The organism is Streptomyces monomycini (assembly GCF_022271435.1).
GTDB lineage: Bacteria > Actinomycetota > Actinomycetes > Streptomycetales > Streptomycetaceae > Streptomyces > Streptomyces monomycini.
Genome location: NZ_JAFIQY010000015.1, coordinates 57,672 through 110,941, shown reverse-complemented (window position 1 = coordinate 110,941; position 53,270 = coordinate 57,672). Strand labels below are relative to the sequence as shown.

The window sequence follows — 53,270 nt, the reverse complement described above, 5'->3', positions numbered from 1 at the left end:
GACAGGCCCTCGTCGGTGGAGCCCTTGGCGGTGCCGACGGTGAGTTCCACCGAGTCGTGTCCGGCGCGGCGCGGGTCGGGGCGGTCGATGTCGCTGATGTCCGCCTGGATCTGCGCGGGTCCGGCGGCGACGGCCTTGACCTTGATCTCGACGGAGCGGGTGCCCGGGGTGAGGGCGAGCTGCTGGCTGGTGCGCTGGCCGAAAGCGTCCGCCGTGGGGGCGGTGAGGCCGGAGTCCTTGTCGGCTATTCGCAGCGAGGGTGGCAGCTGGACGGCCAGGCCCGCGTTCTTGACGTCGGCCTGCGCCTTGACGTTCACGGTGAGCGTGGCCTGTTCGCCGACGGCGGGCAGGTGGTCGAGGGAGGCGGTGACGCCGAGGCAGCTGGGGGGAGCTTCGGAGTGCTGGCCGGTGGTGCGGATCGTGCAGGTGCCGCTCTTCGCGGCCGCGCCGGCGGGGGCGGCCGGGGTGGTCGTGCCGAACGCGGACGGTACGACGACGACGGCCAGACAGGCGCCGGCGCCCGCCAGTGCGACAAGCGGGACAGGCCGCAGGACGCGTCTCTTCAAGGCCCGTTTCCGGGACATGGGCAAACCTTTCCGCGGCGCCCACGGCCAGGATCCGGCCGACCGGATCAGGTCCACGAGGGCACCGCTGTGCGGGAGTTGCGCGCTGCCCACCGGGGTGCCGAGGCGTGCGACGAAAGGGGCCGATCGCTGGCCAAAGGAACACCCTGGGTGACAGAGATCGAAACCCTACACGATGCCCTGCACATGTCATGACGGACCGAAAAAAGTCGGCCAGGCGCGAACTAGGCGCCTGACCAGCTACGTTGTGGGATAACGGAAAAGGCCGGTGTCAGGAATCACTTCCCTTGGGAGTGGCAGGGCCACACGAGGTGACTACGCACTGTGATGGTCGGCGCGTTGCTCTCCTGCGGTTGAGGTGTCCTGGGCGGGCCGGACGCGCCTCCAGTGCTGCGCCTTCTTCTTGTCGTCCCGTACGACGATGCCCAGCCTGGCCAGGTCTTCCCTGAGCTGCTCGGCGTCCTTCTTCTGGCTCTTCTTCAGGGCGTGCGCGCGGGCCTTGAGCAAGGCGTGGGCGTCGCTGGACAGGTCGGGCTGCCCCGCGACCCAGCGGCGGAAGTCGGCGGCGTACGGATCGCCGTCCGGGCGCCACGGGTAGCCGTACCGCTCGAAGGCGGCCGCGAACCGGGCCGCCTCGAAGTCGCCGCGCAGACGGGCCAGTTCGGCGGAGTCGTGCCCGAGGAGCACCAGGTTCTTGCCGTCCTGGAAGACCGCGGAGGTCGCCGCGCGCGGCACCGTCCGGGTGACCCGGTCGACGGTCAGGGCGGCTTGGTCCGGGCCGATGTCGGCGGTCACGTACTCAAGGTCGGCGAAGAACGCGATGGCCAGGCCGCCGAGAACGCCGACGAGCACGGCGCCGATCGACAGCAGCGGTTCGGGTGCGGACGCGATCAGCTTGAACGGTCCCTGCATCGGGGCCCACGGGAGCGATGCCACCCAGCCCGCCGCCCTGCTGATCAGCCACAATGCCACCGCTCCCAGGACGGGGAAGCCCGCCCACAGCGCGGCGCGTTCGCCGGTGGTGGGGCCGACGGTGGTCCGGTCGGGGAGTGCCGCCGGGGGCTTGGCCGGCGGCACCTTGCGTGTGGTGTGGTCGGAGGTCATCGGGTCGGGTCTCCCTGTGGTGAGGTGCGGGTGCCGGGCGGCGTGGCGGATGCGTCGCCGCCGGTCAGCCAACCGACCAGCCGCCGCAGCTCAGCCGTGTGCGTCGCCGGGTCGAAGTCCGGTTCCCCGGCGGAGAGATACGCGGCGTCCAGCAGGCCCTGGATCCAGGCGGCGACCCGTCCGGGCGGGAAGGGGAGCGGGCGCCCTGCCGCGGCGAGCCGGGTCGTCAGCGTCTCCAGGGCGGACCGTACCTGCGCGGTGTCGGCCATGATCAGCCGGGCGAACTCCTCGTCCCGGTTGACCTGGAAGACGGCGGCGGCGGCGAGTCCCGGTACGAGCGGGTCGGCGAGGTCGGTGAGCAGGTGGTCCACGAGGAGGCGGATGCCGTCCTCCGGGCGGTCCCGGGCGATCGCGCGGGCGCACGCCTCGGCGTTGCGCGGCAGGTCGTCGCGGAAGAGCGCGTGGAAGATGTCGCGCTTGGTGGCGAAATAGTGGAAGAGCGTGCCGGAGCCGATCCCGGCGGCGCGGCAGATGCGCGCGGTGGAGGTGCCGTCGACGCCGTACGCGGCGAATTCGCCGGCCGCGGCGGCGAGGATGTGGGCCCGCTTGCGGGCGTGCTCTTCGGGATTGACGGTACGCATCAGCGCAATAGTAGAGCAGGCGCTCCAGGAAAGGGAGGCGAAGGGAGATCGTCAACCGGGGGTTGACGGCCCGCCTGCGTCAACTTACGGTTGACGCATGACGGAACCCAGTCGCAGCACCCATCCGATCCGCCTCGACGACCTGATCGAGACCATCAAGAAGGTCCACCCCGACGCGCTGGACCAGCTGACCGACGCGGTACTCGCCGCCGAGCACCTCGGTGAGGTCGCCGACCACCTGATCGGCCACTTCGTCGACCAGGCCCGCCGCTCGGGCGCCTCCTGGACGGACATCGGCAAGAGCATGGGCGTCACCAAGCAGGCCGCCCAGAAGCGGTTCGTGCCCAAGACGCCCGGTGAGGCGTCCGACCTGGACCCCAGCCAGGGGTTCAGCCGGTACACGGCGCGTGCCCGGAACGTGGTGGTGACCTCGCAGAACGAGGCCCACGCCGCGGGCAACCCCGAGATCGGCCCGCTGCACCTGGTACTCGGCCTGCTGGCCGAGCCGGAGGGCCTCGCGGCGCGGGCGATCGTGGCACAGGGCGTGACGCTGGAGGCCGTCCGGCAGCGCGTGACCGAGCTGCTGCCGGACGCGGCAGGGGAGATGCCCGCGCTGATCCCCTTCGACGCGCAGGCGAAGAAGGCGCTGGAACTCACCTTCCGCGAGGCCCTGCGCCTTGGCCACAACTACGTCGGCACCGAGCACATCCTGCTCGCCCTGCTGGAACTGGAGGACGGCGAGGGGGTGCTGAGCGGCCTCGGCATCACCAAGGAGGCGTCCGAGGCCGACGTCGTGGCGGCCCTGGCCGAGATCATCGCCGCCACGCAGAACGTCACACAGAACGCCACGGAGAACGCTGCGCAGAAGAAGGAGAAGTGATCGCGCGGGGGTGGTGGCGCGCGCCGTCACCGCCCCCGCACCGCAGCTCAGCTCAGCCGGTACGGAGCGCCTCCGCCACCGCCCGTACCCCTTCCATCGCCCGCCGGTGCAACCCGCCCCCGAAGGTGATGCGGGACGCGCCCAGCGTGCCGAGTTCGCGCGGGGACGGGCCGCCCGGGACGGCGATGGCGTTGACCGGCAGCCCGATCCGGTCCGCCAGTTCCCGAAGGACCTGCGGCGGCGCGAGGATCGGATACACGCAGTCGGCGCCCGCGGCGGCGTACCGCAGCCCGCGTCGTACTGCCTCTTCGACCTGGGCGGCCAGGTCGTCCCCGGCACCCTCCGGCCCGTCCCCGGCGCGCAGGAACACGTCGGTACGGGCGTTGATCACCAGCTCGTCACCGGCCGCGGCCCGGATCTCCGCCAGCCGGTCAGCCTGCCGCTCCACGTCGGTGAGCTGCCCGGTCCCCTGGTCGGTGTCCTCGATGTTGCAGCCCACCGCGCCGGTCGCGGCGATACGTTCCACCAGCTCCTTCGCGGGCAGCCCGTACCCGGCCTCCAGGTCGGCCGTCACCGGTACGTCCACGGCCCGTACGATCCGGCCCACCGCCGCGAACATCTCGTCCGGCGGCGTGCTCCCGTCCTCGTACCCCAGCGACGCCGCGACGCCCGCGCTCGGCGTGGCCAGGGCCGGGAAACCGGCGGCCGCGAAGATCCGTGCGCTCTCCGCGTCCCACGGACCGGGCAGGACGAGCGGGTCGTCCGCCGCCCGGCCGTGGTGCAGGGCGCGCAGGGCCGCGGCGGTCACGCGCCGCCGCCGATGGGCTGGCGGACCGCGACGTTGATGCGGTTCCACATGTTGATGGTGGTGATCAGAGAGATCAGGTGGGCGAGTTCGCGCTCGTCGAAGTGGGCGGCGGCCCGCTCGTAGACGGCGTCCGGGACGAAGCCGTCGGTGAGGACGGTGACGGCCTCGGTGAGGGCGAGGGCCGCCTGCTCCTTGGCGGAGTAGTGGCCGGTGGCCTCCTCCCAGGCGTTGAGGAGGTGGATGCGCTCCTCGGAGATCCCGGCCTTCTGCGCGTCCTTGACGTGCATGTCGAGGCAGAAGGCGCAGTGGTTGATCTGCGAGGCGCGGATCAGGACCAGCTCGGCCAGGACGTCGTCGCCCAGGCCCTTCTTCGCGGCGATGTGCGCGTTCAGCAGGGGCTGGTAGATGCCCGGGGCGCGCTTGTAGAAGTCGAGGCGGGCGGAGCCGGTGGTGGTCGTCATCATGCCTGTCCGGGAGTCATGCGGGTGGTCACGCCGAAACGGTTCCACGCGTTGATGGTGGTGATCAGGGCGATCAGCTGGGCGAGCTCGGGCTCGTCGAAGTGGGCGGCGGCGCGCTCGTAGACGGCGTCCGGGACGAAGCCGTCGGTGAGGACGGTGACGGCCTCGGTGAGGGCGAGGGCGGCCTGCTCCTTGGCGGAGTAGTGGGCGCCGGCCTCCTCCCAGGCGTTGAGGAGGTACACGCGCTCCTCGGTCTCGCCCTCCTTGCGGGCCTCCTTGATGTGCATGTCGAGGCAGAAGGCGCAGTGGTTGACCTGCGAGGCGCGGATCTTCACCAGATGGACCAGCGCCGGGTCCAGGCCCTTCTTGGCGGCCGCGTCGAGGGCGACCATCGCCTTGTACACCTCGGGGGCGTTGCGCGCGATGGCGATCCGCGGCTGATGGTGGCCGTGCTGGGGGTTCGGCGTTGGGTTCGTCGTCATGCCAGCGACACTATGCCGCCATTGGCGCACGGGTATGGTCCATTCGTATGGACAATTCCTGGGCCACTTTCGGGCGCGACCTGCACCTGGACCTCTCCGGTCCCGGCGGGCTGCGCGCCTGTCTGATGCGGTCCCTGCGCGAGGCCGTCCGCACGGGCCGCCTGACGCCCGGCACCCGGCTGCCGTCCTCCCGTACGCTCGCCGCCGACCTCGGCATCGCCCGCAACACCGTCGCCGACGCGTACGCCGAGCTGGTCGCCGAGGGCTGGCTGAGCGCCCGGCAGGGCTCCGGCACCCGGGTCGCCCGGCGCGCCGAACCGTCCCGCTCCGCACCGCCCGCCCGGCGCTCCGCCCGGCCCCCGCTGCCCGACCGCCCGCGCTACGACCTGCGGCCCGGCACCCCGGACGTCTCCGGCTTCCCCCGCGCCGCCTGGCTCGCCGCCGCCCGCCGCGCGCTCACCACCGCCCCCAACGACGCGTTCGGCTACAGCCCGTCCCTCGGCCGCCCGGAACTGCGCACCGTGCTCGCCGACTACCTGGCGCGCGCCCGCGGCGTGCGGACCGACCCCGAGCACGTCGTCGTCTGCACCGGCTTCATGCAGGGCCTCGGCCTGCTCGCCCGCGTCCTGCGGGACGCGGGGGCGCGCGGGGTCGGCACCGAGGCGTACGGCCTCCACTTCCACCGCGACGTGCTGACGCGCGCCGGCTTGCGCCCCGCCCCGCTGCCCGTCGACGCGCACGGCGCGGACACCGGACGGCTGGCGGACCTGCCCGGCGTACGAGCGGCGCTGCTCACCCCGGCGCACCAGTTCCCCACCGGCGTACCGCTGCATCCCGACCGCCGCGCCGCCGTCATCGACTGGGCGCGCGCGGGCGGCGGGCTGGTGCTGGAGGACGATTACGACGGCGAGTTCAGGTACGACCGGCAGCCGGTGGGCGCATTGCAGGGGCTCGACCCGGACCGCGTCGCCTACCTCGGTACCGCGAGCAAGAGTCTCGCCCCCGCGCTGCGGCTGGCCTGGATGGTGCTCCCCGACCACCTCGTCGACCCGGTGCTGGCCCTCAAGAGCACGGGGGAGTGGCAGACCGGCGCGCTGGAGCAGCTGACCCTCGCCGAGTTCATGGCCTCCGGCGCGTACGACCGGCACGTACGCGGCATGCGGCTGCGCTACCGGCGCCGCCGCGACCAGCTCGTCACCGCGCTGGCCGAACACGCCCCGCACATCCGGGTCAGCGGCATCGCGGCGGGACTGCACGTCGTCCTCGAACTGCCGCCCGGCACCGAGCAGTCCGTCGTCCAGGCGGCCCGGTGGCAGGGGCTGGCGCTGGAGGGGCTGAGTACGTTCGCGCACCCGGGGGGCCCGGGAGGGGCGGGTGGTGCTCCGGCGCGGGACGGGTTGGTCGTGACGTACGGCAGGCCGCCCGATCATGCCTTCGCGGGGGTGCTGGAGGCGCTGCTACGGGTCCTGCCGCCCGCGCCGTAGGCCGGTTGTGGCGGGCTCCTCCTCCGTCCCCGTCACCTCCGCCACCCCCGCCTCCTCCGGCGCCTCCCCGAAGCGGGCCAGCGCGAGCGCGCCCAGCACCGCCAGGGCGAACCCCGTGATGCCCAGCGGCGCCAGCCCGGCACGGGTCCGGTCACCGAGCCAGACCACGCCGACCAGCGCGGGCCCGAGCGTCTCGCCGATGACCATGCCCGCCGTGGCCGCCGTCACCGAGCCGCGCTGAAGGGCCGAGGTCAGCAGCAGGAAGGCCGCGCCGCCGCCGACGAGCAGGGCGTATGCGGCGGGGTTGGACAGGAGGGACGCGGGTGACAGGTCGGGGATCAGGCGTACGGCGACCTCCACGACGCCGAAGCCGAACCCGGCGCCCAGCCCCAGCGCCGCCGCCCGCGCCCGGCCGGGCAGCCGCCCGGCCAGCGCGCCCCAGGCCAGGATCGCCAGCGCGACGGTCAGCGTCCCGAAGCGCAGCGCGGTGGAGCCCGTGCCCTCCCCCTCCGCGCCCGAGGCCAGCCCCAGCAGCGCCAGCCCGCCGCAGACCACCAGCACGGCGGCCCACTCCGCCCGGCTGAGCCGTACCCGCAGCAGCGGTACGGCCACGACCGCGGTCACCGCGAGACTGGCGGCGAGGGCCGCGCCCACCGCGTAGATCGGCAGCGAGCGCAGCGCCACCAGTTCGAGGAGGAAGCCGCAGCCGTCCAGGGCGAGGCCGAGCAGGTAGCGCCACTGGCCCAGGACGCGCAGGAGAAGTCTGGGGTCCACACCCGATCGTGAGCCGGCCCCGGGCGCGGTGGCGCGGGCCGCCACCGCCTGGAGGACCGACGCCGTACCGAAGCAGACCGCCGAACCGAGCGCACAGATCATCCCAAGCAGCACACATCGACTGTAGGCCCGGCCGTCCCCGTGGGCCCGTTGCGGTGACACGGGCCACGGCCCTTAGGCTGGCGTGGCTGAAAACTGTTGCCACAGATGTACGGGGGTAGGCAAGGGATGGCAGAGCACACGAAGGCCCGGCGCCGGCTGCGGTCGAGCACCGTGATCCTGGGCGGCATGGGGGCGCTGGCGGCAGCGCTCACCTCCTGCGGCTCGGAACCGGACAAGCGCTGCGTCGACCGGAACAGCTACGACGCGGTGAAGGGCTACCGCGTCATCGACTCCAAGTCCTGCAAGAGCGGCAGCGGGTCGAGCGGCACCGGCAGTACGGGTGGCACGGGCAGTTCGGGCTCGTCGTCCGGCAAGAACACCGGCAAGAACAAGGGCGCCCCCGGAGGCACCGCCGGACGCGGCCAGAAGGTCGACGGCCAGTGGTACTACGGCTCCGACGTCAGCGGCCGCTACGCCGACTCCGGAACCTTCAGCCACAGCACCGCCGTCAACCGCGGCGGCTTCGGCTGCTCCGGCTCCAGCGGCGGGTGACGGCGGTGCGACGGGACGGAGCGTCCGGGGTGAGTCCCGTATGAAGCGGCACACCATCCAGCCGCGCCCCGGCTGGCAGCAGACCGTCGAGGCGCAGGGCCTGATCTACCCGCTGACCCGCTACCCGGACGACTCGCTGCGCCCCTACTGGGACGAGAGCGCGTACTACTCCTTCTCGCTGCCCGAGGTCGAGGCGCTGGAGGAGGCCGTCGAGGAACTGCACGCCATGTGCCTGGCCGCGGCCGCGCACATCGTCGAGCACCGGCGCTTCGCCGATCTCGGCATCGAGGACCGGCGGCTGGCGGACCTGGTCGCCGAATCCTGGTACCGGCGGGCCGAACTCCCCACCCTCTACGGGCGGTTCGACCTGCGCTACGACGGCACCGGGCCCGCCAAGATGCTGGAGTACAACGCGGACACGCCGACCTCGCTGGTCGAGGCGGCGGGCCCGCAGTGGTTCTGGATGGAGGAACGTTTCCCCGGCGCCGACCAGTGGAATTCGCTCCACGAACGGCTGGTCGACGCCTGGCGCAAACAGGCCAGGCTGCTGCCGCCGGGCGCGCCGGTGCACTTCGCGCACTCCGCCGGCGACGAGCTGGGCGAGGACCTGATGACCGTCGCCTACCTGGAGGAGACGGCCCAGCAGGCCGGGCTGGAGACGGTGGCGACACCGGTCGAGGAGATCGGCTGGGACCACCTCTCGGGGCGCTTCGTCGACCAGCGGCTGCGCTTCATCCGGTCCTGCTTCAAGCTCTACCCGTGGGAGTGGCTGGCCACGGACGAGTTCGGGCCGCACGTGCTCGACACGCTCGACAACGGCGGCGGCACCGGCAGCACCCTGTGGATCGAGCCCGCCTGGAAGATGCTCCTCTCCAACAAGGCGCTGCTCGCCGTCCTCTGGGAGCTGTACCCGGGCCACCCGAACCTGCTGCCCGCCTATCTCGACGGGCCGCGCGAACTGGCGGACGGGCCGGACGCGCCCGGGTACGTGGCCAAGCCGCTGCTCGGCCGCGAGGGTGCCGGTGTCACCGTCCACGAGCCGGGCGCGGCCCCCGTGGTACGCGACGAGCCGTGCTGCTACCAGGAGTTGGCCCCGCTGCCCGACTTCGACGGCAACCGGGTGGTGCTCGGCGCGTGGGTCGTCGAGAACGAGTCGGCGGGGCTCGGCATCCGGGAGTCGGCGGGGCTGGTCACGGACGAGTACGCCCGGTTCCTGCCGCATGTGATTCTGTGAGGCGCGCCCCCTGCGGCCGTACGGCTTGCAGGGGGCCCGGCCGCGCGGCCTGGAGGGGAGCGGGGCCCGGCCGCGCGGCCTGGAGGGGAGCGGGGCCCGGCCGCGCGGCCTGGAGGGGAGCGCGGCTCCCGGTCACCCGGCCAGCACCGTCCGCAGCTGGTCCAGCCCCCAGTCCAGGTCCTCCTTGGTGATGACCAGCGGGGGCGCCAGCCGGATGGTGCTGCCGTGGGTGTCCTTGACCAGGACGCCCAGCTTCATCAGCCGCTCCGAAATCTCCCGGCCCGTCCCCAGGGCCGGGTTGATGTCCACCCCGGCCCACAGCCCGCGCCCGCGCACCGCGTCCACCGCGCCGCCGCCCACCAGCAGCCCCAGCTCGTGGTGCAGGTGCTCGCCCAGTTCCGTGGCGCGCTGCTGGTACTCGCCGCTCCGCAGCATCGCCAGGACCTCCAGCGCCACCGCGCACGCGAGCGGGTTGCCACCGAACGTCGACCCGTGCTCGCCCGGCCGGAACAGACCCAGTACCTCGCGCGAGGAGACCACCGCCGACACCGGCACGATGCCGCCGCCCAGCGCCTTGCCGAGCACGTACATGTCCGGCACCACGTCCTCGTGCCGGCAGGCGAAGTCCGCGCCCGTGCGGCCCAGGCCGGACTGGATCTCGTCCGCGATGAACAGCACATCGCGCTCGCGGGTCAACTCCCGTACGCCCGGCAGGTAACCAGGCGGCGGCACCAGCACGCCGGCCTCACCCTGGATCGGCTCGATCAGCACCGCCACGGTGTCCTCGTCCACCGCGTCCGCCAGCGCCTGGAGATCGCCGTACGGGACGATCTCGAAGCCCGGCGTGTAGGGGCCGTAATCGGCGCGCGCCTCCGGGTCGGTGGAGAAGGAGACGATCGTGGTCGTCCGGCCGTGGAAGTTGTTCTCCGCCACGACGATCTTCGCCCGGCCGTCCGGGACGCCCTTGGCCCGGTACCCCCACTTGCGGGCGGTCTTGACCGCCGTCTCGACGGCCTCCGCGCCGGTGTTCATCGGCAGCACCATCTCCATGCCGCAGAACTCGGCGAGCCGCGTGCAGAACTCGGCGAACCGGTCGTGGTGGAAGGCGCGCGACGTCAGCGTCACCCGGTCCAGCTGCCGCTTGGCGGCCTCGATCAGCCGCCGGTTGCCGTGGCCGAAGTTGAGCGCCGAGTACCCGGCGAGCATGTCCAGATAGCGCTTGCCCTCGACATCCGTCATCCAGGCCCCTTCGGCGGAGGCCACGACGACGGGAAGCGGGTGATAGTTGTGCGCGCTGTGGGCTTCGGCGGCGGCGATGCTGCGTTCCGTGGACGTCGTGGGGGTCACCATTGACTCCGTTCGGTATGCGGGCGATCCCGGGCGAAAAAATCCCGTTGGGCGGACGGTATGCGAAGAAAGGTTGCGCCGGACAGCCCCCGATAGACTGGCCTCGCGCGCCGCGACTGGCGTACGGGGAAGTGACCTCGGGGGAACGGTGCGCGGCCGTCCGCGGACGGCCCGCCACGAGGTGCCGCCTTGCCTGGGCACCCGGGAGCACGACCGGAAAGCCGTACGAACCGATCGCCCCGGAGGACCTCATGAGTCATCCCCTGCCCCATCCCGCCCTCGCCGCCGCCGACCCCGAACTGGCCGCCCTGGTCGGTGCCGAGGAACGCCTCCAGGCCGAGACGCTGCGCCTGATCCCCTCCGAGAACTACGTCTCCAGCGCCGTCCTCGAAGCCACCGGCACCGTCCTGCAGAACAAGTACAGCGAGGGATACGCCGGCCGTCGCTACTACGAAGGCCAGCAGAACATCGATCGTGTCGAACGGCTGGCCGCCGACCGCGCCAAGGCCGTCTTCGGCGTCGAGCACGCCAACGTCCAGCCGTACTCCGGCTCGCCCGCCAACCTCGCCGTCTACCTCGCCTTCGCCGAGCCCGGCGACACCGTGATGGGCATGTCGCTGCCGATGGGCGGTCACCTCACGCACGGCTGGGGCGTCTCGGCCACCGGGAAGTGGTTTCGCGGCGTGCAGTACGGCGTACGGGCCGACACCGCCCGTACCGACTTCGACGAGGTGCGCGACCTGGCCCTCAAGGAGCGCCCGAAGCTGATCTTCTGCGGCGGTACGGCCGTGCCGCGCACCATCGACTTCGCCGCCTTCGCCGAGATCGCCCGCGAGGTGGACGCCGTCCTGGTCGCCGACATCGCGCACATCGCCGGGCTGGTCGCGGGCGGCGCCCACCCCTCACCGGTGCCGCACGCCGACGTCATCTCCACCACCACCCACAAGACGCTGCGCGGTCCGCGCGGCGCCATGCTGATGTCCCGCGAGCAGTACGCGAAGCCCCTCGACAAGGCCGTCTTCCCCGGCCTCCAGGGCGGCCCGCACAACCACACCACCGCCGCCGTCGCGGTCGCCCTCCACGAGGCCGCGCAGCCGTTCTTCCGCGCCTACGCGCACGCCGTCGTCGCCAACGCCCAGGCCCTCGCCGAGCAGCTGCTGGCCCGCGGCTTCGACCTGGTCTCCGGCGGTACGGACAATCACCTGATCCTGATGGACCTCACCCCCAAGGAGGTGCCCGGCAAGATCGCCGCCAAGGCGCTGGACCGGGCCGGCATCGTCGTCAACTACAACACCGTCCCGTTCGACACCCGCAAGCCGTTCGACCCGTCCGGCATCCGCATCGGCACCCCGTCGCTGACCTCGCGCGGCCTGGGCAGCGAGCACATGCCGCAGATCGCCGACTGGATCACCCGGGGCGTCGAGGCCGCGGGCGCGGGCGACGAGGACGCGCTCACCACGATCCGCGCCGAGGTCGCCGAGCTGATGGCGGCCTATCCGGCGCCGGGGCTGGTGGCCGATCCGGCGTCGGGGCCGGTGGCCGATCCGTCCTGACCGTCCCCGGGCCTCCCGCCCGGCCCCAGGTCCCGGCCCAGTCGTACCGGAAGCTCCAGGACGCTGTTGCCCACGAAGGTGGGCAGCGGCCGCAGGTCCGCCTCCGGCACGGCCAGGGCCAGATCGGGGAACCGGTCGAACAGCGCCCGCAGCGCGACGCCGGCCTCCAGACGGGCCAGCGGCGCGCCCGGGCAGACGTGCGCCCCGTGCCCGAAGGACAGGTGCCGCGCGGCGGGCCGCCGCGTCACGTCGAAGCGGTCCGCGTCCGGGCCGTACGCCTCCGGGTCGCGCCCGGCCGCCCCGTACGCGGCGAGCACCGGCGTCCCCTGGGGAATGACCGTGCCGCCGATGTCCAGGTCCCGGGTCGGATAGCGGAACGGGAAATTGGCCACCGGACTGTCGTGGCGCAGCGTCTCCTCGACCACGTCCGCCCAGCCCGCCCGCCCGGAGCGGACCAGATCCAGCTGCTCACGGTCCGCGCACAGGGCCCGTACGGCGTTGCAGATCAGGTCGAGGGTGGTCTGGTGCCCGGCGGCGATCGTCAGCAGCAGGGTGCCGACCAGCTCCCGTTCGCTCAGCCGGGCCTCGTCCGCGTCGCACGCCGCGATGAGCGCGCTGGTCAGGTCGTCGCCCGGCGCCGCGCGGCGGGCCGCCACGACCTGTCCGAGAACCGCGATCAGCTCCCGGTTGGCCGCCAGCGCCGTCTCCTGGTCGATGACGGTGTTCACCACCAGACCGGACAGCTCGTGCAGCCGGTCCCGGAACTCCTCGTCCACCCCGATCAGTTCGGAGATCACCCGCATGGGCAGCGGATAGGCGAAGGCGTACCGGAGATCGACCGTCCCGCTGCCTTGCCCGGCCAGCGCGGGCAGGCCGTCGAGCAGCTCGGCGGTGATCCCCTCCACCCGCGGTCGCAGCGCCGCCACCCGCCGGGGCGAGAGCGCCTTGACGACCGGTTCCCGCAGCCGCCGGTGGTCCGCGCCGTCGGCCGTGGTCATCCCGTCCACGGTCGCGAAGGTGGAGAGCTGCCAGCCGGGCGGGATACGGCCCTCGCGCAGCGCGGCGAAGTGACAGGCGTTCTTGGCCACTTCCGGGTGGGTGAGGAAGTCGCGCAGGGCGTGGTGGCGGGTCACGGCGTGGCCGAGGACGCCGCCGGGGAGCACCACCGGCACGGCGGGACCGCGGGCCCGTAATTCCTGGGCGGCCTCGCGCAGGCCGGCGCCGGTGGGGTCGAGGGGGTAGGGGGAGGACGCGGAGGACGGGGAGGGCGGGGGAGTGGTCGGGGCTGATCCGGGTGCCGTACCGGACGAAGATGCCGTACCGGACGGAGGGGCATCGGCTTCGGTCATGGCTCCACGGTTCCAGCTCCGGGGGACGGGGGCCAGGGTGCGGACGGGCCTGGCGGTCATACCTGGCCCGGCTGGGCACCCCGTACGCCCTCCCGGCCATCCCGTACGCCCTCCCGGTCACCTCGTACGCCCTCCCGGTCACCCCCGATGCCCCCGCCCCTGCCCGGCCGCGCGCCGGCCCCCTCCGCGGACCTGAGAGAATAAGCGTCATGGCTCTCGTTCGTCCGCGTGTACTCTCCGGGATTCAGCCCACCGCCGGCTCCTTCCACCTCGGCAACTACCTCGGCGCCGTCCGCCAGTGGGTGGCCTTGCAGGAGTCCCACGACGCCTTCTACATGGTGGTCGACCTGCACGCGATCACCGTCCCGCAGGACCCGACGGCCCTTCGCGCGAACACCCGGCTGGCCGCCGCGCAGCTGCTGGCCGCCGGCCTCGACCCGGAGCGCTGCACCCTCTTCATCCAGAGCCATGTCCCCGAGCACGCCCAGCTCGCCTGGGTCATGAACTGCCTGACCGGCTTCGGCGAGGCCAGCCGGATGACGCAGTTCAAGGACAAGTCGGCCAAGCAGGGTGCCGACCGCACCAGCGTCGGCCTGTTCACGTACCCGATCCTGCAGATCGCCGACATCCTGCTCTACCAGGCCCACCAGGTCCCGGTGGGCGAGGACCAGCGCCAGCACATCGAGCTGACCCGCGACCTCGCCGAGCGGTTCAACGGCCGCTACGGCGACACCTTCACCGTCCCGGCGCCGTACATCCTCAAGGAGACCGGCAAGGTCTACGACCTCCAGGACCCGACGGTCAAGATGAGCAAGTCGGCGTCGTCGGCCAAGGGCATCATCAGCCTGCTGGACGAGCCCAAGGCCTCCGCCAAGAAGATCAAGAGCGCGGTCACCGACACCGACACGGTGATCCGCTACGACGCCGAGGCGAAGCCGGGCGTCTCCAACCTGCTGACGATCTACTCCACGCTCACCGGCGAGTCCGTCGCCGACCTGGAGAAGAAGTACGAGGGCAAGATGTACGGCGCCCTCAAGACCGACCTCGCGGAGATCATGGTCGACTTCGTCACACCCTTCCGGGACCGTACGCAGGAATATCTCGACGACCCCGAGACGCTGGACTCGGTCCTGGCCAAGGGTGCCGAGAAGGCGCGCGCGGTGGCCGCCGAGACGCTGGCCTCCACGTACGAGCGGATCGGGTTCCTGCCCGCCAAGCACTGACCGGCCGGGCCGGGGCCCGACGCGCCCCGGCCCGCCGCCGTACAGGGCCTTCGGGCCCGGGCACGGCGGGACCAAGGACGGTCGCCGCGGGGACGGCCCACCCGGCACACTGGCATCCGGGGCCGACGACAGCTTCAGGAGGGAGAACGCAGTGGGGACCGTTACGCTCGGCGTTTCGATCGCGGTCCCGGAGCCGTACGGCAGCTTCCTCCAGGAGCAGCGCGCAAGCTTCGGGGACCCGCACGCTCACGGCATCCCCACCCACATCACCCTCCTGCCGCCCACCGAGGCCCGCACGGACGACCTGCCCGCCATCGAGGAGCACCTCGCCGAGGTCGCCGCGGGCTTCGGCCCCTTCCGGCTGCGCCTGGAGGGCACGGACAGCTTCCGGCCGCTGTCGCCGGTGGTGTTCGTCAAGCTGGCCGAGGGCGAGGCGGAGTGCACCGCGCTCCAGGAGCGGGTACGCGCCGCGTCCGGTCCCTGCGCCCGCGAACTGCAGTTCCCCTATCACCCGCATGTGACCGTCGCGCACGGCATTTCGGAAGAGGCCATGGACCGGGCGTTCGTGGCGCTGAAGGACTTCGAGGCCGCCTGGACGATCGGCGGATTCGCCCTGTACGAGCAGGGGGAGGACGGCGTGTGGCGGCTGGAGCGGGAGTATCCGTTCGGGGCGCCCGCCTCCGGGGTGCCGCGGCAGGCGGATCTTTCGCGGCCGCCCACGCCGACGCGCTAGCCAGGGTCCAGGCCGGGCGGCGCGACCCGGCCTTACACCGGCAGCCGCCGGAACAGTGCCCGTGGCATATGCCGCAGTACGGTCATCATCGGCCGCAGCGCCCCCGGCACCCACACCGCCTCGCTCCGCCGCCGCAGCCCCGCCTCGATCGCCACGGCGACCGCCGCCGGAGTCGTGGCCAGGGGAGCGGGATCCAGACCGGCCGTCATCCGGGTCCGTACGAAACCGGGCCGTACCACCATCACGTGCACCCCCGTCCCGTACAGCGCGTCCCCCAGCCCCTGCGCGAACGCGTCCAGCCCGGCCTTGCTGGAGCCGTAGACGAAGTTCGAGCGCCGTGCCCGCTCGCCCGCCACCGAGGACAGCACGACCAGCGAACCGTGCCCCTGGACGCGCAGCGACCGGGCACAGACGAGAGCCGCGGAGACGGCGCCGGTGTAGTTGGTCTGCGCGACCTGGACCGCGGTGGCCGGCTCGGCCTCCGCGCGTTTCTGATCGCCCAGTACCCCGAAGGCCAGCAGCACCACGTCGATGTCCCCCTCGGCGAAGACCTTGCCGAGCGCCTCCTCGTGACCGTCGGTGTCCAGCGCGTCGAACGCGACCGTACGGACGTCGGCGCCCAGCGAGCGCAGCCGCCCGGCCGCTGCTTCGAGCGCGGGGGACGGGCGGCCCGCCAGCCAGACCGTACGGGTGCGGCGGGCGACCAGACGGCGGGCGGTGGCGAGGGCGATCTCGGAGGTGCCGCCGAGGATCAGGAGGGACTGGGGGGAGCCGAAGGCGTCCTTCACGGGGAGTCCTTGGGGAGGGGGAGGGGAGTGGAGTGGGCCGGATGCTTCACAAGGCCAGGCGCCGCGAGAGATCCGAGGTGAAGACGCCGCGCGGGTCGGTGTGCGCGCGGAGGGCGCGGAACGCGTCGGCCCGGGGATACATGACGTCGACCAGCTCGGGCCGCAGCCGGGCGTCCTTGGCCAGGTAGACCCGGCCGCCCGCCTCCGCCACCGTCTCGTCCAGCCCGTCGAGGAACGGGCCGAGGCCGGGCAGCCCGGCCGGGATGTCCAGGGCCAGCGTCCAGCCCTCGGACGGGAAGGACAGCCACCCCGGACCGCCCGCGCCGAAGCGTTTGAGCACCGCCAGGAACGACGGACACCGCCGCGCCGCGATCCGCTCCACGATGCGCCGCAGCGTCCCTTCCGCCCCGAGCCCGACCACGAACTGGTACTGCACGAAGCCGCCGCGCCCGTACACGCGGTTCCAGTGCGGCACCCCGTCCAGCGGATGGAAGAACGCGGAGAGCTTCTGCAACTCGCCGGTCCGGCGCCGGGGGGCCTTCCCGTACCAGAACGCGTTGAACAGGCCGACGGACCGGCGCCCGAGCAGCCCGTCCGGCAGGCCGCGCGGCGCGGGCGGCAGCCGCCCGCCGGGCCGGAAGGCGAGCGGCGCGCGGCGGGCCCGTGCCGGCAGGGCGTCCAGCGGGGCGTGGTCGCCGCGGGTCAGCACCGCGCGGCCGGTCGCCGCGCCGCGGGCGAGGAGGTCGATCCAGGCGACGGAGTAGCGGTAGCGGTGATCGGTGGCGGACAGCCGTGCGAGCAGGTCGTCCAGGTCCGCGGCGCGTTCGGTGTCCACCGTCATCAGCGACGTCCGTACGGGCAGCAGGGCGACCGTCGCGGCGAGGATCACCCCGGTCAGGCCCATGCCGCCGGCGGTCGCGTCGAAGAGGGCGGTGCCCGGCCGTACGGTGCGTACCGCGCCGTCCGCGGTGAGGAGTTCGAAGGACCGTACGTGCCGGGTGAAGGAGCCCGCGACGTGGTGGTTCTTGCCGTGGATGTCCGCGCCGATCGCGCCGCCGACCGTCACGTACCGGGTGCCCGGCGACACCGGCACGAACCAGCCCCGCGGCAGCAGCACCTCCATCAGCCGGTGCAGGCTCACCCCCGCGTCGCACACCACCGTGCCCGCCTCGGCGTCGACGGCCCGGATCCGGTCCAGGCCGGTCATGTCCCAGACGGCGCCGCCCGCGTTCTGCGCCGCGTCCCCGTACGCGCGCCCGAGCCCCCGCGCGATGCCGCCGCGCGCCCCGCACGCCCGTACCGCCGCCACGGCCTCGTCGTACGTGCCCGGGCGGGCCAGCCGGGCGGTGGTGGGGGCGGTACGGCCCCAGCCGGTGACGGAGGTGGTGACGGAGGTGGTGACGGGGGCGGAGGCGATGGCTGGGGCGGTGACGGAGGCGGTGGCGGTGGCTGGGGCGGTTTCGGGGGCGGTGCGGGAGCCGGGCGGGCCGGCGGGCGACGACATGCCAGCGACCGTAATGCGGCAATAGCGTCGATTCAGCTATCCGCCCCGGTCGCACGAAAAGAGTGATTTACGGGGTGGATGGGCTAATCGCGACGGCGCGGCGCGCGGTGCCCCGGAAGAGTCGGACGCGGAGCCCCCAAGGGCTTGAGGGACAGGCGCCGGGCGGACCGCACGAAGCGGGCGGTCCGCCCGGGAGCCGGCACGAACCGGATCGAGGTGACCCCGCTGTCCCCCGAAGAGATGGATCACCGCCTGCTCGTGGCGCTGCGCACCCGGGGAACCGACCCCCGGGTGGCCGCCGTGGCCCGCGCCCTCTCGCGCGGCGGCGAGCACGGAGCGCTCTGGCTCGCCGCCGGGCTGGCGGGCGCCGCGGCCGACCGGTCCCGGCGCCCCGCCTGGCTCCGCGGTACGGCCCTGAGCTGCGGCGCCCACCTGCTGAGCGTCGGCCTCAAACGCGTCGTACGCCGCCCGCGCCCCCTGCCGCCCGGCCACACCCCCCTCGTACGGACCGCGAGCCCGTACTCCTTCCCCAGCGCTCACGCCGCCTCCGCCACCGCTGCCGCTGTGGCTCTGGGCGCGCTCGCGGCGTGGGAGGGAGCCGGGCACGCACGGGGCGTGCGCGGGAGGCGGGCGCCGAGCGTGCGCGGGGCGCATCCGCAGCGTGTGCGCGGGGGACGGCCGTGACCGAACGCACCGCCGCCGTCCTGGAGGAACCGCCGCCCGGCCCCGGAGAGGCCACCCCCGCGCAACCGGGCCCCCGCGTGCTCACCCTGCTCCTGGGCCTGCTGCGCACCGCCCGCCCCCGCCAATGGGTCAAGAACGTCCTCGTGGCCGCCGCCCCGGCCGCCGCCGGTGACCTCTTCCTCCACCGGACCCTCCTCCAACTCCCGCTCCTCTTCCTCCTCTTCACCGCCGCCGCGTCCGCCGTCTACCTCGTCAACGACGCACGCGACGCCACGGCCGACCGCGCCCACCCCGACAAGTGCCGCCGCCCGGTCGCCGCGGGCGAGGTGCCCGTACCCGTCGCCTACGCGGCCGGCGCCCTGCTCGCCGTCCTCGCACCCGTCGCCGCCGCCGTCCTGTGCAACCCCGCCACCGCCGCCCTGCTCGCCGCCTACCTCCTCATGCAGCTCGCCTACTGCGTCAGCCTGAAGAACGTCCTGGTCATCGACCTGGCCGTGGTCACCACCGGCTTCCTGCTGCGCGCCATGACCGGCGGCCCCGCGCTCGGCATCCCGCTGTCCCGCTGGTTCCTGATCACCGCGGGCTTCGGCGCGCTGTTCATGGTCGCCGCCAAGCGCTACTCCGAGGCGCTCCGGGCGGCGCGGGAGGAACGGGCGGACAGGGGCGCGACCCGGCCCCTGCTGCGCGAGTACAGCGACGGCTACCTGCGCTTCGTGTGGCAGCTCGCGGCGGGCGGCGCCGTCCTCGCGTACTGCCTGTGGGCGCTGGAGAGCGGCGGCACGTCCGCGGGCGTCCTGCCGTGGCGCCAGCTCTCCATGGTCCCGTTCATCCTCGCCGTCCTGCGCTACGCGGTCTTCGCCGACCGGGGCACCGCGGGCACCCCGGAGGACGTCGTCCTGCGGGACCGCCCGCTGGCCGCCATCGGGCTGGCCTGGACCGGGCTGTACGCGATGGCCGTCGCGGACGTGTGAACGGACGGGCGGCGCACCACCATGCCCAGGAGCCCCACCCGCCGCACTCCGGACCGGCCGCCACCGGCCCGCCGCCTCCGCACCCTCGCCCCCGAACTGCTCGGCTTCGCCGTCGCCGGGAGCTTCGCGTACGCCGCCGACCTGGCCCTGTTCGTCTGGCTGCGGGGCCCGGCCGGCCTGGACCCGTACACCGCCAAGTCCCTGTCGTTCCTGGCGGGCTGCACCGTCGCGTACGCAGGGAACGCCCTCGGTACGTACCGCACCCGTACCCGTCCGGCGCCATCCCCGTACGGCGGCCCCGGCGCCCGCGCCCCGGTTCCCGCCCCCGTACGCATCCGCACCCCCGGTGCCGCCCCCGTACACATCCGCGCCCCCGCGCCCGTCCGCCTCCGCCGCTACGCCGTCTTCCTCGCCGTGAACCTCGCCGGCGCCCTCGTCCAGCTCGCCTGCCTCGGAATCTCGCACCACGTCCTCGGCCTGACCTCGGCGACCGCCGACACCGTCGCGGGCGCGGGCGTCGGCATGGCGCTGGCGACATGCCTGCGTTTCTGGGGTACGCGGACGCTAGTCTTCCGCCACGCGGGCGACATACCTGTTCAGATGGTGTCGAAGGCTGACGAAGGGTAGGCGGGGCCCATGGAATGGTTGAGCAAGCTGCCGGTCATCGGCCCGGCCGTGTCCTGGCTGATGACCACACACCTGTGGCGGGCGTACGAACGGATGCAACGCGTCCACTGGACCCGGCTGGCCGCCGCGATCACCTTCACCAGCTTCGTGGCGCTCTTCCCGCTGCTGACCGTGGCCGCCGCGCTCGGCGCCGCCCTGCTCAGCGAGCAGCAGCTGCACGACCTCCAGTCGAAGATCTCCGAGCAGATCCCCGGTATTTCCGGCCAGCTCGACCTCGGCGCACTCGTCGACAACGCCGGCACCGTCGGCGTCATCGCCGGTGTCGCCCTGCTCTTCACCGGCGCCGGCTGGGTCGAGTCGCTGCGCGACTGCCTGCGCGCCGTCTGGGAGAAGGACGACGAGGACACCAACTTCTTCGTCGCCAAGCTCAAGGACATCGCCCTGCTCCTCGGCCTCGGCGGCACCGCCCTGGCCTCCCTGGCCTGCTCCGGCTTCGCCAGCGCCGCGGTCGGCAAGGCGGCGAAGGCCCTCGGCCTCGCGGAAGGCGGCATCGGCAGCGTCCTGCTGTCCGCCGTCGGCTTCTGCATCGCCGTACTCGCCGACTTCCTGCTGCTGGCCTACGTCCTGACCCGGCTCCCTGGCGTCCACCCGCCCCGCCGCGCCGTCGTCGTCGCCGGCTTCATCGGCGCCGTCGGCTTCGAACTCCTCAAGCTGCTCCTCAGCGGCTACCTCCAGGGCGTCGCCGCCAAGAGCATGTACGGCGCCTTCGGCACCCCGATCGCCCTGCTCCTGTGGATCAACTTCACGGCCAAACTGGTGGTCTTCTGCGCCTCCTGGACGGCGACCGAGCGCTGCGACCCGGAGTCGTCGGGCAAGTCACTGGACTGCGAGGAGCAGCCCGCCGAGCCGGACCGGGCGTAGAACGGGGCCGGGCGCGGTACGCCCACGCACCCCGCCCGGCCCCGCCCTCATGTCCCGCTCCCTCTCAATGCTTGCCCCCGCGCCGCCGCATCAGCTCCGGGAGGGGCCAGCGGCGGTGCACCAGGAGCGCCAGGCCGCCCAGTACCACCAGCGCTCCGCCGGTGATCGCCAGCGCGGTCCACGCGCCGCCGGAGCCGCCGGAGGAGTCCTCCAGCCCGGCCCGCGTCCGGTCGCCGTCCAGCTTGGCGCCGCCCGTCCGCGCGTCGCCCTCCTCGCTCCGGGGGCCGACCAGCCGGCCGACCGGCTCGACCTTGTCCGCCGCCGCGAACCCCCAGTCGAAGAGCTTGGCCGTCTCCTTGTACGCCTCGTTGTGTTCCTTCTTCTCCGGGTTCATGACCGTGACGAGCAGCTTGCGATCGCCCCGCTGGGCGACCCCGGTGAAGGTCGAGCCGGCGTTGGTGGTGTAGCCGTTCTTCACCCCCGCGATGCCCGGGTACGGCTTGACGTCGTAGTCCCCGCTGAGCAGCCGGTTGGTGTTCTGGATGCCGAACGTGCCGCGCTTGCCGTCCTTGACCTCGCCGGGGAACTGCGTGCTCACCGTGGAGCAGTACTCGCGGAAGTCCGCGTTCTGCAGCCCCGCGCGGGCGAACAGACTCAGGTCGTACGCGCTGGACACCTGGCCCGGGGCGTCGTAACCGTCCGGCGTCACCACATGCGTGTCCGTCGCGTTCAGCGCCTCGGCCTGCTTCTGCATCTCCTGCACGGTCTTGGCCGTACCGCCGTTCATCGCGGACAGCGTGTGCACAGCGTCATTCCCGGACCGCAGGAAAACCCCCAGCCAAAGGTCATGAACCGTATAACTCAAATTCTCCTTTATCCCCACCAGGCTGCTGCCGTCACCCATGCCCGCCAGGTCGGCCGGCTTGACCGTGTACTTCTGGTCCTTGGGGAACTTCGGCAGCACCGTGTCGGCGAACAGCATCTTCAGCGTGCTGGCCGGCGGCAGCTGCCAGTGCGCGTTGTGCGAGGCCAGCACCTTGCCGCTCTCGGCGTCCGAGACGATCCAGGAACGCGCCGTGAGGTCGGCCGGCAGCTTCGGCGCCCCCGGCTTCAGCTGCACCTGCGTACCGGCCTGCCCCAGCCGGCCGCCGCCGACCTTCGACATCTCGGCGGGCGGCGCCGGCGCCTTCGGCGCGTGCTGCCCGCCCTTGCCGTCCTTCGGCTTCTCGTCCGCGTGCGCGGGGGCCGCGAGCAGCAGCGGCGGCAGCAGGACGGCGGTGCCGGCCAGGGCGGCGCCCGTACGGGTGAGCAGATGGCGCCGTACGGGCGCGGCGGTGATCGGATGAACGGCAGAAGTGGTCGGCACGTCGGTGAACGTACCCGTCGGCGCAGGTGCCCCGGACACCACCCCACGGAAGAGTGCCCCCGCCGACCGCCGGATGGAGCCGCTGCCCATACTGGATTCCATGAAGCTCTCGCGCCCCGTCTCCTGGTTCCTGCTCGCGTTCGGGGTATGGAGCTGGTTCATCTGGATCACTTTCGCCAAAAACCTCTGGAAGGACGGGAGCGGCCTCGCCTTCGACGACGCGGGTGACCCGACCGCCTACTTCTGGGTGCACCTCGCGCTCGCGGTGACGTCCTTTCTCTTGGGGACGGCAATCGGAGTGATCGGGTTCCGCGGCGTCCGCGCCCTGCGCAGGCCCACCACCGAGCCCACCCCCGAGACCTCCACCACAGCCCCCTGACTCCGGCCCCCGCACACCCCGGCGCCCCGTCGTCAGTGCGCCATCTCACACATGCTCGGACGAGGCCGCCGGTATGCGCGGACCGGCCCGGGATCAGCCGATCGTCGACCCCCGGCTCAGCCGAACGTCGAACCCTCGGGCGCCGGCGCACTGCGAACACACGGCGAAACGAGCCGCACCTCCAGCCGCCGCTCGGCGAGATGCCCCGTCACGGACACCGCATAGCCCGCGACCTCGGCGGACGCTGCGGCGCCCGCCGCTGCCCGAAGGGTCTGCGCTCCCTCTTCGGCCGGCGCCTCCACGGACCAGCCACCGTCGCCCAAATAGGCCCCCAGCCGCTGAAGAGCCGTCGGCAGCGACGCGGGATCACATTCCTCGATACGCCAGTCATGCTGCGCCGAGCATGAGGAATGCAGACCCTTTCCTGTGCACGCATCGCAAGTGATGGTGAAGGGCTGGGCATTCTGCTCCATGCGCCCCCGCAGGGCGAGAGCATCGAGAAGCCTGCTGGAATGCCAGTACAGCTTCTTCGTGAGGTCCAGAGACGGAGGCTCGGGCGAGACCGTCTCCGGTACGGCGGCGGGCGATACGGCAGCGTGCCGTACGCCACCCTCGTGACCCGGAACGGGCACGGAGCCGCCGCCCGGCGCGCCGGTCACCTCGACCGTGTTCACGATGTTGAAGAACAACTCGGAATACAGATTCCAGTCGTCCATGCACGGCGTACTGAGCTCGAACAGACAGACCTGCCGCTGCCCGGGAACCGGGAAGAAGACCGCGATCTTCCCGATCGTCACGGACTCCGGCCGCCCGGAATCCGTCATGTCCCCCGGCAGATCCACCGCCTCCGGAGTGATACGCACGGCCGCTTCCCCGGCCGCCAGCTTGACGACCTCCACCTCGCTCTCCGGAGACTCCTCCGCGAGCTGGGCCACCAGCTCCTTGCAGTCCACCGCCCGGGCCTGCGGTCCGCTGTCGATCAAGGAGGCGGTGACCGAGGCGGTGCTCCGCTGCCCCTCGATGTCCAGAATGCAGAAGCCCGCATAACTCACCCCGGCCGCCAGCATGTCCTCCACCGCCTGGAGCTGCATGGCGACATAGGCGAACCACAGTTCGTTGCTGCCCTCCGGGTAGACCTCGATCGCGAGGAAACGCAGCTCTTCCACGAGGACGTCGACATCGTCGATCAGCGGGATCTCATGGAAAGCGGGCGGGACGCGGAAGGTGACCGGGAACTCAGGCTCCGTCGTGCCGGCTGCCTCGGCCATGTACGTACTCACCGGTGTCAGGCTCCCGCCGCGCTCAGAAATGCCTTGCCCAGCGGCTTGTCCTCGGGCCAGTTGGACTCGATACGGTGCCCGACGCCGATGCCCTTCACACCCATCTGGGTGCCGCGGGCGCCCCAGTGGGCTACGTCGAGGGGAGCGGCTTTGTCGCCCTGGAAAGCCTTGGCCGCCTTCTGGATTCCTTTGTGGAACAACCCGTCGCCCATACCTCGTGCGACGTTCTCCGACCGGGCCAGGCTCTCGGCGTTCTTGAAGGTGTTGGCGACCTTCCCGCCGTTCGCCACGATTTTCTCACCCTTGGCCAGTTTGCCCGCGGCTCTGAAGCCCTTCACAGCGCCGATGCCCGGCAGCACTCCGAGGCCGGCACCGACCCAGTCCATGACTCCGACCTTGCCTCCCCGGGAGGCCTTGATGCCGTAACCGGCCAGGGCGAGGGCACTCGTTCCGATGGCCAGGCCGCCCAGGATGGCGCCGACCGGCGGGATGGCCATCGTGGCGAGCGAGAGGATCGACAGCACCGCGCTGATGTTGGACAACAGGTCGGCGTGTTCGGCCAGCCAGTCCTTGAAACCGCGCCACGCCTTCTTCATGCCGTCGAGCGCGCGGTCCCACCAGTGCAGGTCCGGCGGATGGTTCTCGGACGCCTTGAGTATCGCCCGCTCGGCCTCTCCCGCGCGGTCGTCCCACTGGGAACGCAGGTCCTCCGCCTTCTTCATGATGTCTTCGAGCGCGTGCGTGGCCTTTTCGTCCGCGGCCTTCGCGGTGTCCAGCTCGTTGTTGATGCGGTCGACTTCGGACTGTTCCAGCGGCACGCCGGCCAGCCCGTTGTACTTGTCGATGAGGCCGTTGTAGCTGTTCCGCTTCTGCTCGGCGTGCTTGCGCGCTTCGACAGCCTCGGCCTCGAAGGCCTTGGCGCGCTGCTGCATCGTGCCGAGCTGGGAGTGCCACGTGCGCAGGGCCTTCGCGCAGTCGTGCATGGACTCCGTGCCCTGCTGGAGGTATTTCGGCAGTTCCCCGAGCTTCGTCCGGAACTTCTCGGCGGCCTCGCCCTCCCACACCCCGTCGGTCTTGCCGACACTCTTGAGCAGCTGGTGCAGCTCTTCGAGCTCGTCGCCGACCGTCTTCACGTCCGTGGCGAGGGACTGGATGGTGTGCAGGTCGCCCTTGGCCGGATTGAAGGTCAGGCCCGGCCAGTCCGAGTCGTCGGCGATGAATTTGCTTTTCCACTCCACGGCGGTCCCCCCGTTACTTCTTGCTGAAGCCCTTGGCGTTGTCGTCGTCGGTGGCCGTGTAGGCCTCCAGCGTCAACGACAGCTGTTCGTGAATCTTCTTCGCCGCGTCGGCGATGCGCGTGATGCCGTCGTCCCATTCGGACTGGAATTCGTCACAGGCGCCGTCGAGCCCGCCGGTCCCCAGCCCTTTGGGGCCCACCTTCTTGAGCTTCTTGCTCGCGCCGCGCATACGGTCGTCACACTCGTCCAGCTTGCGCAGCATGTCCTTCATCCGGGTCACATCGATCCGGAAGTCCGAGTTCCCCAACTCGCTGCACCCCGTTCATGGTCGGCTGGTCGGCCCTGCTGGGCATGTCAAACCCCGTGAAGGGCACAGAAGAACATAACTAGCGGCACCCCTGGCGGCATGCCCGAAACTTCGGCATTTATCTCTGCTCGTCAACGGAAGGGCGGCAGCGGATTTTGCCATTATTTGATACGTCAGCTGTCCTTCGACAGCGAGGCGAAGTACAGCACCGCTTGCGCGTGGGTCAGTGGCGCGTCCAGCCGCTCCGCGTCCCAGGAGAACAAGCTGTAGCCGTAGGTGAACCTCATCAGGACGCCGCCCAGCCCTCTCGGCCTGGACCGCCACGTGACGCGCGCGGGCTTTTCCCACATCCAGCTGGAAGGGCCGCCGCCGTCATGAAGCAGGCCCAGCACGGCGAAGAAGGGCCACAGCGGCAGCGTCATCCAGTACGCGAACCACCCGCGCAAGCTGCCCTTGTAGCCGGTGACGGCCTGGGTGCCCGCCGGGGTGTGCATGCGCCACGCTTGACGGACCCCGCGCGGCGAGCGCCCGTGGACAATACGCCCCGCGTAGTCACCGGCGGGTCCGTGGACGGTGTATTCCCTTTCCTTCCGCTGCCCGGCGCCACCGGCCGGCGCGCTGATCGTGCAGATCGTCCGGGGAGGCTCGGAGGGGGACCCGGAAGGGCGGGTGACGAGAAACAGTGGCCCTGTGGGCACGTCTCCCTCGTGGCGGTGAACATGCGCCATCACCTCCCCGTCGGCGAGTTCCCCGGAGAACTTCCCGGAGGTCAGAGAACCCCACGCCTGGTACCCGGGCGGCGCGGCGAACTGCCGGCATTGCTCCGCCCGCGAGATATTGAAAACGGTCCTGGACACGGTGCCACCTCGTCATGGTCGCTCAGTCGAAAGGGCTGCGGACGGCATTGTGCCCGGTCCCGGGAAGGGGCAATTGCGGCGGGCGGTCTGTTCTGAATGTGGGCCAATGTGGCGGTTGGCCGGTTCAGGGAATGCCGCAACGGCCGGCACCTGCGGGTGTCGGGAGGGCCGCGAACGGGCATGAAGTGCAGGTGGGTCGGGGTGTGCTGCGAGTGGGTGGGGCGTTGCAGCGACGCACTAGCAAAGTGCGGTGATGTTTGGTGCGAAATCGGGCAAATCATGACTTCTGATCTTGCGGTTCACCCTCTTGAGCCCCTATTTTTTACACTCTTTGCGTTGCCTGCGCGCGCGGGCCGGACCGCCTCACGGCGCCGGCCCCGTCGTCCGCGCGGCGGCGGCGCGGAGTAACGGGGAAGGACTTCGATGGGCGAGCAGTACAGGGTCGATCTGCACGAGCTGGACAGCGTCGTGCGCAAGCTCAAGAGCTTGCAGGGCGACATGGACGAGCCGAGCCAGAAGGTCAAATACAGCACGAACATTCCGAAGTCGGCCTTCGGGTCGAACTTCAACGAGGCCGCGAAGGTCGCTGCGGCGCACGACAAGATGCAGGACTACATGTCGCACGTCATTGACGCCCTTCAGGGCCTCATCAAGGACTTCGGCGAGAAGGCTGAGCGCAGCCGCGGGGCGTACGAGGACCGGGAGCAGGACGCCCGTTCGTCGATGAAGAGCTGAGGCTTCGGCAGTACGGCAGCGAACAGAACGACGACCAAGGGGGAAGGTCATGGCCGGTGGCCCGATGGACACCGAGGGCAACAAGGCGTACGCCAAGTCGATCGACGAGAAGCACCGCAAAGAGAGCCTCGCGCAGTTCAAGAACCACGATCCTGTGCCGGTCTCGGACTCGGACTTCCACCACCACGGGATCGACGCGCTCCGAGCGATGATCGAGAACGCCAATCCGGAAGCGATGGAGACGGCCGGCGACCACTGGCGCGCATCCGCCGACCGGCTGGGCGGCCAGGACGGCTCCGGCGGTATCCGGAAGGCGTTCATGGACGCCGTCGAGCACGCCTCGAACCACTGGCAGGGTAAGGCCGCCGACGCGTTCCGGCGTGAGGCGGCAGAGGTCCTCAAGAAGATCGACAAAACGTACGGGCACGCCCGCAACGTCGAGTCGATGCTGATCGGCACCCGGTCCTCTGGGCCGGAGGCCGGTATCGCGCACAACCTGCGCCAGGCCAAGAAGACCATGGCCGGGATCGAGGACCCGGGCAAGGTCGAGAGCGCGTTCAACTCCTCGGGTGACGACTCCCAGTTCCACAAGGACATGGCGAACCCGAAGATGGACGCCAAGATGGCGCTGGAGGCCAACCGCGACAAGCTCTCCCTGAGCAAGGAGCGCCAGGTCGAGGCGGTCATTGTCATGGAAGAGCTGGCCAACAACTACCGGCAGCAGGTCGGGAAGGTCATGAATGTCGGGGAGCCGCCCGGCCCCGGACGCGAATGGCCGAGTCAGCCGGGCAGCTATCCGCCGGTGCCGCCCGTGACCATGCCGGTCGTCGGCGGCACCCGGCCCAAGCCCGCCTCCGTGACCCCGCACGGGTCCAAGGGCGGAAGCGGCTACAACGGCCTCGGCGGGGGCGTGAACATTCAGCCGTCCAACGAGCCGGTACGGACCGGCTTGGACAGCCTCCAGGGTGGCACCGTTGCCCCGGTGGGCCCCGGGATCACCGGCGGCGGCGTCAATCCGCCGTCCGGCGGATCGGGCGGTACCCCCGGCGGAGGCGGTTCGCCAGGTGGCTTCATCGCGCCCCTGCCGTACGGCAAGACGGGCGGCACCGGTGGCGGGGGCTCGCGTTCGGCCTCCGGTGGCCGTGGCGGCGTCCTGGGCGGCAGCCGGGCCGGCGGCTCGGGCGCCGGACGGACCGGTATGCCCGGCGGCATCGGCGGTGGCGCCGGCGCCGTGGGCAGCGGCGCGGGCCGTGGTGGCACGGCGGGCCGCGGTGGTGCCCAGGCCCGTAAGCCCGGAGGAGTCGTCGGCGCCCCGGGCAGCCCGGGAGCCGGAGCCAAGCAGGGCGGCGCCGGACTGCACCGCAGCGCCGGCGGAAGCCAGGCGATGGGCGGCGCGGCGGCGAACGGGCGTCCCAAGGACAAGGAGCGGACCAAGAAGGAGCGCCCCGACTACCTTGTCGAGGACGAGGAGACGTGGACGCCGCAGCGCAACGTGTCCCCTCGCGTGATCGAGTAGGGATGTACGTGCCGTCGGCTTCGGCTGTATGAAGTGGTACGAAGAAGTGCCCCGCGCGCGCTGTGCGGGGCACTTCTGCAAACCGGGGCGCTCGCTCGGCCGGGCGCCCCGACCAGTGGCCACCGCCCGGCCCTGTCCGCCCGAACGGAAGCAGTGAGGATCAGAGCATGAAGGTCACCCGAACTCTGCGCGCGGCCGCCGGTGCCGCGCTGACCGGAGCGCTGCTCCTCACCGCGACGGGTACGGCTTCGGCGGACCAGACGCGGAGTGCGCAGTGGCCGTTCGAGGCGTTCGACGCGCAGAGCATCTGGAAGGAGGCAACCGGCAAGGGCGTCACCGTTGCCGTCGTCGACACCGGATTCCGTAAGACCCACCAGGACTTGGCCGGAGCCTTTCTGCCCGGCGAGGACTTCCCCAACCCCTCCATCGACAAGGGCAGGACCGAGGAGCCAGGCTCGGACATCCGTGACCACGGCACCGGCATGTCGGCGCTCATCGCGGGGCGCGGTCACGGCCCGGGCGGCAGCCAGGGGGTCAAGGGGCTGGCGCCGGACGCGAAGATCCTGCCCCTGACGGCCGACAAGAACTTTCCGGCGGCGATCCGCTACGCGGTGGAGCATGACGCCAAGGTGATCAACTTGTCGTTCATCGGGGACGCCAACACCCCCGACATGTGCGCGTCCATCCACTATGCGGTTGAGAAGGGCGTCGTCGTCCTCGCCGGTGTCGGCAACGACGGCCTGTCCGAGGCACTGTTCCCGGCTGCCTGCCCCGGTGCCATCGGTGTCGGTGCGGTGGACGAATTCGGTAAGGCATGGGAAGGCGGCAACTACAACAAGACGGTCGACGTCCTGGCGCCCGGCGTGAAGATTCCGTATCCGAATGGCCAGAGCGACACGGGCTACTTCACCGGTGACGGCACCTCGGCGGCCACCGCATACGCCTCCGCCACAGCAGCCCTACTGCTGGAGAAGTACCCCGACCTCACCCCCGGCCAGATCGCCAACCGCATGGTCAAGACGGCGGGCCTGGCCAAGTCGGTGAAGGCCAAGAATCTGAAGCTGCCCGATGTCCACTACGGATACGGCTTCATCCAGCCCTGGGCGGCACTCACCCGCGACATCCCCGCCGGCCCCCCCGAGGGCCCGCTGCCCATGCCGCAGGGCAAGGCGTCGAAGGACCCTGTGGTCGCGGGCGCCGCCAAGGGCAAGGACCCCAACCCGCCGATCGGCGGGAAGAAGATGCTGCAGTACGGAGGCATGGCCGTGGGCGGGCTGCTGGTGATCGGGCTCGTCGTGATGGTCATCGTCCTCGTACGCCGCCGCAACAAGCCCGGCCCGCAGGCCTGGAGCTGACGCCCCCGGAGCCACCCAGGAAAAATCGAGCGACGCTCCGCACGGACGGCTGTTAGTTTCACCGGTCATGGATCCGTTGGGTGAAAAAGAGATACGTGCCTCCTTCGTCAACTGTTCGAAGGGGGAGGCGAGCCGCATCAATCTGCCGGTGGGGCTTTCCGGAATGCCGTGGGGGGACCTGGATTTTCTCGGGTGGCGGGATCCCGGGGCGCCGGACCGGAGTTATCTGGTGGCGCCTCGGGAGGGCGGCGTCGTCGGGGTGACGTTGCGGGTGCCGCAAGGAGTGCGGCGGAGTTTCACCAAGACGACCGTATGTTCGTTGTGCGTCACCGGTCATCCCGGGTCCGGGGTGAGTCTGCTCGCCGCGCGGAAGGCCGGGCCGCTGGGGCGGCAGGGGAATACCGTCGGGGCTTATGTCTGCACGGACCTGGCGTGTTCGCTGTACGTCCGTGGAAAGAAGAAGTCCCAGCTGGCCGGGCGGCATGAGGAGACATTGCCGACGGCGGACCGTATTGCTCGGCTGGTGATGAACCTCGATGCGTTTGTGGAGAAGGTTTTCGAGGGGGAGTAGGGGAGAACGGTCGGGTCCCGTGGGGTGATCAAGGGGTCTGGAAGGTGACTTCGGGGCTGCCGGGGTCCGGGCCGTCCAGCAGGGGCTGGGGGATGCCGCGGAGGTGCTGGTCGAAGAAGGCGCTCACGTAGGTGCGGGTGAGGTCGCTGCCGCGCAGGCCGGGGACCGCTCCCGTGGGAGTGGGGAGGCCTGTCTGCTGGGCGAGAGCCGGGAGGTCGGTGAAGGTGAGGTGGGTGGCGCCGGTGACGGTCAGCCAGCGCTTCCAGCCGTTGAGGCGGGTCCAGGTCGTGTCCCAGGTCTCGTCCGTCCCGGGGTGGCCCGTCGCCTGATTGCCGAACAGCAGGAAGGGACGCCCGTTCAGGCCCTGCCTCGGGACAGGGGCTGCCACGGTGCCGTCCAGGTCCGCGCCGGCGCGTATCCGGGTGTCGGTCGCCATGGCTGCGGCGGTGGCGGCGCCTCCGATGGAGTGGCCTGCCATGCCGACGCGCTTCGCGTCGATGAGGCCGCTGCGCTTCCACATCGGGTGGTGGTTGCCGGGCAGGATGTGGTCGAGGAGGAAGCTGATGTCCTTGGCGCGGTTGCGGGCGACGGTGGTCATGAAGGAGGCCGCCGCGTCCGGGGACGGCATGGCGTCCAGCTTCTCGCAGGCGGTGCAGGGCAGGGTGCGTCCGCCGGGGAATGCCGTGTCGCCTTCGTGGGCGTGGTCGACGAGGGCCACGACGTTGCCGCGGCTGGTCAGTTCCTCGGCGAGCACGCTGAGGGTGGCGCGGTTCAGGCCGAAACCGGGGGAGAGTACGACCAGAGGGTGCCTGCCGGCCGCCGGGCGAGCATGGGTGTGGGCGTGCGTGCGGGTGCCGCTGAGTATCTCGGGCGGGAACTGGTCGGCCTCCGGCGGAAGCTGGCCGGTCTGCCGTTGGCGTTCCAAGAACGTCGTGGCCTCCGCCTTGGTCATGTACGGGGCCGGGCGGCCGGTGCCGGTGCGGGCCGGGTAGTACAGCGACACCATCAGCTCGCGCCCGTGGGCGGACGGCTCCCAGGGGTCCTTGCGGCCGCGGTCCACGAGGTGGAGGCTGTCCCGCCCGATCGCGTACGGGCCGGTGGGGCGAGGGAGGGACAGGTGAAGGCCCGGGGTGTCCTGACCTGTGGCGGGCCCGGGCGACGCGGTGTTCGCGGCGGACAGCGTGGTCGCGAGGGAGGCAGGGCCCGTCGCCGAGGCGATGCCCGCAGAGACGAGCGGCAACGGCAGGGTCAGGGCGAGCAGCGCGGTCACGGCACCGCGTCGTATGCGGATCATGGTCACACCGTACGGGTGGCGGGGAGAGCGGGTACGGGGCAGGGCAGGCCGGTGACGTGGGTCAGTCGCGTTCGGCCGGCGGGTGCTTCGCGTCCTTGCGGGGGGCGGGACGGGAGGCGGCGCCCGCTGCTGCCGGGAGGACGAATTCGCCGAGGACGTCCGTGACTTCGCGTACCAGTGGCCGCAGTACCCGGAAGCGGGACGCGGCGACCGCGCGGGCGACCAGGGGAGAGGTGCGTTCGACCAGGCGGCGGCTGCGCTCGCAGTTCTCCGAGCGGTCGTGCACCCAGTACAGGACCAGGCCCATCTGCTGGAGCCACAGCAACCGGGGCAGCGCCGCCGCCAGTTCCGGGTCGGCTTTGGTGTCCGCGCCTGCCAGTACCTGCCGCTGGAGCGCGATGGCGGCCTCGCGCGGGCCTTCGGAGGCGTCCGAGAAGGGGCTGAGCGGACTGTTCGGGTCGGCGGCGTTCTTGAAGAACTGGGCGGCGAAGCGGTGGTACGGCGCGGCGATGTCGAGCCAGGTGAGCAGTACGCCGCGCAGTCGCCCCGCGAGATTCCGTTCGGTGGCCAGGACGTCGGCGACAGCGGCCGCGTGCTCGGTGGCGATGCGGTCGTAGAAGCCCTGGATCAGGTGCTCCTTGGAGGCGAAGTAGTAGTACGCGTTGCCGACCGAGACGCCGGCCTCCTGGGCGATGGCCCGCATGGTGGTCTTGTCGTAGCCGCGCTCCTGGAAGAGGCGCAGGGCGGTTTCGAGGATGAGGGTGCGGGTGCGGGAACCGTGGGCGGTCCGTTCGCGGGCGGTGGGTTCGGCAGGGCGGGCGGAGTCCGCGCCCTTGGCCGGGCCGCCGTCGTCGTCCGTCACGTTCCGCGCCCTGTTCGCAGCCGTATCCCCGTCTGTGCCCCTGCCCGTACCGGTACCCGTATCCGCCCTGGTCGCTTCATCCACGGCATCGACCTTAATGCGCCCTCGGCCCGGCCCCGGATTCCGCCCCTTTCCCGGGCCGTCTGCCCCCGCCCCCTGGCCGTCCCGCCCCCTGGCCGGCCGCCGGCCGCCGCTACAGCCCCCGCTCGCTCAGGAACTTCGTGATCATTCCCTCCCACTCGTCCGGCCGCTCCACCATCGGTACGTGCCCGGTGGCGATCTCCGCGTACTCGGCGCCGGGTATGTGCTCGGCCAGGTAGCGCGAGTGGGAGGGGTGGATCAGCTGGTCCAGCGTGGTGGCGATGACCAGGGTGGGGACGGTGATGCCGGCCAGGTCGCCGGTGGTGTCCACCTCCTTGACCAGTGCGGCCTGCTCGGCCGAACCGGCGGGCGGGCCGGCCGGGTCGGCGTCGAGGACGGCGGCCAGCTCGGCGGGCGACAAGGTGTTCAGGGCTTCGGGGGAGAGGCCGCTGAGCGCGCGGGCCTGTGCGAATCCCGCGTAGTCGCCGTGGTCCAGCAGGCGCAGCCACAGGTCGAGCCAGATGTTCTCCCGGTGGTCGGGCTTGGCCAGTCCGGCGGTCAGTACGAGGCCGCGTACGCGTTCCGGGTGGCGGGCGGCGGCCCGTACGGACACCGCCGTACCGAGGGAGAAGCCGATCAGAGTGAACGTTTCGACACCCGCCGCGACGGCCTCGGCCACGACGGCGTCGGCGAGGGCGTCGAGTTCCAGGGGGCCGTCGGCGCGCGGGGTGCTGCCGGAGCCGGGGTAGTCGGGGGCGACGACGGTGTGGCCGGTGGCGGCCAGGGCGGGGACGAGTGCGCCGTAGTTGCCGGCGATGTCGCCGGTGGCGCCGTGCGCGAGCAGAATGCCGTGGGCGGCGGGGACGGTGCCCTCGTCGGCGGGGGTGACGGTGGTGGACAGGGCGGGGAGGCGCGACGCGGTGGCCGCGGGAATCTTCGTCATGTGCGTCAGGTTGACCCATGACACCGGTGTGAAGGTCAAGTCGCCGGTTCGGAAGATCACGGTGCTGGTTCGGAAGGTCACGGTGCTGGCTCGGAAGATCCCGGTGCTTCGGAAGATCACGGTGCCGGTTCGGAAGGTCACGGCGCTGGTTCGCGGGTCCGGTCGCCGGTTCGGAAGATCACGTCGCCGGTCCGCGGTCCGGTCGCTCAGGGGAGGCAAGTTGATGGCACGGTCGGGGGAGTGCGCGATCCGCGTGGCGGGGAGCGGTCTGCGGATCGGTGAGCTGGCCGAGCGCACGGGAGTCAGCGCCCGCTCGCTGCGCTATTACGAGCAACAGGGCCTGCTGCGCGCGGACCGGGACGCCAACGGCTACCGCCGCTACGGTCCCGACGCGCCGGAGACCGTCGGACGGATCCGCGAGCTGCTCGACACCGGCCTGGGTACGGACGTCATACGGGAGCTGCTGCCGTGCGCCCAGGGCGGTCCCGGGCTGGTCTTCTGCGACCACTCCTGCGGGGTGGTGGAGCGGCAGATGGCGCGGCTGGATGCGGAGATCGCCGAACTGGCCCGCAAGCGGGAGGCGTTGGCGACGTACGCGCATGTGATGCGTCAACGCCGGGACCAGGACCGGGCGTTGGCGTCCATGGCGCTGCGTTCGGCTTGACGTCGCGGCGTCGGGCCCGTAGTGAGCCCTAGCAGGCCGCCTCCGGGGCATGTCAGGTGTACCGCTGTGACCTGCGCAGATGTGTTCTCATTCATTTTTCATTGAACAAATTCAGGGGCAACGGCGTGTACGGGTTGCGGAATGCGGCCCACGGGTCGGATCCTCGGGTGCACCGCTGTTCGGGGGAACAGTGGTGTGCTCACGCATCGGGGGATCGTTGTGTTACGTGTCCACTTCACGACGCAGGATCTGCACCGGACGCGGATCGCCGAGGGGGCCGACCCCCTGTGGGAGACCGTCCTGAGCCTGCACCGCCTGCGCGAGTGCCGTACCGAGCCGGCCCTGGCCGCCTGGCGGCAGCACGCCGCGCGGCACGGCCCCGGACCGCTGCGGCTGCTGCTGCCGCTGGTCCCGCCGCGCGGCTACTTTCCCGACTTCCTCACCCCGGCGGCCGGTGCGGCCGGGGTGGAGCCGGGTCTGGAGGCCGTCATGACGACGCCCCGGCGCCGGCTGCGCCGCGAGATCGGGCTGCTGGCGGGGCAGACGTACCGGCCGGGGCACGGCCAGCACGCCGCCCCGCCGTCCTGGATGCGTTCCCTGTCCGACGGTGAACCGGCCGCGCTGCGCACCCTCGCCCGCAGTCTGCGTACGTACCACCACACCGCCCTCGGCCCGGGCTGGCCGCTGATCGGGCAGCGCGTCGAGGCCGACCGTACGCTGCGGCTGCACGCGCTCCGCCAGGACGGCGCCGAGGCGATGCTGCGGACGTTCGGACCGGAGATGCGCTGGCGGCGGCCGGTCCTGGAGGTCACCTATCCGCGCGACGGAGACCTGCGCCTGGAGGGGCGGGGCCTGCTGCTCGTACCGTCGTACTTCTGCACCCGTCCGGTGACCTTCGTCGACACCGAGCTGCCGCCGGTCCTGGTCTACCCCGCCGCGCCCCCGGTACGGGCGGCGGAGTCCGGGCGCAGTGCGCAGGCCGGGGCCGGACATGCCGAAGGGCTCCGCCTCCGTACGTACGGGAGCGGAGCCCTTCGCGGCTTCCAGACCCGGTTCGGGTCGCTGACCGGAACCAGGTTCTAGGACGGGCGCCGCAGATGAACCAGCGGCGCCCTGGGGATCAGAAGCGACGCGTGATCAGCGCGCGCTTGACCTCCTGGATCGCCTTGGTGACCTCGATACCGCGCGGGCAGGCGTCCGTGCAGTTGAAGGTCGTACGGCAGCGCCAGACGCCGTCCTTGTCGTTGAGGATTTCGAGCCGCTGCTCGCCGCCCTCGTCACGGCTGTCGAAGATGAAGCGGTGCGCGTTGACGATCGCCGCCGGGCCGAAGTACTGGCCGTCGTTCCAGAACACCGGGCACGAGGACGTGCACGCGGCGCACAGGATGCACTTGGTGGTGTCGTCGAAGCGCTCGCGGTCCTCGGCGGTCTGCAAGCGCTCACGCGTCGGCTGGTTGCCGGTGGTGATCAGGAACGGCATCACGTCCCGGTACGCCTGGAAGAACGGCTCCATGTCCACCACGAGGTCCTTGAGGACCGTCAGGCCCTTGATGGCCTCGACCGTGATGGGCTTCTCCGGGTTGATGTCCTTGAGCAGCGTCTTGCACGCCAGGCGGTTCTTGCCGTTGATCCGCATGGCGTCCGAGCCGCAGATGCCGTGCGCGCAGGAACGGCGGAAGGTCAGCGTGCCGTCCTGCTCCCACTTGACCTTGTGGAGGGCGTCCAGGACGCGCTCCTTCGGGTCCATCTCCAGCTGGAAGTCCTGCCAGCTCGCGTCCTCGGAGACCTCCGGGTTGAACCGGCGGACCCTCAGGGTGATCGTGATGCTGTGCGAGGCGCCGTCCTCGGCCGCGTCCAGGGCCTTGGAGTGCTTTTCGAGGGTGGAGGTGCTCATCAGTACTTACGCTCCATCGGCTGGTAGCGGGTCTGGACGACCGGCTTGTAGTCGAGGCGGATCGACTCGGAGCCGTCTGCCGCCACCTCGCGGTACGCCATGGTGTGCCGCATGAAGTTGACGTCGTCGCGGTTGGGGTAGTCCTCGCGGTAGTGACCGCCGCGGGACTCCTTGCGGGCCAGTGCCGACACGGCCATCACCTCGGCCAGGTCGAGCAGGTTGCCCAGCTCGACGGCCTCCAGCAGGTCGGTGTTGAACCGCTTGCCCTTGTCCTGGATGGACACGTTCAGGTAGCGCTCGCGCAGCTCGCCGATCTTCTCGACCGCGGTCTTGATCGTCTGCTCGGTGCGGAACACCATCACGTTGGCGTCCATGGTCTCCTGGAGCTCCTTGCGGATCTCGGTGACCCGCTCGTTGCCCGAGGCGGAGCGCAGCCGCTCGACCTGCTCCTGGACCAGCTTCGCCGGGTCCTCCGGCAGCTCGACGAAGTCCGCGCCGGCCGCGTACTCCGCCGCCGCGATGCCCGCCCGGCGGCCGAAGACGTTGATGTCCAGCAGCGAGTTGGTGCCCAGGCGGTTGGCGCCGTGCACGGACACGCAGGCGACCTCGCCGGCGGCGTACAGGCCCGGCACGACGGTGGTGTTGTCGGCCAGCACCTCGCCCTCGACGTTGGTCGGGATGCCGCCCATGGCGTAGTGCGCGGTCGGCTGGATCGGGATCGGGTCCGTGTAGGGCTCGATACCGAGGTACGTACGCGCGAACTCGGTGATGTCGGGCAGCTTGGCGTCCAGCTGCTCCGGCGGCAGGTGGGTGAGGTCCAGGTAGACGTGGTCGCCCTCGGGACCGCAGCCGCGGCCCTCGCGGATCTCCGTGTAGATGGAGCGCGAGACGACGTCACGCGAGGCGAGGTCCTTCATCACCGGCGCGTACTTCTCCATGAAGCGCTCGCCGTCCTTGTTGCGGAGGATGCCGCCCTCACCGCGGGCGCCCTCCGTCAGCAGGATGCCCATCCGCCAGATGCCGGTCGGGTGGAACTGGAAGAACTCCATGTCCTCCAGCGGCAGCCCGCGCCGGTACGCGGCGGCCTGGCCGTCACCGGTCAGGGTGTGCGCGTTGGAGGTCACCTTGAAGAACTTGCCGGTGCCGCCGGACGCGAAGATCACGGCCTTCGCCTGGAAGACGTGGATCTCGCCGGTGGCCAGCTCGTAGGCGACGACACCGGCCGACTTCTTCACGCCGTCGACGTCCTGGAGCAGCAGGTCCAGGACGTAGAACTCGTTGAAGAACTCGACGCCCTCCTTGACGCAGTTCTGGTACAGCGTCTGGAGGATCATGTGGCCGGTGCGGTCCGAGGCGTAGCAGGACCGGCGGACCGGGGCCTCACCGTGGTTACGGGAGTGACCGCCGAAGCGGCGCTGGTCGATGGTGCCGTCCGGGGTGCGGTTGAACGGCAGGCCCATCCGCTCCAGGTCCAGGACCGAGTCGATGGCCTCCTTCGCCAGGATCTCGGCGGCGTCCTGGTCGACCAGGTAGTCGCCGCCCTTGATCGTGTCGAAGGTGTGCCACTCCCAGTTGTCCTCCTCGACGTTGGCCAGGGCGGCGGCCATGCCGCCCTGCGCCGCGCCGGTGTGGGACCGGGTGGGGTAGAGCTTCGTCAGCACCGCGGTGCGGCTGCGCTTGGTCGACTCGATGGCCGCGCGCATGCCCGCGCCACCGGCGCCGACGATCACCGTGTCGTACTTGTGGATCTTCATGAGTCGGTTACCTCAGCCCCGGGGCCTAGCGGATGTTCGGGTCGAAGGTGAAGATCACCAGCGTGCCCAGAAGGACGGTGAACACCGTGGCGGTGTACAGGAGCATCTTCAGCCAGAAGCGGGTGTTGTCCCGCTGCGCGTAGTCGTTGATGACCGTGCGCAGGCCGTTGGCGCCGTGCAGCATCGCCAGCCACAGCATCACCAGGTCCCAGACCTGCCAGAACGGCGAGGCCCAGCGGCCGGCCACGAAGGCGAAGCCGATCTTGGAGACGCCGCCGTCCAGCACCAGCTGGAGCAGCAGGTGGCCGAGGACCAGGACGACCAGCACGATGCCGGACAGGCGCATGAAGAGCCAGCCGTACATCTCGAAGTTCGTACGGGTCGACTTGGGCGTCTTCTTCGTACGCTTGCGGGGCGGCTCGATCACGGGAGCCGGGTTGTCCACGTCGTACAGGGAGACGGAGTCGTTCACAGCGGGACCTGCGGGGGATTGTGTTTCAGCAGACATCGCGCGTCATCAGCTCCCGAACAGCGTGCGCAGCGTGTGCTGCAGCACGGGATAGAAAGCGCCGGCCATCAGGACGGCCCACACGGCGACAACGGTCCACAGCAGCTGCTTCTGGTACTTCGGTCCCTTGGACCAGAAGTCCACGGCGATCACACGGAGGCCGTTGAGCGCGTGGAAGAGGATGGCGGCGACGAGGCCGTACTCCATCACGTTGACGAGTGGCGTCTTGTACGTGGCAACGACGTCGTCATAGGCCTCGGGAGAGACGCGGACGAGTGCGGTGTCGAGGACGTGCACGAACAGGAAGAAGAAAATGAGGACGCCGGTGACTCGATGAGCCACCCAGGACCACATGCCTTCCCGGCCGCGGTACAGCGTTCCAGCCGGCACGGAAAAACCCTCCGGGAGCGGGGATCGGGGCCTGCCGGCTTCTCTGTCGGTCTGGCCCGGCCGGGTACGGTCCACCGGCCCCGGCCATCGTAGCGACGGACTGTCGGTTCCTCCCGCCGGGGTCCTCAGGTGTGATCAAACAGGCACGTACGGGCTATCCGCCGAGGGCGGTCCGGCCCTGTACGCCGGGCGGGGGAACGGGGTAATGGCGGGCCGGACGGGTGGTCGGTCGGTCGGATGGTCGGTCGGATGGTCGGATGGTCGGGCGGACGGTCGGACAGGCGGACGGGCGGACGGGCGGTCGAACGGACCGGGCCGCTCAGGCCGAGGAGGCCGCGAACCGGGTGAGCCGCCCGCGGGCGATCCGGCGCAGCTCCTCCGCGGCGACGGCGCGCTCCTCCTCGGGCTCGTTGCCGAGCCGGTCGTGGATGGCGGTGAGCACCACGTTGAGCAGTTCGGTGTCGCGGAAGCCGTCCAGGCAGATGACGAAGACGTGCCGGAACTGGCGCTCGTACTCGGCGTGCGCGGCGCGCAGCGCGGTGTGCGCGGCGAGCGTGCCCGGACCGCGCGCGCCGACGAGCGGCTGTGGCGAGACGGTCTCCCCGGCCAGCGCCTCGTCCAGGTCGCCGGCGGTCAGGTCGTAACTCGCCTCGTCGGCGGCGGCCAGCAGCGCCTCCAGATCGGGGTACGGGCGGTGCGCGGCCAGGCGGCGGGCCCAGCGGCGGCTGCCGCAGCAGGGCAGCAGGTGCGCCTCGGCGGTGTCCGGCGGGGCGCCGTTCAGCCGGTCCAGGCCGGGTGTACCGGCCGGTGCGGCGCCGTCGGGAGGCGGTGGCGGCAGCGGCGGGAGCTTCTGGGAGGGTGTGGCGGGCCGGGGAGTGCGCAGCGGTGTCGGCGGGGCGGCCGGGATATCGCTGGGCTGCATGGGCTCCTCGGGGCGGAGAGCGCCGGATCGGGGCGGAGAGCGCCGGATCAGGGCGGGAACGTCGGGTCGGGCGGCCGGAGCGGGTGCGGCCGCGGCGGATGCGCGGGGGCCGTGGGGCTCCGGGAGGGGTGAGCAGGTTGGGACGCCACCGTAACGACGTCTGTCGGTCGCTGTCCGACGGATGCACGAATTTCACCCGTATGAGAGAGCTTTCGCGCGCGTAGTAGACACAAACGTCTGTCACCTGGCAATACCTTCGCCCCGGAAAGGGAGGTTTTGCGTATATGAGGACCGGAAAACTGGCCGCGAGCATCACCGCAGGAGTCACGGCCGCCCTCACGGCGCTGTCCGTCGCGGGCTGCTCGAACAGCGGCGACACCCCGCCCAAGGGGGACGGTGGCAGCGCCTCCGCCGCGCCCACCCCCACCTGGGAACCCGTGCGGGGCCCGCTCCGCACCGTGCCCGCCGTACAGAAGTTCGGCGCGGCCGACGGGCGTGGCTGGCGGCCCACCGAAAAGGCCCGCGTGGTCGTGCCCGCGGGCGAGAAGAGCCCGGTCGCCGACGAAGCCCGGCGGTTCGCCCAGGAACTGGGCGGCCTGCGGACAGTCTGGGGCAAACAGCCCGTACAGCCCGGAGACGTCGAGCTGCGGCTGTCCGGCGGCAAGGACGCCGCCCGGCGTGAGGACAACGCCCCCGTGTACGACACCGCCGAGGAGGCGTACACCCTCGAAGCGCGCGACACCCGCCTGACCCTCACCGCCCCCACCGACGCCGGGATCTTCAACGCCACCCGCACCGTCCTGCAGTCCGTACGGGCCTCCGGCGGCGTCCCGGAAGGCACCGTCGAGGACCGGCCCGACCGGGCCCAGCGCGGCTTCATGCTGGACATCGCGCGCAAGCACTTCGACGTGAAGTGGATCGAGGACCGCATCCGCGACCTGGCCGGTCTCAAGCTCAACCAGCTCCAGCTGCACTTCTCCGACGACCAGGCGTTCCGCATCGAGAGCGAGCGGCACCCCGAGATCGTGTCCGAGGACCACCTCACCAAGGACCAGGTGCGCCACCTCGTCGACCTCGCCCGCGGCCTGCACGTCACCGTCATCCCGGAGATCGACTCGCCTGGCCACCTCGGCGCCGTCCTGCGCGCCCACCCGGACCTCCAGCTGCGCTCCGCCGACGGCCGGACCGAGCGTGGCGCGATGGACATCTCGCAGCCCGGGGCCGCCGAGATCGTGGACGACCTGCTGCGCGAGTACGCCCCGCTCTTCCCCGGCAAGCACTGGCACCTGGGCGGTGACGAGTACCGCGCGCTGGCCGACCGGTCCCCGGCCGAGAACTACCCGCAGCTGGCCCGCGCCGCCCGCGACAAGTACGGGGACAACGCCACGATCGAGGACCTGGCCACCGGCTGGCTCAACGACCGCGACAAGACCGTGCGCGCCGCCGGGGCCAGACAGGTCGAGGCCTGGAACGACGGCTACTTCCGCGACACGGACGTCGCCCCGGACGCCGGCCGCACCGTCGCCTACTGGACGGGCAAGGAGATCGGCGCCCGCGAACCGGACGAGTACCTGCGCGAGAACCGCAAGGTCGTCAACCTCAACGACGAGTACCTGTACTACGTGCTCGGCGAACCCAACAACATGCCGTACCCGACCGGCGAACGCATCTACACCCAGTGGACCCCCGGAGTACTGCGCGGCACCAAGGCCGTACCGCAGTCCCTGTCCGGTCCCGACCGGGTGCTCGGCGCGCGCCTGGCGGTCTGGTGCGACCTGGCGGACCAACAGACGCAGCAGCAGGTGGCGGACGGAATCCGGATGCCGCTGCGCGCGCTGGCGCAGAAGGTCTGGGACCGCCGCGATCCGGCTCTTTCCTGGGCGGAATTCAAGAAGCTGGCCGATCAGGTCTGAGGGGCCGGGGCCGGACGTGGGGGGGGTGGGAAGGAGAGAAAGGGAAGAACGGGAAGAACGGGGAGAAAGGGGATGGCTGGGGTCGTCCCCCGTCCGGTCGAGGCCGGCCCGCGCTGCGTCTCGGTGCTGACCTGGCCATGGCTCCTCAACTGTGCGGCGAAGTCGTCGGCGCCGAGTCGTGCGGGGTACGAGGCGACGCGGCGCGCGCCGCCGGGCAAGGTCGGGCTGGCGCTCGGACGCGCTGACGCAGAAGGTCTGGGACCGCCGCGATCCGGCCCTTTCCTGGGCGGACTTCGGAAAACTGACCAACCAGGGCTGAGCGGCCAGGGCCGGACGCGGCGAGAGGGGGACGACCGGGGCCACCACCCCCCACAGGAGAGGCCCCGGCCGTCGTTCCAGGGAGGCCCGGTGACGAGCCCCTGACCTTTACAGCGCCATCCGCCGCGAAAGCGTCACACGGGGTGTGGGCCGGGGCGCGGCAGGTGCCGCGCGCCGGGAGCCTTCCGGTGCGCGGGTGCTCTGGACGTGGGTGGTGCCGTGGCCGTAGCGTGCGGGTCCGCGCCGGCCCGGCGTGCCGGCCCGGTGCGGTGGCCCGGTGCGGTGGCCGTGCGCACCGTCCGCCGGCTCGGCGCGATGGCTGTGCGCGCCCTCCGTCGGAGCGGAGCGGCAGGTCAGCAGGCGGCCCGGGTGCCCGGGGCGCGGGCGGCCGGGTTACCGTCAGCGGGGACATACGGGTTACCAGGGGTACTCGGGGTGTCCGGGGACAGGCGAATCAGCGAGGACCGGGCGGCGGACTTTCCGCGTGCGACAGGATGGACCCGTGCGAGGGGACGACATTCAGCCGGACGACGGTCGGCTGACAGTCGCCGTACAGGCGGCGCAGGGCGGCGACGAGGCGGCTTTCCGTACCGTCTACCGCGCCGTGCATCCCCGGCTTGTCGGATATGTACGGACCTTGGTGGGTGAAGCGGATGCCGAGGACGTGGCCTCCGAGGCATGGCTCCAGATCACCCGCGACCTGTCCCGCTTCAGCGGCGACGCCGACCGGTTCCGGGGCTGGGCCGCGCGGATAGCCCGCAACCGGGCCCTGGACCACATACGGATGCGCGGCCGCCGCCCCGCGATCGGCGGCGACGAGACCGAACTGGCCGACAAAGCAGGCACCTCGGACACCGCCGACGAGGCCATGGAAGCCCTCGGCACCCACCACACCTTCCGCCTCATCTCCCGGCTCCCGCAGGACCAGGCCGAAGCCGTCGTGCTGCGCGTGGTGGTCGGCCTGGACGCCAAGAGCGCGGCCGGAGTGCTGGGCAAACGGCCCGGCGCCGTACGGACCGCCGCCCACCGGGGCCTGCGCCGCCTGGCCGACCTGCTCGGCGCCGGACCCGAGGACGGCGGGGCCGGGCCCGGCGGCGGACCCGGAGGAGGAGTGCCCGCACAGGGCGGCAAACGGGGTGCGAGCGCGGCGGAATCGTACGTACCGGGTGTGACGGAAACGGCCGCACGAACGCAGAAGGACATGTGATGGCCGACGACCGGTACGACTGGCTCGACGAGGAGGCCGCGGAGCGACTGCTGCGCGGCGAACCCGCCGGTTCCCCGGCCGGCACCGGCGCCGCGGAACTCACCGCCCTGCTGAACGCCGCCGCGGCGGCGGGACGTGGGACGACGGGCCGTGACGCGGGCCAGGGCGCGTCGCTGCCCGGTGAGGAAGCCGCTGTCGCTGCTTTCCGGGAGGCGCGGGCCCAGACTGCGGCGTCGGCCGACGTCACGGCTGCCGGGGCCGCGGTGGAAGCCGTACGTGCTCCCGGCGGTGCCGGTGCGGCCACCCGCCGCCGCTTCGGGCGCCCCCTGCGCCGCGGCTTCATGGTGGCCCTGGCAGGCTGCGCGCTCGGCGGCGTCGCCGTGGCCGCCGGCGCGGGCGTCCTGCCGACCCCCTTCCACAGCGGCACCGGCCCGGCCCCCGCCACCAGCGTCTCGGCCGCCGAGTCCCCCGGCCCGCCCGCCACCGACGACACCGGCACGACCACCGAAGGCACCACCCGGATGCCGGACCCGGCCGGCCCCGGCACGGACCGGCCCGAACCCCTGGTCACCGACGACGGCAAGGACGACCGCACCGGCGGCAGCCGGTCTCCCGCCCCCGGCCGGAGCACCCCCGGCCGGGACGCGACCGGCGGCAGCGGGAACGGCGACGGCGACCAACGGCCCGACGACCCCCAGGACCGACCGGACACCAAGGAGAAGAACCGGCTCGGCGTCGCGTTCTGCCGTACGTACGAATCCGGCAGGCGCTCCCTCCTCGGCCAGGACACCCTGCGCCGCCTCGAACGCGCGGCAGGCGGCCCGGACAAGGTGCACGCCTTCTGCCGCCAGTACCTCTCCCACGCCCAGGGCGGCCACAACGGCGACGGCCGCTACGACGGCGACAGCCGCGGCAGCCATGGCCAAGGCGGCCACAACGGGCGCGGGAAGGGCCACGGCGGCAAGGGCGACGACGAGGACGACGACCACGACCACCGGTATGCGCCGTCCGCCGGCGCCCCGGGGGCGGCTCCGGCCGGCCCCGACCCCGCCGGCACCGTCACCACCACCCCCGCCGCCCCCGACGCGCTGCGCATCCCCGGAGCACCACCCGTCGCCCGGGTGTGACACTTTCCGGCCCCCCGGCGCAGTACGTAGTGAAGCCGACTGGTCATCGGCTCGCGCGCGAGCCGGGGTTCCCCCCGTACCAACGGTTCGCCGCATCCGGCGCGGGCGGGGCTCGTTCCCCCGGCCCTGCCCGCGCCCCTTTTTGCGCCTAAACCGGCGCCGCTCCTTTTTGCGCCTAAACCGGCGCCGCTTTCGCGGACCTGGTTGCTGTTTGTGGGGGTTGCTCAATTGATGGTTGGGGTTACTGCGGGGGTGGGGGTGGGGTTTTGGGTGCGGGTCTCCCGGGGGGCTATTTGTAAATGACCACTTTGTCGCCTGGGGTTACCTGACGGAACAGGTCTGCGATTTTTGATTTGTTGCGGACGTTCACGCAGCCGTGGGAGGCGCCCTGGTAGCCGTGGGTGGCGAAGTCGGCGGAGTAGTGGACGGCCTGGCCGCCGCTGAAGAACATCGCGTACGGCATGGGGGTGTGGTAGATCGACGAGACGTGGCTCCGGCTCTTGAACGAGATGCGGAACGTGCCTTCCCGGGTCGGTGTGTACTGCGCGCCGAAACGGACGTCCATCGTCGAGCGGGCCTTGCCGTTCACCATCCAGGTGAGCGTGTTGCTCCGCTTGCTGATGCACAGGACGCGGCCTGTCATACAGCGGGGATCGCGGCGGGGAGCGGGTTTCCTGGCCGGCCGCCCGGCGGGTTTCTTGGCGGTCTTCCTGGTGTGGGGGTGGGTCTCCGCGCGGGTCGGCGGGCGTGTGCGGGAGTGCAGGGCGTGCCAGGTGGCGCGGTCCAGGGTGCCCGTGCGCGGTAGGCCCCGCTGACGCTGGAACGCCGTCACGGAGGCTGCGGTCTGCCGGCCGTAGAAGCCGGTGGGCTTACGGCGGAAGAGTGACAACTGGGCCAGACGGGCCTGAAGTTCCCGTACCCGGGGGCCGCGGGAACCCTTCGCGAGCACCGGCTTCGCCGTACGGCGGGGGGCTTTGGTGGCGCGGGCGCGTCTCGGGGGCTCTTGGTCCGCCGACTGCGCGGGCAGCACGTCCGCCTGTCCCGGCATGGACGGCGAGGGGACCGTCGTCGGTGAGAGTCCGCCGTTCGGGGTGATCGTGATGGTCTTGCAGCCGGTCGTCACGGCCAGCACCAGCAGCCCCGCGGCCACCGCACGTCCCTTGCGCACGCCGTGTCCCTTCCGCGTCCGTGTCACGGCGTCACCCCCGCGGCGACACCGGCCCCTCCTAGATTCCCAGGCCCGTGGAGAACCGAACCTGGACGCGCGCAGGGGTGAAGGGGTGCGGGGGCGCGAGGGTGTGAAGGTGTGCTGTGGCGTGCGCCCCCTGGGCGTTTGGGCGGGGCGGGTGCTGTCTCGACGGGTCCGGTACCGCTTCGGCGGGGCCGTGCGCAGGGGTGCCCGGGGCTCCGGGGGACAATGAGGAAATGTCACCGCGTCGCCCGTGCCCCGTATGCACCCGAGAGATCGCCGTCGTCGGCGGCCGCTTCGCCCGGCACGACCCGCCGGGCCGCCGCACCGTGCTGGAACTCGTCTCGTGCCCCGGCTCCCGCCGCATCGCGCCCATGATGGCTCCGGCGGAGCGTCTGTTCGACCCGGAGGAGCCGCCGTTCCCGGGGCAGCAGCCGTTGTTCTGAGAGGTCGAGGCTGATGTTCTGAGAGGTCAAGGCTGCGGCTTGCCCTCCGCTCGGCGGGCTTCCACCGACCTGGTGAAGGCTTCCCAGTCGCGGCCTGCCAGGGGTGCCAGGATGCGGCGCCAGCCTTCCGCCGCCTCCGGGCCGGCTTCCTCCAGTGCGGCGGCGAACAGGGCGCGCTGACGTTCGTGGAGCTTGCGTTCGAGGTCCGCGCCGCGTTCGGTGAGGTGGAGTTCCTTGCGGCGGCGGTCCCGTTCGCCCGGTGTCATCCGCACCAGTTGCTCGTCGCCGAGTTTGCGCAGCGGCCCGTTGATGGCCTGCTTGGTCAGCTGGAGCGCCTGGCACAGTTCGCCGACGCTCATGCCGGGGGAGTACGCGAGGAACGTCAGGATGCGGTGGTGGGCGCGGCCCATGCCCTGTTCGGTCAGGGCCGTGTCGGCCGCTCCGGTGAAGGCGCGGTAGGCGAAGTAGAACAGGGTGAAATCGCGGTCGAAGGCGTCCGGGCGACAAGGGTCAAGCATGTTGACATTTTATCCCGGGGTTCCGTACGCTCGCGACTTGGGTCAACAACCTTGACCTAAACCGTTCAAGCGTGAAGAAAGCCGGTTACCGCCATGTCGGACACCCCCTCGGACATCGGACCGCAGGCCGCGGCCTCGCGTATCACCGTCGCCGACTATCTGCTCCGCCGCCTGCGCGAGCTGGACGTCGAACACCTCTTCGGCGTCCCCGGTGACTACAACCTCGGCTTCCTCGACCGGGTGACCGCCTTTCCCGGCCTCACCTGGGTCGGTACCTGCAACGAGCTCGACGCCGCCTATGCCGCCGACGGCTACGCCCGGCTGCGCGGCGCCGCCGCCCTCGTCACGACCTTCGGTGTCGGTGAACTGTCGGCCGTCAATGGTGTGGCCGGCGCTTACGCCGAAAGTGTGCCGGTCGTCGCCGTCACCGGGATGCCCGCCACCGAGGTCGCCGCGGCCGGCCGCCCCGTGCACCACACCCTGATGGACGGCGAGTACGGGCGCTTCGGCCGGATGTTCGCCGAGGTGACGGTGGCCCGCGCCGACCTGACCGCGACGAACGCTCCGGCGGAGATCGACCGCGTGCTGCGTGCCATGTGGCGCGAGCGCAAGCCGGTCCATCTGAATCTGCCCACGGATGTCGTACTGGCTCAGGTGCCCGCGTCTTCCGGGCCGTTGATCGTGCCGGACGCGCCGGCTGATCCGGGGCTGGTGCGGGACTTCCTCGCGGGCTGCGCGCGGATGCTGGACGGGGCGCGCAGTGTCACCGTGCTGGCCGGGCACGAGGCCGAGCGGTTCGGGCTGCGCGGGCCGCTCGGTGACCTGCTCGCCGCCGCCCCGGTCCGGTCCGCCGTGTTCTCCAGCGGGAAGGGGGTGCTGGACGAGACCGCGCCCGGGTTCGTCGGCGCCTACACCGGGGAGATCAGCGACAAGCGGGTCCGGGCGGCCGTCGAGGACGCGGACTGTCTGATCCTGGTCGGCGCACCGGTCTCGGACAGTGTGACCGGCGGCTTCAGCCATCACTTCACCCCGGAGCGGACCATCGAGCTGCGTCCCGGGCGCGCCGCGGCGGGCCGTGGGGTGTTCGAGGGGGTGGACATGGCGGAGGCCGTCGGTGGACTGGCCGGACTGCTGCGGGACTCGGGGCTGCCGGCGCCCGAGGGGTATGGAGAGCTCTTCGCGTACCCGGAGGTGGAGGAGGAAGAGACGGGAGAGGGGCTCCGTGCTGGGCTGACGCAGCGTCAGCTCTGGGGTGCGGTGGGGGAGTTCCTGCCGGCGGGGAGTGTGCTCGTCGCTGAGCAGGGCACCGCGTTCTACGGTGCTCAGGAGGTGCCGCTGCCCGCGGACGGGCGGTTCGTCGGTCAGCCGTTGTGGGGATCGATCGGATACACCCTGCCGGCCACCCTCGGTACCGAGCTGGCCGCGCCGGACCGGCGCTCGGTGCTGGTGATCGGGGACGGTTCCCTCCAGCTCACCGCGCAGGAGCTGGGCACCATGACGCGGTACGGCGCGGCCCCGGTGGTCATCGTCGTCAACAACGACGGCTACACGGTCGAGCGTGCCATCCACGGCGCCACCGCCCCGTACAACGACATCGCCGCCTGGGACTACACCGCCCTGCCCGCCGCCTTCGGCGCGGGCCCCGGCACGGTCGCGGTGCGGGTCGAGACCCCGGCCGAGCTGGCGGACGCGCTCGCGCTGGCCGCTCGTACGCCGGACGAACTGGTGCTGATCGAGGCGGTCCTGCCGCGCGAGGACGCGCCGCAGCTGCTGACGGCCCTGGCGCAGCGGTTCGCCGAGCAGAACGCCTACGGAGACTGAGGGGCGGTGCCGCCCCGGCTGGGGCGCGCCTACGGCGCCAGGACATCCAGTTCCGCCATCGCGCCCACGGTGATCTCGCGGGTCAGTGCCTCGGCGCGTTCCGCGTCGCCGATCCGTACCGCCTCGGCGACCTGGACGTGCAGGGTCACGGCGGCCGGGTCGGGGTCGGTGAACATGACGTGGTGGTGGGTGCGGCCGGTGAGAACGGCGGCCACCACGTCGCCGAGCCGGGCGAACATCTCGTTGCCGGAGGCGGTCAGCACGATGCGGTGGAAGGCCGTGTCGTGCACCAGGTACGCGTCGAGCTGCTGGCCGCGCGAGGTGGCGACCATGCCCATGGCGTGCTCGGTCAGCTCGGCGCACTGCGTGGGGGTGGCGTGCCGGGCGGCCAGGCCCGCGGCGGCCGGTTCGACGGCGGAGCGCAGCACGGTCAGGGAACGGAGCTGCCGGGGGCGGTCCGGGCCGGCCAGCCGCCAGCCGATGACGCGGGGGTCGTAGACGTTCCACTCCTCGGCGGGGCGCACGGTCACGCCGACCCGGCGGCGCGAGGCGACCAGGTGCATGGATTCCAGGACCCGTATCGCCTCGCGGATGACCGTGCGGGACACGTCGAAGCGCTGCTCCAGCTCGTCGGTGCGCAAGATCGTGCCCGGCGGGTACTCGCCCGCGGTGATGGCGGGGCCCAGGGACTCCAGTACCCGCGCGTGCAGCCCCTGCCCCGCCCCCTCGTTCTCCATGGGGTCAGCCTACGTTCCTGGGGGAGGCGCATTTTTAAGTATGACTTTTACGTCACAGAGGCTTGAATACGTCGTATCCCATGGGTTTCAGTAGGACGACAAACCGAGGTCAAAGAGGACAGCGAGGTACACGGGATGAGCACCCCCCACGTCATCGTCGTGATGGGCGTGGCCGGCACCGGCAAGACGACGATCGGGCCGCTGGTGGCCGCCGACCTTGATGTCCCCTACGCCGAGGGCGACGACTTCCATCCCCCGGCCAACATCGCCAAGATGTCCGCCGGTACCCCGCTCCAGGACGCCGACCGGTGGCCCTGGCTCGACGCCATCGGCGCCTGGGCCCACGGCCGCGCAGGTCAGGGCGGTGTCGTCAGCAGCTCGGCCCTCAAGCGCGCCTACCGCGACCGGCTGCGGGCCGCCGCGCCCGGCGTCGTCTTCCTGCACCTGACCGGCGACCGTTCGCTGATCGAGTCCCGGATGGCCGAGCGCAAGGGCCACTTCATGCCCACCGCGCTGCTGGACTCCCAGTTCGCCACCCTGGAGCCGCTCGGCGCGGACGAGGCGGGCGTCGCCGTGGACGTGTCCGGCACTCCGCAGGAGATCGCCGGGCGGGCCGTCGAGGCGCTGCGCCGCTACGGGACCGGTCGGTCCGCCCCCGCCTGACCACGGGGCCCGCCTGACCACGGGCCGCCGCCCCGCCGCCGCGCGGGGACACCGTCCCGTACGCCCCCGTGCCACCGCGCCGGGAGCACCACAACCAGCAAACTGCACCCCCTAGGGAACAGCCGTGACACATCTCAGCGTCGAGATGCTGGCAGCGGACGCGACCGAGCCGATCACCTCGGCCGGTCACGCGCAGCTCGGCATCGCCGTCCTCGCGGGCATCGCCGTCATCGTCCTGCTCATCACCAAGTTCAAGCTGCACGCCTTCCTGTCCCTGATCATCGGCTCGCTGGTGCTGGGCGCGGTGGCGGGCGCGCCGCTGGACAAGGCCATCACCAGCTTCTCGTCGGGCCTGGGCAGTACGGTCGCGGGCACCGGCATCCTGATCGCGCTGGGCGCGATCCTCGGCAAACTGCTCGCCGACTCCGGGGGCGCCGACCAGATCGTCGACACGATCCTGGCGAAGGCGAGCGGGCGCGTGATGCCCTGGGCGATGGTGCTGATCGCCGGCATCGTCGGCCTGCCGATCTTCTTCGAGGTCGGCATCGTGCTGCTGATCCCCGTGGTGCTGCTGGTCGTCAAGCGCGGCAACTTCTCCCTGATGCGCATCGGCATCCCGGCGCTGGCCGGCCTGTCCGTCATGCACGGCCTGATCCCGCCGCACCCCGGCCCGCTGGCCGCCATCGCCGCGCTCGACGCCAACCTGGGTGTCACCCTGGCGCTCGGCGTCGTCGTCGCCATCCCCACCGCGATCGTCGCCGGTCCGCTGTTCTCCCGTTACGCCGCCCGCTGGGTGGACATCCGCCCGCCGGAGAACATGGTTCCGGAGAGGGCCTCCGGCGAGCTGGACAAGCGTCCCGGCTTCGGGATCACCGTCGCGACCGTGCTGCTGCCCGTCGTGATGATGCTGGCCAAGGCCCTGGTGGACGTCGTCGTGGACGACAAGGGCACGACGGTCCAGCGGGTCTTCGACGTGGTCGGCTCCCCGCTGATCGCGCTGCTCACCGCCGTCGTCGTCGGCATGTTCACGCTGGGCCGGTCGGCCGGGTTCACCAAGGGCCGGATCGCCACCACCGTCGAGAAGTCCCTGGCCCCGATCGCCGGCGTCCTGCTGATCGTGGGCGCGGGCGGCGGCTTCAAGCAGACCCTGGTGGACGCGGGCGTCGGCCAGATGATCCTGGAGCTGTCCAAGGACTGGAACATCTCCACGCTGCTGCTGGCCTGGCTGATCGCGGTCGCGATCCGGCTCGCGACCGGCTCCGCGACGGTGGCCACCATCTCCGCCGCGGGCCTGGTGGCGCCGCTCACCGCGGACATGTCCACCACCCACACCGCCCTGCTCGTCCTCGCCGTCGGCGCCGGTTCGCTGTTCTTCAGCCACGTCAACGACGCGGGCTTCTGGATGGTGAAGGAGTACTTCGGCATGAACGTCGGCCAGACGCTCAAGACCTGGTCGCTCATGGAGACGCTGATCTCCGTCGTCGGGATCGTGTGCGTGCTGCTGCTGTCGCTGGTGTTGTAGCCGGGCCCATGAGAGCCCGGTGGGCGCCCGGCGTGTGTCCGAACGACCCGCGGAAGGCATCGATGAAGGCGCTGGCCGAGGCCCAGCCGCAGCGGTGCGCGATCGCGGTCACGGACAGCGCCGGGCCGTCCTGCGTCAGCAGCACCAGCGCGTGGTGCAGGCGCAGCTGCGTACGCCACTGGGGGAAGGTCATGCCCAGTTCGGCGCGGAAGAGGCGGGCCAGGGTCCGCTCGCTCGCCCCGGCCGCCGCGCCGAGCGCGGCCAGCGGGCGCTGATCGGCCGGGTCCGCGCGGAGCGCCGCGCAGACCGCCGCCAGCCGCGGGTCGCGGGCCCTGGGCAGGTGCAGGGCCTGGAGCGGGGTGTGGCGCAGCTGGTCGAGGAGTACGGCCAGCAGGCGCCGCGCCTCCTGCGTACGGCGGCTGCCCGTACCGCTGTACGCGATGATCAGCTCGCGCAGCAGCGGACCGACCGCCAGGACGGCGGGCCGGTCCAGCCCCAGCGGGTCGGCGTCCGGCGGTACGCCGACGGTGTGCAGGTCGGTGTCCCCGTGCGCCCGGTGCTCGTGCACCGTCCCGGCCGGGATCCAGATCGCCCGGGTGGCCGGGGTGACCCAGCTCCCGGCGTCCGTGGTCACGGTGAGCACACCCCGCCCCGCGTAGACGATCTGGTGGACGTCGTGGTGGTGGGCCGTCACCTCCGCACCCTGCGGCAGGAAACGGGTGATGGTCGTGACGTGCGGCGGGTGATGGCGGAAAACCGGCATGACGTGGCAGCTTATGGGAAGTCCGCCACCGGGTGCGGTCGCCAGGATCGACGTATGACGACGAAGCACGTGGCCGCTCCCCGGCGGCCGGTCGCGATGATGTCCGTCGGACACGCGGCGGTGGACTTCTACCAGGGCGCGGTCCCGGCCCTGGTGCCCTTCCTGGTGGCCGAGCGCCACTACGGTTACGCCGCCGCCTCGGGTATCGTGCTGGCCGCCACCCTCCTCTCCTCCCTGGTGCAGCCCCTGTTCGGCTCGCTCACCGACCGCTGGACGATGCCGTGGCTGATCCCGGTGAGCACCCTGTGCGCCGGGCTCGGCATCGCCCTGTCGGGGCTATGTGACTCGTACGTCCTCACGTGCCTCGCGGTGGCCCTCTCGGGCATCGGGGTGGCCGCCTACCACCCGGAGGCCGCGCGGCTGGCCCGTGTCGCGAGCGGCGGCAGCCATGTCGCCATGGGCTGGTTCTCCCTCGGCGGCAACATCGGCTTCGCCCTCGCCCCGGTCGCCGTCGGCCCGCTGCTCTCCGCGGGCTCGCTCGGCGCGTCGCCGTGGCTGGCGGTGCCCGCGGTGGCCGGGGTCCTGATCACCGCCGCGGCGATCCGTACCCTGGCGCCGAAGGCGGCCGTCGCCAAGGCCGCGGCGCGGTCGGCGGGCCGCGACGACTGGCCGGGGTTCCTGCGCCTGACGGCCGTCATCGTCTGCCGTTCCGTCGTCTTCGTCGGCCTGAGCGCCTTCATCGCCGTCTACGCGCAGCAGCGGGTGGGCGGGGGCGCCACCGCGGGCTCGGCGGCCCTGTTCGTGCTGTTCGCGGGCGGTGCGGTGGGCACCGTGCTGGGCGGCCGGCTGGCGTCCCGGTGGGGCCGGGTCCGTACGGTACGGATGGCCTACGCGGCCTGCGTCCCGGCCGTCGCCGGGCTGGTCCTCGTCCCCGGCCCCGCGCTGTACGTGTTCGCCGCCCTGACCGCCACGGCCCTGTACGTGCCGTTCTCCCTGCACATCACCCTCGGCCAGGACCTGCTGCCGAACCGCATGGGTACGGCGAGCGGCGTCACCCTGGGCCTGGCGGTCAGCGTCGGCGGCGTCGCCAGCCCGGCCATCGGCGCCCTCGCCGACGCCACCGGCCTGCGCACCGCGCTGCTGCCGCTGATCGCGCTGTGCGTGGTGGCCTGGCTCGTCGCGCGGACGCTGACCGAGCCGGGGGAGGGTGCCCGGCGGCCCTCGGAGGAGGGGGCCGGGCAGGCCGCCGTCAGCGGGCCGCGGCGGTGAGGACGCCGTACCGGACCAGCTCCTCCGGCAGGCCGGTGGCGTCGTCGGCGGCATA

55 protein-coding genes (2 of these 55 cut by a window edge) are annotated in these 53,270 nt (G+C 71.7%); 26 read left to right on the top strand and 29 right to left on the bottom strand.

All coding sequences use genetic code 11. From position 1 onward, the window contains the following. From JXZ78_RS19080 to JXZ78_RS19070, 3 genes are all read right to left on the bottom strand, one after another. Window positions 1–584: the start of a hypothetical protein gene (locus JXZ78_RS19080; protein WP_030024076.1), read on the bottom strand. The gene continues 1,144 nt to the left of window position 1, outside the view; the window shows 584 of its 1,728 coding nt (coding positions 1–584); its start codon is at window positions 582–584; its stop codon lies off the left edge, out of view. Between the two features lie 315 nt (window positions 585–899). Continuing rightward, window positions 900–1,688 (bottom strand): YqeB family protein, encoded by a 789-nt coding sequence (locus tag JXZ78_RS19075; RefSeq protein WP_050502957.1) that lies wholly within the window; start codon window positions 1,686–1,688, stop codon window positions 900–902. Continuing rightward, entirely contained in the window at window positions 1,685–2,329 is a 645-nt protein-coding gene (locus tag JXZ78_RS19070) for a TetR/AcrR family transcriptional regulator (protein ID WP_030024079.1), read from the bottom strand. The genes JXZ78_RS19075 and JXZ78_RS19070 overlap by 4 nt, the downstream gene beginning before the upstream one ends. Before the next feature lie 97 nt (window positions 2,330–2,426). Here JXZ78_RS19070 and JXZ78_RS19065 point away from each other — a divergent pair, with 97 nt between their 5' ends. After that, on the top strand, window positions 2,427–3,209 hold the full coding sequence (locus JXZ78_RS19065; protein ID WP_050502958.1) for a Clp protease N-terminal domain-containing protein: 783 nt from the start codon (window positions 2,427–2,429) through the stop codon (window positions 3,207–3,209). Window positions 3,210–3,261: 52 nt separating this feature from the next. Here the strand turns inward: JXZ78_RS19065 and JXZ78_RS19060 are convergent, their stop codons facing one another. The 3 genes from JXZ78_RS19060 to JXZ78_RS19050 are packed head-to-tail and all read right to left on the bottom strand — an operon-like array spanning window position 3,262 to window position 4,960. Then, the gene (locus tag JXZ78_RS19060; protein ID WP_030024082.1) at window positions 3,262–4,017 is read right to left on the bottom strand and encodes an isocitrate lyase/PEP mutase family protein; all 756 of its coding nucleotides are present in this window, start codon (window positions 4,015–4,017) and stop codon (window positions 3,262–3,264) included. Continuing rightward, window positions 4,014–4,478 carry a carboxymuconolactone decarboxylase family protein gene (locus JXZ78_RS19055; protein WP_030024084.1) on the bottom strand — a complete coding sequence of 155 codons (465 nt, stop codon included), beginning with the start codon at window positions 4,476–4,478 and terminating at the stop codon, window positions 4,014–4,016. Before JXZ78_RS19055 ends, JXZ78_RS19060 begins: the two co-directional genes overlap by 4 nt. Next, window positions 4,478–4,960, bottom strand: a complete 483-nt coding sequence (locus tag JXZ78_RS19050) for a carboxymuconolactone decarboxylase family protein (RefSeq protein ID WP_030024086.1) — start codon at window positions 4,958–4,960, stop codon at window positions 4,478–4,480. The genes JXZ78_RS19055 and JXZ78_RS19050 overlap by 1 nt, the downstream gene beginning before the upstream one ends. Window positions 4,961–5,007: 47 nt before the next feature. On the opposite strand from JXZ78_RS19050, the gene pdxR reads away from it, so the two are divergent. Then, window positions 5,008–6,444 (top strand): MocR-like pyridoxine biosynthesis transcription factor PdxR, encoded by a 1,437-nt coding sequence (pdxR, locus tag JXZ78_RS19045; protein WP_030024087.1) that lies wholly within the window; start codon window positions 5,008–5,010, stop codon window positions 6,442–6,444. On the opposite strand, the gene JXZ78_RS19040 is transcribed toward pdxR, so the two are convergent. After that, complete coding sequence (locus tag JXZ78_RS19040) at window positions 6,418–7,320, bottom strand: DMT family transporter (protein WP_030024088.1); 903 nt, start codon at window positions 7,318–7,320, stop codon at window positions 6,418–6,420. The two genes, pdxR and JXZ78_RS19040, sit on opposite strands and share 27 nt — an antisense overlap. A gap of 126 nt (window positions 7,321–7,446) precedes the next feature. On the opposite strand from JXZ78_RS19040, the gene JXZ78_RS19035 reads away from it, so the two are divergent. Both JXZ78_RS19035 and JXZ78_RS19030 read left to right on the top strand, forming a co-directional pair. Then, window positions 7,447–7,872: a hypothetical protein gene (locus JXZ78_RS19035; RefSeq protein ID WP_030024089.1), complete on the top strand. Its 426-nt coding sequence runs from the start codon at window positions 7,447–7,449 to the stop codon at window positions 7,870–7,872. Between the two features lie 40 nt (window positions 7,873–7,912). Continuing rightward, a complete protein-coding gene (locus JXZ78_RS19030) occupies window positions 7,913–9,106 on the top strand; it encodes a glutathionylspermidine synthase family protein (RefSeq protein ID WP_030024091.1) in 1,194 nt (397 codons plus the stop codon). A 132-nt stretch (window positions 9,107–9,238) separates the two neighbouring features. Here JXZ78_RS19030 and rocD read toward each other — a convergent pair whose 3' ends face one another. Next, on the bottom strand, window positions 9,239–10,456 hold the full coding sequence (gene rocD / locus JXZ78_RS19025; protein ID WP_238783219.1) for an ornithine--oxo-acid transaminase: 1,218 nt from the start codon (window positions 10,454–10,456) through the stop codon (window positions 9,239–9,241). Between the two features lie 248 nt (window positions 10,457–10,704). On the opposite strand from rocD, the gene glyA reads away from it, so the two are divergent. Continuing rightward, on the top strand, window positions 10,705–12,006 hold the full coding sequence (gene glyA / locus JXZ78_RS19020) for a serine hydroxymethyltransferase (RefSeq protein ID WP_033039736.1): 1,302 nt from the start codon (window positions 10,705–10,707) through the stop codon (window positions 12,004–12,006). On the opposite strand, the gene JXZ78_RS19015 is transcribed toward glyA, so the two are convergent. Then, complete coding sequence (locus JXZ78_RS19015) at window positions 11,946–13,355, bottom strand: cytochrome P450 family protein (RefSeq protein ID WP_078624620.1); 1,410 nt, start codon at window positions 13,353–13,355, stop codon at window positions 11,946–11,948. The genes glyA and JXZ78_RS19015 overlap by 61 nt on opposite strands. A 209-nt stretch (window positions 13,356–13,564) precedes the next feature. Here JXZ78_RS19015 and trpS point away from each other — a divergent pair, with 209 nt between their 5' ends. Both trpS and JXZ78_RS19005 read left to right on the top strand, forming a co-directional pair. Further along, window positions 13,565–14,578, top strand: a complete 1,014-nt coding sequence (gene trpS, locus JXZ78_RS19010; RefSeq protein WP_030024097.1) for a tryptophan--tRNA ligase — start codon at window positions 13,565–13,567, stop codon at window positions 14,576–14,578. Window positions 14,579–14,729: 151 nt separating this feature from the next. Continuing rightward, window positions 14,730–15,311, top strand: a complete 582-nt coding sequence (locus JXZ78_RS19005; protein WP_030024099.1) for a 2'-5' RNA ligase family protein — start codon at window positions 14,730–14,732, stop codon at window positions 15,309–15,311. A 32-nt stretch (window positions 15,312–15,343) separates the two neighbouring features. Here the strand turns inward: JXZ78_RS19005 and dprE2 are convergent, their stop codons facing one another. Both dprE2 and dprE1 read right to left on the bottom strand, forming a co-directional pair. Next, the gene (gene dprE2, locus JXZ78_RS19000; RefSeq protein ID WP_030024100.1) at window positions 15,344–16,099 is read right to left on the bottom strand and encodes a decaprenylphospho-beta-D-erythro-pentofuranosid-2-ulose 2-reductase; all 756 of its coding nucleotides are present in this window, start codon (window positions 16,097–16,099) and stop codon (window positions 15,344–15,346) included. 46 nt (window positions 16,100–16,145) lie between these two features. Next, window positions 16,146–17,603 carry a decaprenylphosphoryl-beta-D-ribose oxidase gene (gene dprE1, locus JXZ78_RS18995; RefSeq protein WP_238783218.1) on the bottom strand — a complete coding sequence of 486 codons (1,458 nt, stop codon included), beginning with the start codon at window positions 17,601–17,603 and terminating at the stop codon, window positions 16,146–16,148. Window positions 17,604–17,843: 240 nt separating this feature from the next. Here dprE1 and JXZ78_RS18990 point away from each other — a divergent pair, with 240 nt between their 5' ends. Genes JXZ78_RS18990 through JXZ78_RS18975 form a run of 4 tightly spaced genes read left to right on the top strand, consistent with a single transcriptional unit; the run spans window position 17,844 to window position 20,806 of the window. Beyond that, window positions 17,844–18,287 carry a phosphatase PAP2 family protein gene (locus tag JXZ78_RS18990; protein WP_238783233.1) on the top strand — a complete coding sequence of 148 codons (444 nt, stop codon included), beginning with the start codon at window positions 17,844–17,846 and terminating at the stop codon, window positions 18,285–18,287. Beyond that, window positions 18,284–19,258, top strand: a complete 975-nt coding sequence (locus tag JXZ78_RS18985) for a decaprenyl-phosphate phosphoribosyltransferase (RefSeq protein WP_030024104.1) — start codon at window positions 18,284–18,286, stop codon at window positions 19,256–19,258. Before JXZ78_RS18990 ends, JXZ78_RS18985 begins: the two co-directional genes overlap by 4 nt. A 21-nt stretch (window positions 19,259–19,279) precedes the next feature. Continuing rightward, on the top strand, window positions 19,280–19,885 hold the full coding sequence (locus tag JXZ78_RS18980; protein WP_050502959.1) for a GtrA family protein: 606 nt from the start codon (window positions 19,280–19,282) through the stop codon (window positions 19,883–19,885). Between the two features lie 9 nt (window positions 19,886–19,894). Continuing rightward, window positions 19,895–20,806, top strand: coding sequence for a YihY/virulence factor BrkB family protein (locus JXZ78_RS18975; protein WP_030024106.1), 912 nt, complete (start codon window positions 19,895–19,897; stop codon window positions 20,804–20,806). A gap of 64 nt (window positions 20,807–20,870) precedes the next feature. On the opposite strand, the gene JXZ78_RS18970 is transcribed toward JXZ78_RS18975, so the two are convergent. Beyond that, window positions 20,871–22,274 (bottom strand): D-alanyl-D-alanine carboxypeptidase family protein, encoded by a 1,404-nt coding sequence (locus tag JXZ78_RS18970; RefSeq protein ID WP_238783217.1) that lies wholly within the window; start codon window positions 22,272–22,274, stop codon window positions 20,871–20,873. Here JXZ78_RS18970 and JXZ78_RS18965 point away from each other — a divergent pair. Continuing rightward, complete coding sequence (locus JXZ78_RS18965; protein ID WP_030024108.1) at window positions 22,273–22,551, top strand: SCO4848 family membrane protein; 279 nt, start codon at window positions 22,273–22,275, stop codon at window positions 22,549–22,551. The genes JXZ78_RS18970 and JXZ78_RS18965 overlap by 2 nt on opposite strands. Before the next feature lie 116 nt (window positions 22,552–22,667). Here JXZ78_RS18965 and JXZ78_RS18960 read toward each other — a convergent pair whose 3' ends face one another. From JXZ78_RS18960 to JXZ78_RS18945, 4 genes are all read right to left on the bottom strand, one after another. Continuing rightward, complete coding sequence (locus JXZ78_RS18960; RefSeq protein ID WP_050502960.1) at window positions 22,668–23,831, bottom strand: hypothetical protein; 1,164 nt, start codon at window positions 23,829–23,831, stop codon at window positions 22,668–22,670. A gap of 5 nt (window positions 23,832–23,836) precedes the next feature. Further along, on the bottom strand, window positions 23,837–25,069 hold the full coding sequence (locus JXZ78_RS18955; protein WP_030024110.1) for a putative T7SS-secreted protein: 1,233 nt from the start codon (window positions 25,067–25,069) through the stop codon (window positions 23,837–23,839). Window positions 25,070–25,082: 13 nt separating this feature from the next. Next, window positions 25,083–25,376, bottom strand: a complete 294-nt coding sequence (locus tag JXZ78_RS18950) for a WXG100 family type VII secretion target (RefSeq protein WP_238783216.1) — start codon at window positions 25,374–25,376, stop codon at window positions 25,083–25,085. Window positions 25,377–25,549: 173 nt separating this feature from the next. After that, on the bottom strand, window positions 25,550–25,870 hold the full coding sequence (locus tag JXZ78_RS18945) for a hypothetical protein (RefSeq protein WP_208870234.1): 321 nt from the start codon (window positions 25,868–25,870) through the stop codon (window positions 25,550–25,552). Between the two features lie 786 nt (window positions 25,871–26,656). Here JXZ78_RS18945 and JXZ78_RS18940 point away from each other — a divergent pair. From JXZ78_RS18940 to JXZ78_RS18925, 4 genes are all read left to right on the top strand, one after another. Beyond that, window positions 26,657–26,968 carry a hypothetical protein gene (locus JXZ78_RS18940; RefSeq protein ID WP_030024116.1) on the top strand — a complete coding sequence of 104 codons (312 nt, stop codon included), beginning with the start codon at window positions 26,657–26,659 and terminating at the stop codon, window positions 26,966–26,968. 49 nt (window positions 26,969–27,017) lie between these two features. Beyond that, window positions 27,018–28,484 (top strand): WXG100 family type VII secretion target, encoded by a 1,467-nt coding sequence (locus JXZ78_RS18935; protein WP_050502961.1) that lies wholly within the window; start codon window positions 27,018–27,020, stop codon window positions 28,482–28,484. A gap of 167 nt (window positions 28,485–28,651) precedes the next feature. Further along, the gene (locus tag JXZ78_RS18930) at window positions 28,652–29,839 is read left to right on the top strand and encodes a S8 family serine peptidase (protein WP_030024118.1); all 1,188 of its coding nucleotides are present in this window, start codon (window positions 28,652–28,654) and stop codon (window positions 29,837–29,839) included. Window positions 29,840–29,906: 67 nt separating this feature from the next. Next, a complete protein-coding gene (locus tag JXZ78_RS18925; protein WP_030024120.1) occupies window positions 29,907–30,410 on the top strand; it encodes an FBP domain-containing protein in 504 nt (167 codons plus the stop codon). Between the two features lie 28 nt (window positions 30,411–30,438). Here JXZ78_RS18925 and JXZ78_RS18920 read toward each other — a convergent pair whose 3' ends face one another. The 3 genes from JXZ78_RS18920 to JXZ78_RS18910 form a co-directional block, all read right to left on the bottom strand. Next, a complete protein-coding gene (locus JXZ78_RS18920; RefSeq protein WP_030024121.1) occupies window positions 30,439–31,704 on the bottom strand; it encodes an alpha/beta hydrolase family protein in 1,266 nt (421 codons plus the stop codon). Window positions 31,705–31,765: 61 nt separating this feature from the next. Next, window positions 31,766–32,566: a TetR/AcrR family transcriptional regulator gene (locus JXZ78_RS18915; RefSeq protein ID WP_033039740.1), complete on the bottom strand. Its 801-nt coding sequence runs from the start codon at window positions 32,564–32,566 to the stop codon at window positions 31,766–31,768. A 193-nt stretch (window positions 32,567–32,759) separates the two neighbouring features. Then, on the bottom strand, window positions 32,760–33,590 hold the full coding sequence (locus JXZ78_RS18910; RefSeq protein WP_030024124.1) for an alpha/beta fold hydrolase: 831 nt from the start codon (window positions 33,588–33,590) through the stop codon (window positions 32,760–32,762). A gap of 223 nt (window positions 33,591–33,813) precedes the next feature. On the opposite strand from JXZ78_RS18910, the gene JXZ78_RS18905 reads away from it, so the two are divergent. Both JXZ78_RS18905 and JXZ78_RS18900 read left to right on the top strand, forming a co-directional pair. Further along, window positions 33,814–34,254 carry a MerR family transcriptional regulator gene (locus JXZ78_RS18905; RefSeq protein ID WP_050502962.1) on the top strand — a complete coding sequence of 147 codons (441 nt, stop codon included), beginning with the start codon at window positions 33,814–33,816 and terminating at the stop codon, window positions 34,252–34,254. Window positions 34,255–34,473: 219 nt separating this feature from the next. Continuing rightward, on the top strand, window positions 34,474–35,337 hold the full coding sequence (locus JXZ78_RS18900) for a hypothetical protein (protein ID WP_033039743.1): 864 nt from the start codon (window positions 34,474–34,476) through the stop codon (window positions 35,335–35,337). A gap of 37 nt (window positions 35,338–35,374) precedes the next feature. Here JXZ78_RS18900 and JXZ78_RS18895 read toward each other — a convergent pair whose 3' ends face one another. From JXZ78_RS18895 to JXZ78_RS18875, 5 genes are all read right to left on the bottom strand, one after another. Continuing rightward, complete coding sequence (locus tag JXZ78_RS18895; protein WP_030024128.1) at window positions 35,375–36,148, bottom strand: succinate dehydrogenase iron-sulfur subunit; 774 nt, start codon at window positions 36,146–36,148, stop codon at window positions 35,375–35,377. Continuing rightward, window positions 36,148–37,902 carry a succinate dehydrogenase flavoprotein subunit gene (sdhA, locus tag JXZ78_RS18890; RefSeq protein WP_030024129.1) on the bottom strand — a complete coding sequence of 585 codons (1,755 nt, stop codon included), beginning with the start codon at window positions 37,900–37,902 and terminating at the stop codon, window positions 36,148–36,150. Before sdhA ends, JXZ78_RS18895 begins: the two co-directional genes overlap by 1 nt. A 25-nt stretch (window positions 37,903–37,927) precedes the next feature. After that, window positions 37,928–38,410, bottom strand: a complete 483-nt coding sequence (locus JXZ78_RS18885; protein ID WP_030024131.1) for a succinate dehydrogenase hydrophobic membrane anchor subunit — start codon at window positions 38,408–38,410, stop codon at window positions 37,928–37,930. 9 nt (window positions 38,411–38,419) lie between these two features. Next, window positions 38,420–38,800: a succinate dehydrogenase, cytochrome b556 subunit gene (gene sdhC / locus JXZ78_RS18880; RefSeq protein ID WP_030024133.1), complete on the bottom strand. Its 381-nt coding sequence runs from the start codon at window positions 38,798–38,800 to the stop codon at window positions 38,420–38,422. A 319-nt stretch (window positions 38,801–39,119) separates the two neighbouring features. After that, entirely contained in the window at window positions 39,120–39,722 is a 603-nt protein-coding gene (locus JXZ78_RS18875) for a 2-oxo-4-hydroxy-4-carboxy-5-ureidoimidazoline decarboxylase (protein ID WP_238783215.1), read from the bottom strand. Between the two features lie 284 nt (window positions 39,723–40,006). Here JXZ78_RS18875 and JXZ78_RS18870 point away from each other — a divergent pair, with 284 nt between their 5' ends. From JXZ78_RS18870 to JXZ78_RS18860, 3 genes are all read left to right on the top strand, one after another. Further along, complete coding sequence (locus JXZ78_RS18870; RefSeq protein ID WP_030024136.1) at window positions 40,007–41,635, top strand: beta-N-acetylhexosaminidase; 1,629 nt, start codon at window positions 40,007–40,009, stop codon at window positions 41,633–41,635. Between the two features lie 820 nt (window positions 41,636–42,455). Then, window positions 42,456–43,160, top strand: coding sequence for an RNA polymerase sigma factor (locus JXZ78_RS18865; RefSeq protein ID WP_030024138.1), 705 nt, complete (start codon window positions 42,456–42,458; stop codon window positions 43,158–43,160). Further along, entirely contained in the window at window positions 43,160–44,287 is a 1,128-nt protein-coding gene (locus JXZ78_RS18860) for a hypothetical protein (RefSeq protein WP_050502964.1), read from the top strand. Before JXZ78_RS18865 ends, JXZ78_RS18860 begins: the two co-directional genes overlap by 1 nt. A gap of 289 nt (window positions 44,288–44,576) precedes the next feature. Here the strand turns inward: JXZ78_RS18860 and JXZ78_RS18855 are convergent, their stop codons facing one another. Continuing rightward, window positions 44,577–45,455: a L,D-transpeptidase family protein gene (locus JXZ78_RS18855; protein WP_030024140.1), complete on the bottom strand. Its 879-nt coding sequence runs from the start codon at window positions 45,453–45,455 to the stop codon at window positions 44,577–44,579. A gap of 257 nt (window positions 45,456–45,712) precedes the next feature. Between JXZ78_RS18855 and JXZ78_RS18850 the strand changes: the two genes are divergently transcribed. Then, the gene (locus tag JXZ78_RS18850) at window positions 45,713–45,922 is read left to right on the top strand and encodes a hypothetical protein (RefSeq protein ID WP_030024141.1); all 210 of its coding nucleotides are present in this window, start codon (window positions 45,713–45,715) and stop codon (window positions 45,920–45,922) included. A 26-nt stretch (window positions 45,923–45,948) separates the two neighbouring features. Here JXZ78_RS18850 and JXZ78_RS18845 read toward each other — a convergent pair whose 3' ends face one another. Further along, window positions 45,949–46,440, bottom strand: coding sequence for a MarR family winged helix-turn-helix transcriptional regulator (locus tag JXZ78_RS18845; RefSeq protein WP_050502965.1), 492 nt, complete (start codon window positions 46,438–46,440; stop codon window positions 45,949–45,951). A gap of 93 nt (window positions 46,441–46,533) precedes the next feature. Between JXZ78_RS18845 and JXZ78_RS18840 the strand changes: the two genes are divergently transcribed. Beyond that, window positions 46,534–48,261, top strand: coding sequence for an alpha-keto acid decarboxylase family protein (locus JXZ78_RS18840; RefSeq protein WP_050502966.1), 1,728 nt, complete (start codon window positions 46,534–46,536; stop codon window positions 48,259–48,261). A gap of 29 nt (window positions 48,262–48,290) precedes the next feature. Here the strand turns inward: JXZ78_RS18840 and JXZ78_RS18835 are convergent, their stop codons facing one another. Further along, window positions 48,291–48,998: a FadR/GntR family transcriptional regulator gene (locus tag JXZ78_RS18835; RefSeq protein ID WP_030024145.1), complete on the bottom strand. Its 708-nt coding sequence runs from the start codon at window positions 48,996–48,998 to the stop codon at window positions 48,291–48,293. A gap of 135 nt (window positions 48,999–49,133) precedes the next feature. Between JXZ78_RS18835 and JXZ78_RS18830 the strand changes: the two genes are divergently transcribed. Both JXZ78_RS18830 and JXZ78_RS18825 read left to right on the top strand, forming a co-directional pair. Continuing rightward, the gene (locus JXZ78_RS18830; RefSeq protein ID WP_030024146.1) at window positions 49,134–49,661 is read left to right on the top strand and encodes a gluconokinase; all 528 of its coding nucleotides are present in this window, start codon (window positions 49,134–49,136) and stop codon (window positions 49,659–49,661) included. Between the two features lie 124 nt (window positions 49,662–49,785). Then, window positions 49,786–51,183: a GntT/GntP/DsdX family permease gene (locus JXZ78_RS18825; RefSeq protein WP_030024147.1), complete on the top strand. Its 1,398-nt coding sequence runs from the start codon at window positions 49,786–49,788 to the stop codon at window positions 51,181–51,183. Here JXZ78_RS18825 and JXZ78_RS18820 read toward each other — a convergent pair. Beyond that, entirely contained in the window at window positions 51,119–51,946 is an 828-nt protein-coding gene (locus JXZ78_RS18820) for an AraC family transcriptional regulator (RefSeq protein WP_238783214.1), read from the bottom strand. The genes JXZ78_RS18825 and JXZ78_RS18820 overlap by 65 nt on opposite strands. A 54-nt stretch (window positions 51,947–52,000) precedes the next feature. Here JXZ78_RS18820 and JXZ78_RS18815 point away from each other — a divergent pair, with 54 nt between their 5' ends. After that, window positions 52,001–53,215, top strand: a complete 1,215-nt coding sequence (locus tag JXZ78_RS18815; protein ID WP_063726174.1) for an MFS transporter — start codon at window positions 52,001–52,003, stop codon at window positions 53,213–53,215. On the opposite strand, the gene JXZ78_RS18810 is transcribed toward JXZ78_RS18815, so the two are convergent. Beyond that, window positions 53,196–53,270 carry the 3' end of an FAD-dependent monooxygenase gene (locus tag JXZ78_RS18810; RefSeq protein ID WP_030024151.1) on the bottom strand. It continues 1,443 nt past the right edge of the window, so only the last 75 of its 1,518 coding nucleotides appear in the window; the start codon falls outside the window, past its right edge — the gene reads right to left on this strand; it ends in the stop codon at window positions 53,196–53,198. The two genes, JXZ78_RS18815 and JXZ78_RS18810, sit on opposite strands and share 20 nt — an antisense overlap.

What these genes read in the sequence shown, in the direction of transcription:
- JXZ78_RS19075 (WP_050502957.1), bottom strand. Translation starts at nt 1,688, where the DNA reads ATGACCTCCGACCACACCACACGCAAGGTGCCGCCGGCCAAGCCCCCG.
- JXZ78_RS19070 (WP_030024079.1), bottom strand. Translation starts at nt 2,329, where the DNA reads ATGCGTACCGTCAATCCCGAAGAGCACGCCCGCAAGCGGGCCCACATC.
- JXZ78_RS19065 (WP_050502958.1), top strand. Translation starts at nt 2,427, where the DNA reads ATGACGGAACCCAGTCGCAGCACCCATCCGATCCGCCTCGACGACCTG.
- JXZ78_RS19055 (WP_030024084.1), bottom strand. Translation starts at nt 4,478, where the DNA reads ATGACGACCACCACCGGCTCCGCCCGCCTCGACTTCTACAAGCGCGCC.
- JXZ78_RS19050 (WP_030024086.1), bottom strand. Translation starts at nt 4,960, where the DNA reads ATGACGACGAACCCAACGCCGAACCCCCAGCACGGCCACCATCAGCCG.
- pdxR (WP_030024087.1), top strand. Translation starts at nt 5,008, where the DNA reads ATGGACAATTCCTGGGCCACTTTCGGGCGCGACCTGCACCTGGACCTC.
- JXZ78_RS19040 (WP_030024088.1), bottom strand. Translation starts at nt 7,320, where the DNA reads ATGATCTGTGCGCTCGGTTCGGCGGTCTGCTTCGGTACGGCGTCGGTC.
- JXZ78_RS19035 (WP_030024089.1), top strand. Translation starts at nt 7,447, where the DNA reads ATGGCAGAGCACACGAAGGCCCGGCGCCGGCTGCGGTCGAGCACCGTG.
- JXZ78_RS19030 (WP_030024091.1), top strand. Translation starts at nt 7,913, where the DNA reads ATGAAGCGGCACACCATCCAGCCGCGCCCCGGCTGGCAGCAGACCGTC.
- rocD (WP_238783219.1), bottom strand. Translation starts at nt 10,456, where the DNA reads ATGGTGACCCCCACGACGTCCACGGAACGCAGCATCGCCGCCGCCGAA.
- glyA (WP_033039736.1), top strand. Translation starts at nt 10,705, where the DNA reads ATGAGTCATCCCCTGCCCCATCCCGCCCTCGCCGCCGCCGACCCCGAA.
- JXZ78_RS19015 (WP_078624620.1), bottom strand. Translation starts at nt 13,355, where the DNA reads ATGACCGAAGCCGATGCCCCTCCGTCCGGTACGGCATCTTCGTCCGGT.
- trpS (WP_030024097.1), top strand. Translation starts at nt 13,565, where the DNA reads ATGGCTCTCGTTCGTCCGCGTGTACTCTCCGGGATTCAGCCCACCGCC.
- dprE1 (WP_238783218.1), bottom strand. Translation starts at nt 17,603, where the DNA reads ATGTCGTCGCCCGCCGGCCCGCCCGGCTCCCGCACCGCCCCCGAAACC.
- JXZ78_RS18990 (WP_238783233.1), top strand. Translation starts at nt 17,844, where the DNA reads ATGGATCACCGCCTGCTCGTGGCGCTGCGCACCCGGGGAACCGACCCC.
- JXZ78_RS18980 (WP_050502959.1), top strand. Translation starts at nt 19,280, where the DNA reads ATGCCCAGGAGCCCCACCCGCCGCACTCCGGACCGGCCGCCACCGGCC.
- JXZ78_RS18975 (WP_030024106.1), top strand. Translation starts at nt 19,895, where the DNA reads ATGGAATGGTTGAGCAAGCTGCCGGTCATCGGCCCGGCCGTGTCCTGG.
- JXZ78_RS18965 (WP_030024108.1), top strand. Translation starts at nt 22,273, where the DNA reads ATGAAGCTCTCGCGCCCCGTCTCCTGGTTCCTGCTCGCGTTCGGGGTA.
- JXZ78_RS18970 (WP_238783217.1), bottom strand. Translation starts at nt 22,274, where the DNA reads ATGGAATCCAGTATGGGCAGCGGCTCCATCCGGCGGTCGGCGGGGGCA.
- JXZ78_RS18945 (WP_208870234.1), bottom strand. Translation starts at nt 25,870, where the DNA reads ATGCACACCCCGGCGGGCACCCAGGCCGTCACCGGCTACAAGGGCAGC.
- JXZ78_RS18940 (WP_030024116.1), top strand. Translation starts at nt 26,657, where the DNA reads ATGGGCGAGCAGTACAGGGTCGATCTGCACGAGCTGGACAGCGTCGTG.
- JXZ78_RS18935 (WP_050502961.1), top strand. Translation starts at nt 27,018, where the DNA reads ATGGCCGGTGGCCCGATGGACACCGAGGGCAACAAGGCGTACGCCAAG.
- JXZ78_RS18930 (WP_030024118.1), top strand. Translation starts at nt 28,652, where the DNA reads ATGAAGGTCACCCGAACTCTGCGCGCGGCCGCCGGTGCCGCGCTGACC.
- JXZ78_RS18925 (WP_030024120.1), top strand. Translation starts at nt 29,907, where the DNA reads ATGGATCCGTTGGGTGAAAAAGAGATACGTGCCTCCTTCGTCAACTGT.
- JXZ78_RS18920 (WP_030024121.1), bottom strand. Translation starts at nt 31,704, where the DNA reads ATGATCCGCATACGACGCGGTGCCGTGACCGCGCTGCTCGCCCTGACC.
- JXZ78_RS18910 (WP_030024124.1), bottom strand. Translation starts at nt 33,590, where the DNA reads ATGACGAAGATTCCCGCGGCCACCGCGTCGCGCCTCCCCGCCCTGTCC.
- JXZ78_RS18905 (WP_050502962.1), top strand. Translation starts at nt 33,814, where the DNA reads ATGGCACGGTCGGGGGAGTGCGCGATCCGCGTGGCGGGGAGCGGTCTG.
- JXZ78_RS18895 (WP_030024128.1), bottom strand. Translation starts at nt 36,148, where the DNA reads ATGAGCACCTCCACCCTCGAAAAGCACTCCAAGGCCCTGGACGCGGCC.
- sdhA (WP_030024129.1), bottom strand. Translation starts at nt 37,902, where the DNA reads ATGAAGATCCACAAGTACGACACGGTGATCGTCGGCGCCGGTGGCGCG.
- JXZ78_RS18885 (WP_030024131.1), bottom strand. Translation starts at nt 38,410, where the DNA reads ATGTCTGCTGAAACACAATCCCCCGCAGGTCCCGCTGTGAACGACTCC.
- JXZ78_RS18875 (WP_238783215.1), bottom strand. Translation starts at nt 39,722, where the DNA reads ATGCAGCCCAGCGATATCCCGGCCGCCCCGCCGACACCGCTGCGCACT.
- JXZ78_RS18870 (WP_030024136.1), top strand. Translation starts at nt 40,007, where the DNA reads ATGAGGACCGGAAAACTGGCCGCGAGCATCACCGCAGGAGTCACGGCC.
- JXZ78_RS18860 (WP_050502964.1), top strand. Translation starts at nt 43,160, where the DNA reads ATGGCCGACGACCGGTACGACTGGCTCGACGAGGAGGCCGCGGAGCGA.
- JXZ78_RS18850 (WP_030024141.1), top strand. Translation starts at nt 45,713, where the DNA reads ATGTCACCGCGTCGCCCGTGCCCCGTATGCACCCGAGAGATCGCCGTC.
- JXZ78_RS18845 (WP_050502965.1), bottom strand. Translation starts at nt 46,440, where the DNA reads ATGCTTGACCCTTGTCGCCCGGACGCCTTCGACCGCGATTTCACCCTG.
- JXZ78_RS18840 (WP_050502966.1), top strand. Translation starts at nt 46,534, where the DNA reads ATGTCGGACACCCCCTCGGACATCGGACCGCAGGCCGCGGCCTCGCGT.
- JXZ78_RS18835 (WP_030024145.1), bottom strand. Translation starts at nt 48,998, where the DNA reads ATGGAGAACGAGGGGGCGGGGCAGGGGCTGCACGCGCGGGTACTGGAG.
- JXZ78_RS18830 (WP_030024146.1), top strand. Translation starts at nt 49,134, where the DNA reads ATGAGCACCCCCCACGTCATCGTCGTGATGGGCGTGGCCGGCACCGGC.
- JXZ78_RS18820 (WP_238783214.1), bottom strand. Translation starts at nt 51,946, where the DNA reads ATGCCGGTTTTCCGCCATCACCCGCCGCACGTCACGACCATCACCCGT.
- JXZ78_RS18815 (WP_063726174.1), top strand. Translation starts at nt 52,001, where the DNA reads ATGACGACGAAGCACGTGGCCGCTCCCCGGCGGCCGGTCGCGATGATG.